The sequence below is a fragment of the Emcibacter nanhaiensis genome, from assembly GCF_006385175.1.
GTDB lineage: Bacteria > Pseudomonadota > Alphaproteobacteria > Sphingomonadales > Emcibacteraceae > Emcibacter > Emcibacter nanhaiensis.
This window is the reverse complement of the sequence record NZ_VFIY01000014.1, coordinates 57,672-115,342: the sequence shown is the minus strand read 5'-3', so window position 1 is coordinate 115,342 and position 57,671 is coordinate 57,672. Positions and strand designations below refer to the sequence as shown.

Here is a 57,671-nt window from a genome sequence, read left to right as displayed (position 1 = left end):
GGAGATGTCTGATTGATCCAGTTTTATATCGTATTCTACGGAGAGTTCGGCAGCTAACTCTACTTGGTCCATTTTGTTTTGAACGCGAAGTTCACGAATTTTGTTCCCGCAAATATTGGCTTTCATTAAGCGCTCCTTTTGCGGGAACTATGAGAGAATTGCAAAAATGATGTAGACGATTAACGTCTATTTAAAAAATAATTTGCTCGGTTGTTAGAAGGGCAATCTGTGGTAAAATTTCATTGCAGTTTTTACTGCAGGGCCTTCGCCTGTTCGACCCCCAACGAGCTATGGTGAAGGCCCAACCTTCCAATTTCCGGGGATGCCTCCCAAATATCTCTAAAATCACCGGTCTGCCCCGCGATAAGTCGCTAAAAAATAAGGCCCAAATCACATCGCGCTACTGCTACTTTTATCTTGCTTTCTTAACCCTTCAGGCAAGTATTTGATCTATCGGGGCAATTTCCGACGGATCGGAACGGGTCTGGATTTGGTCCGGTCAGTCATCCGGTCTTTTCTCCGTTCATCAAGGGGGTGCGGGGGCTTTTGTCCGGGGGTCATTCTATCCTGTCGCGCGATTTTTGGCAAAATAATCTGATCAAAATGGCAATCCATGCGTTCTTTCGAGATCGGCCTTTCCGGCCCCGGCCTGTTGGTTGCGGGGCCTGACGGACCCCCGCTGTCGTGGGGTGGTCCGGATTTATCTACGGGAGAAAGGCGCGTCTCAGGCTCCTGCTCTGATCTGGTGATGACGAGGGCATCCAAGCGGAGACTGCGTACTCATTGCTGAAGGGTCTTGGGATTGGCAACGGTACAGGCAAGATACCGGATTGCCCCTGTCGTCTGCCTCTCCCTTTACGATCAGGAGAGGTCTCTCGCGAGAAAGGGTGTCGTGAACCTGACGGCGGTCATTTGCCCGGGGCTGTTAAGTCTGTATGGTCATCATCTGTCTCTCTCTGGTCATTTTGTGTGTGTCGCGGTGCCTGGCCGACTGTTCAGGCGGGGGTCAAGCCGGTTGCGGCTTGTGTCCCCTGCGAGCCGTTTTTTCGGCCATCTCCCGGGCCATCTCCTGGGCCGCCTGTTTGACCATGCGCGGCGGGGTGAGATGCATGCGGCCGACCAGCTTGGCGCCCCGGCCGGTGCGGAAGGTGCTGCCGTCGAGCCACATGCGGTGCAGGATCACCGCCAGCTTGCGGGCGACGGCGACGATGGCGTTCATCATGCTGGTGCGTTTGGCCAGCCGGAGGCCCCAGGCCTTGACGGCGGTCCATTTCTGGCTGCGCAACAGCAGGCTGGCGGCGGCTTCGCACAGGGCAGTGCGCACTTCCCGGTCGCCCTGCTTGGTGATCCGTCCCTCGCGGTCGATGGTGCCCGACTGCCAGCGCCGGTTGGTCAGGCCGAGATAGGCGCCGACGGTGCGGGAACTCTTGAACCGGCAGGGATCGTCGATGGCGGCCCGGAACGACAGGGCGGCGATGGGGCCGACCCCGGGCACGGTCATGAAGCGGCGGCAGACCGGATCGCTCTTGACGATCTCGAGGACGCATTTGTGCAGCCGGCTGTAGCCTTCCAGCAGGTTGTTGCGCACCGCCAGCATGGTGTCGATATAGAACATCAGTTCCGGCTCGTGGCCGTCCATCAGCTCCCGGGCCCGGTCTTCGAAGGCACCGCGCGCGATCTTGCCCATTTTGAGGCCGAAGGCGCGCAAGGTGCCGCGGATATGGTTTTCCATATCGACCAGTTTGCGCTTGAGGGTGCGGCGGTTGTTGAGCAGGACCCGCAGCCGCTGGCTTTCGGGGCTTTTGACGTGGACCGGACAATACCAGCCCATGCGCATCATCTGGGCGATGCCGCGGGCGTCATTCTTGTCGGTCTTGTTGCGCTGGGCCTCGAGGGAAGCGCGCATATGGCGGGCGTCGACGACGATCACGGGCAGGTCGAAGCTGCTCAGTTCGTCATGCAGCCAGGAGCCGAGGGAGGAGGCTTCGAGGCCGACCCTCTTGATATAGCCCTGATAGCCTTCGACGGCGGTGAAGATGGCGCTGGGTTCGGTCTCCGAGACGGTTTCTTCGAGGATGGCGCCGTCTTGGTCAACGATGCAGATGTGGGTGTCAGCGAGGGATATATCCAGTCCGATATAAATGTCCATGGGGATCTCCTTCAGGATGTTGGGGGTTTTTACAGTCTACAGGATGCCGCCCTCGCACGTCAGTACCAACCGCCTCGCTTGCCTGAAGGGTTACCCGAGCCGTGGCACCCCCCATTTGTAAGCGTCCGGTCTGAGGCGCCTTGTAAGTTAATTTGACGGTGTTATTAGAATTTACTTTTTGTAATTCCAGGGCAGCAGTTCGTCGATGCGGTTGACCTTATGGTCGTTGATGCGGCCCAGAATGTCCGTGAGCCAGGCCTCTGGATCTATGCCATAAAGTTTTGCCGTGCCGATCAAGGTGTAAGCGATGGCGGCGGATTTTCCGCCTCTGTCGGAGCCCATGAAGAGATAGTTTTTTCGTCCAACGGCGATCGGGCGTATGGCGCGTTCCGCGCTGTTGTTATCCAGCTCCAGGAAGCCGTGCTCCAACCACGGCGTCAGCCGTTTCATGCGACTGAGGCCATAGCGGATCGCTCCGGCAAGCGGGCTTTTGCCGGATATTGTTGTCAATTGTCGTTCGAGCCAGAGTTCCAGGTCCTCAAACAGGGGCTTGGCTTTGGCCTGGCGGACTGCCTTTCGCTTATCCGGCGGCTGGCCCCGCACCTCGTCTTCGATCTGGTATAGTTCCGCAATCCGTTTCAGGGCTCCGGCGGCACTGGCGGAGCCTTGTGACTTGTGGACGTCGAAGAGCTTGCGCCGGATATGAGCCATGCAGGCCACTTCCCTGACCTTGCCCTTTTCGGTGAGTTTGTTGAAGCCGGCATAACCGTCGGCATGCATCCACCCCTTAAAGTCCTTGAGGTGCTCAGCCGGCCATGCACCCTTGCGGTCAGGAGAATAGCGGTAATACACGGCGGGTGCATTCTCTCCATCCCACGGCCTCTCATCGCGCACATAAGTCCAGAACCTGCCGGTTTTTGTTTTTCCTGTGCCGGGGGACTGTACGCCAACCGGCGTATCATCGGCAAAGATCGCCTGTCCCGCCTTTACATGATATCCGATGGCCTCGGCCAGAGGCTCCAGCAGCGCGGTCGATTTGCCGACCCAGTCGGCCAGAGTTGAACGGTCGAGATCGACCTTCTCTCGGGCGAAGATCTGGCTCTGCCGGTACAGCGGCAAATGGTCACAATATTTTGATGTCAGCACATGGGCCAGCAATCCCGGCCCCGGCCGGCCGCGCTCAATGGGACGCGACGGCAGCGGCGCCTGATGAATAGTCTCACAGCAGGCGCAAGACAGTTTGGGCCGCACAAATCGGTTGACCCGGAAGCGGCCGGGCACATATTCCAGCTCTTCGGTCACATCTTCTCCGAGATGTTTGAGCCTGCCACCACAGTGATCACAGGCTCCCTCCTCAGCGAGGTCGGGAGATATGATCTGTTCATCGCGCGGCAAATGGCCCGGCAAGGGGGTGCGTTTTGGTTTGGCTTTTGGCGTTGGCGTTGGCGTTTCGACCGGCTCGGCTTCTCTCTGCTCGTTTTGATCTTGGGCCGCGGCAATCTCTTCGCTTTCCAGCACCAGCTCAAGCTGGTCCAGCATCTCGGAGCGCGCCCCGAACTGCTGCCGGCGCAGGCCGGACAGTTGATGCTCCAGCTTCTCGATCAGGAGGTCACGGGACTTGAGATCGGCGGTCAAGGCCGCGATCATGGCTTTCAGGGCCCTGGCGTCATCGGGCAGGTTCTGAGGGGCAGTCAACATGGATATTATATAGCCGATCACCCCTCGAAAGAGAACCGAAAATGCTCAATATCTCATTGTTTTCACAGAATAATCATCCCGCCGATAAGGGCTGCCATGTGCGTTCCGGCATGCGCCAGTCTATGCCCTCCAGCAGCATCGACAGTTGCGCCGGTGTCAAGCCAACCTTGCCGCCCGTCGACGACGGCCAGACAAAGCGGCCTCGCTCCAGGCGCTTGGAGAACAGACACGCCCCCTGACCGTCCCACCAGATCAGCTTGAGCAGGTCGCCGCGCCGCCCCCGGAACACGAACAGGTGGCCGGAATAAGGATCCTGTTCCAATACCCTTTCCGCCAGAGAAGACAAGCCAGCAAAACCCTTGCGCATGTCCGTCACCCCCGCCGCAAGCCAGACCTTGGTGTGGCTCGGCACCGGGATCATGCCGACCGCCTCAGAACAGATAAAGCCTCCGTCAGCAATTCAGAGGGCAGATCAGAAGCGCAGCGCAGGCGCGTCCCGCAGGGCAGATCGATCTCCAGACAGCCATCCGATACAGGGACTGACCCAATGACCTTATCGCCCATAGCCTCAGCACTCATGCCATCCGCGAACGGCGCCACTGTATCTGCTACAAGTTCAACCGGCAGAAAGTGCTGCTCCGCTAAAAAGTCATTGAGCTGCGGATCGCGCCGCCATTTGAAAACAAGATTGGCATTCAGATCATGCCGCCGCGCAACACAGGATACTGACTGACCCGGCTCATAACTGGCCGCGACAACCATGCGCTTGAAAGCCTGGCTATGAAAACGCCGCCGGCGACCCCTATTATTTGACATCGTTAGTGTCCACTTAACTTAGTGGACACCATCGCCCACTAAGACCCAAAGAATGACAGCACAAAAAAATCATACAAGGCGGACGAGACCGGACGCTTACCCCCATTTCACGCACCCTACCTTTCAATAGTCCTAGGAAATCCGCTGCTTTCCCACGCCCCGCACCAAAACACCCTTAACCCCGCAACCAACGGGTATCAAGCTCACTTTATTGGTTGCAGGTGATTTGGTCGTTATGGGCCGATTTTACTCTCCAGGGGTTACATGTACCCCCGTCTGGTTCAGTAGGAGATGAACGGCGTGGTGCGGACAGTGAGGGGGTCGAACGGCCCGGTCCCTGGAGGGAAAATGGATTTCTGCATAAGTCTTAAGACAAGAGAATGTGAAAGGTATAAGGACATGAACCCAGTCTTTAAAATCCAATTTGTCTAAGCCGGATAGAATGATAAAAAGCAGACGTGTAACCCGGCGGTATGCTTTTTAGTCACAACGATCCTGGGGGGAGGTATTAGAAACGGAATTTATTTTAGGGTTCTATAGGTGTCTTAGTTTTGTAGGCGTAGTAATTTTTCCCTGCAAAACTAAAGTTTTCTCTAGACCATCCGTCTTCATATTTTACTAATCTATTGCGACAAGTGCTAGAAACATATACCTCGAACGGATAGTCTCTAACATCTGACAGTTTTGCCGAGAAACTTGCCGATTTTCCAACCCAAATCAAGTCGTTATTGTCCCTAATTCCCGCACGAACAGCATAAGCCTCGCCAAAATCGATACCAATGCAATGTTTAATGCGTAGATTATTCTCGTCAATGGAACGAAATTTTGACTTTGCGAGCGGATTAAGCTTGTTGTGTACCATCCAGTCAATTTCTCGTGCTGTTAGAACTGCGTCAGTGCATGGCGTTTTTCCTTTAAAGATACCCATTACTCTATCACCATCAAAGCTTCTTACTTCGCCTCCGTTCACTCGAATGGATCGGGTGCAGCAATCTAAATAGGCGATAATAATTTTCGCTGTGGTTGACCAAGGGCATATCTCAGCAAGTTTTGATGAGCCGGCCAAGTCAGCATATAGAAATGCTGCTTCAATTTTTACAGCACCGTCCTTGAGTTTAACATCACTCGCATCAGGTATGACGTTCCCAGTCCGTACATCCCAAGTCGTACTTAAAATTTCTTCCATCTTTTCGGTGAGTTTATTCGACCAGTTGGACATGTTTAGAAAGTATTACCTGAAATAATAATTAGAAGGATCCAAAAAGGAACACAGACAACAAGAGAAATAAACCCCACTTGCATTTGTCTAAATTTCTTGTCCAGGAGTTTTGAATTAACATGAATTTGTATGAGCAAATCATCGATATATTTTTCACACGTAAGGTTCTTAAATGTTTCCATATAGGAGGAGATATCGTGATGTGCGATTGATCCAAAATATATTAGAGAGTTATTTGCCGCTTTTGTACGTGGGTAAAAGCCGTTACAAGCACAGACTGTGCTAATAGTTAGTAAACCAAAAGTCACAATAGCAAGCAATAGTATCAAACAGTCAATCCTATCCACCAAATCACTTATTGCGTTTGCAGCGATCCCCATCATGGTAAAGCTTATGCCCGAGATAAAGAACAGTCGGGTGTCGTACTTACTAATCCAGTTCAATTGCCTCTCAAGGTTCTTCTCAGCTGCGGATATCTTTTCAGTTAAAGTCAATACTGTTTCGGTATTCATCGTTGACGTATTTTCAATGGGCTATGCGTTTCAAGATTGGGATTGGTTTCCAAATTATCAATTTTACTAGGGTGTTGTATATAAAAATACTTTTCAAAAATACGCCAACGGCAATATTTCTGAAAGTAATGATGTAGAAAAAGCGGAAGGCTAAGATTAGGTCTGTTAAGCAACCGAAGTTACAGATAGATTTGGGGGTAGTTGGGGCAGGTTAGATCTTTTCAACAAGTCTCTCGGCGCGCTGGAAATCTTAATTACGATAATAATAAAGCTTTCTTAAATGCGGACTATTCATTTTTTAGATCGAACAAGATCCATATCAAATTTTCCAGCATACCGAAAAAGTAGCAAGAGTGTAAAAGTTCCGACAATATATAGACCCAGTCTTTGTTCTGTATGTACGCTGAAATCAATTAACGGCCAATCAACTTCCTTTCCATCAATTGTCAAAGCAAAGCTCAAAGAGCCATAGATAATATACCCGATTAGTGCAGAACCAGTCATTATCGCCAAATTACGATACCTCAGTTCTGGGTTGAAAATTAGCATGAACACAAAAGAGATCAAGCCTACAGGGAGGCTTGTAAATATAATTTGTGTAGTGGTCAAAGCTTCAGATTGCCATGCAATGAAACCTGTTATTATAGATGCTGTCATTCCCACAATTGCAGAGATTGCCAACCATGGGAAGCCTTTTGCTTTAGTGTTTTCACCAAGCTGAAGAATCTTTTTACGAGAGAGGGTATCGATCGAGTCTTCTAGGTTATTGGCGAATACAGAATGCTCAATAATCAATTTTCGGAAGTCAGTTCCAGACAATACAATAGCTTCGAGTTTTTTGGATTCTACGATTACATCTGCAGTTCGTGTTTCTCCAGCTTTTTTTGCGGCCATTTCGCCGAAGCTATATGGCGTATTTCGCTTATCAATTACTCTTTTGTTGACCCGGATCGTCACTTCACCTGAGAGTATAAAATATACACAGTCGTCGTCCGCCCCTTGTTCGATAACTTTTTCATTTTTAGAAAAAGTTATCAGTTTTCCTCTCTGCAGCACTTTCTCGGCAATTTCTTGGTTGTTTGAAATCAGCTCATTTCTAAGTAGTATGGATTTTTGCCGCTCAAGTGTTTCTGTGTCCAGCAAGTTTGAGAGTTTTGCCTGTTCTTCGATATTGTCCATTTTCACCTGTCTAGACATGCCGTCACTTCTTCAAGGTTAGAAATCTGAAGGTGAAAACTACTTTTATTTCGGATATGTTCACCCTCTTTCTCTCTTGGATCAAAACCATAGAAACGTAAGTAATAGAATAACATTGCCTGACGCACATCTACAGCGAGTCTGCCGTCATCCATGTCATATTCAATCTGAATATGTCTCTTTTGTCGCTCTTCGAGACTAGGATCAGGTTGAAGAATTAATTCAATATTTGACGACCATCTTTTATCTTCTGGAATTTCTTCACCCTGGCAATCCAAGAGATGGATTTTTTCAATCCGCGATAGAACAAAATCGGAGTATCTGTCCTTGTCTCCGTCATAAGCTCTCATATGCCATCGGTGGCCATCACTAGCGATGGCATGAGGAAAAAGCTGTCTAGGCGTTTCTGATTGCGAACTCAAAGAAACATACATCACTTCGACACATTTACGGTCTCGAATCGCATGCAGTACTGCTTTCAACGTTGTTGGGGTAATTTTCCTTGAGGCGACCGCCACAGCATCAAAAGCAGGAATGGTCGTTGGCCAAATCTCATCTGGCTCACGATAACCATGACAAAGCATTTCCAAATGAAGCAAATATTCTGAAGCGTCTCCCTTGATAAACGCCGGTTGGAAATCAGGTGGAGCAACATATGTCCTTTGCCGAGGATCATATGTCATGTTCTTTGGGGCAATGTCCAAATAGGAGGTGAGATCAAGTGTAGCTTGCTGAGGTGAAATCTCAAATTTCTGCATAAGAAGCTTTCGGCCAACAATTCCTTCCCACATAAGCTGGAATTCTATGAATTCATACCGCTTTCTTTGACCTGGTTTAATACCATCAATTTTCATAGATGTTTCCTCCTTCGCAGATTCTAGCATGTTGACATTTTGTGTAATAGTCCTAAAATATAGGAGTACATTAAATTTTAGAATCAGCGCGGCGCAAAGGGTGCGGTGCTAAGAAGGATACTAACCATGCCCTGGAATCAGGATACCGCGCTGGCGCGCATAAAGAAATTGAAGAGTGAAGTGCCCGATTTTGACGTTCGACAGTTTCAAGAATACTGGCAACTTTACAAGGCGGAACAAGCCGCACGCTCCATGCAAAAGCAGCCTGCAACGCCACCACTCTTTAGTTTGCCCAAAAACAGAGCAATCGTTGTGGACACGGTCCAAGTATATATCGCAATTACAAACTATGACGACTACCGTCTTGAGGATGGTCGGGAGACCGAATCCTCTCACAAACGCGCATTGCAACTTCTGCATTTGTACTATAGCGCGGCAGACAGGGCGATTGAGGCCTCATCTGCACAGAGAGTAGATTTTCATAATGGGCGCGTACATGCCGTTGTTCTAGAGCGGGGTAACAAAGGTATAACAGCAGACACAATTTCCGAAGCCTTTGCATTCATTGAAGACTTTAAGAGACTTGCTGCTGCTGCCAATAGAGAGTTAGCCGGTAGTGAGTTTAATGTGACTTTCAGGATTGGCGTCGATGTCGGCACTTGTGTGGCAATCAACAATGGCACAGGTTGTGAACAAGAGCCGATGTTCCTTGGAAGTGCAGCCAACCACGCCGCCAAGCTTGCTTCTGGGCAAGAACCTGGAGTGTATGTTTCTGATAGAGTACGAAATATTGTCGGTTTTCAGAGTGTGGGGGTTCTGAGTGAAATTATGGGGCTTTCTGACCACGATATTTCTTTGAACTCTGCACGCCGCATGGAGAATGATCAACTGGTCTATGGAGTACAAGATCGCAGTGCGTACGTGCAACAAGTGATGGGAAATTGGCAGCAGGAAATAAAGCGTGGTGAATTTCCTGATTATACTAACCCGAATTTCAGTTTCTACTACAAGGAACCTCCCTTAAGTAAGATCAATTATTCAGAGCTTCAGCCAAGCAGATCTATTAGGATGCCCGTTGTTTCCATCTTTGCTGACCTCTCCGGTTACACCGCATATATTGACAATGCGGTCTCCACAGGTAGCATTCGAGAGGCTGTTACTGCACTTTATGTTATACGCCAGGAATTCCAGAATGTGGTTGAAAAGGATTTTGGTGGAAGAAAAGTGCGCTTCATTGGAGACTGCATTCATGCAGTGGTCGCTGAAGGAACAAGTACTGAGACGAAAGAGCGAGAAAGCGTAGCCACTGCGGCGCTATGTGCTGGCGGATTACAATCATCTTTCAGGTTATGCAAGGAAGTACTGGGGAATTTAAACAGTCTTGGATTGGCAATCGGAATTGAGCTTGGTCCAACGCCAATCTCCAGGATAGGAATTCGCGGTGAGCGCTCCGTTAGGGTGGCCTCAAGTATCGCAACAACGCTTTCGGAAAAAATGCAGAAAGAATGCGAAGAAAACGGAGTAAAATTTGGCATCAATGCTCTTCGTGCTGCACCCGCGGCACTTGAGGATCTGTTAAATAATGCGGGCTATAGCGCTGAAATGGATTATGGGGAGGTTGCAATCTGCTTATCGGCTACTCCTTCGGCTATAGCCTCTGGACCCGCTGTAGCACGCGCTCATGCACCAGTAAATGTTCCTCAACCACGCGCACATTTTAAATCTGAATGAATTCACTCGATTTGCTCATTAAAAACAACCCAACATGGGTAACGATGCAGGAGAGTTCGCAGGAGAGGGTGAAAATACTCGTTTCACCCCCTTCGATGGGAACTGCGACACAGCGCGATTTTTATTTAGAGTTGCGGTCGTCAAATCAACGGGGTGTTCGTGTTTTTGAACAGAAGAATCACAAGCAATTTCCTGACTGCTGTATTGAGCGGCACATAAATTATGATAGCAGTTTTTGCGTATACCGTGGCTCAGAGGAAAACCTGGAAGACCAAGATAGAGCTATTGCTTGGTGGTCAAATCTCGCTGTTTATCTCAACAATCAAATCTATGCAGAGAAATATGGTCTCTGGCCGTTAGCCTCTGGGCTGAGCCATGGTGATGCCGCAAATGAGCAACTCGCAATGGAAGAGCTCGTTGAAAATCTCGGTTGGAAAGATGAGCTTTTAAAGGCAATTTTCCGAAGTAGCGGTTGGCTGGCAGAACCTCTGCCGCGTATTTCAAAGACACATGATCAAATGTTGAATGCACGAGCACCGTGCCCTAGGGGATGTACTCGAAAACATAAAATTTTGCGGAATCAAAGCTGTGAACGAAAGCAATGTAGTTCAGGCTGCACAAAACAACATAAGCCGATCCTCCGTAAAGACTGCCCCAATAGGGAAGTAATAGAACAGTTGGTTTTCCATGAATATCGACGCAGGAAGGCTGAAGCTGAACTTGTGGATGGCCTATTGCAGAAAGGAATACAGTGTTGTGGGTCTATGAAGAACTGCCAATTACGGGATAGGTAGGTATTTATTTTCTCTCTAGAGAATATACCAAGGAAAGGCCCCGGGTAACGCGGGGCCGAGAATTTTGGCCGTTTTTAACTACTAGGAGCTCAGGTCTCCCTTTGCAGTTGATGTAAAAAGTCGATTGCCTTTTGGGCTTCCTTTGCCGCTCTGAAAACGGCCTTCTTGTCATTCCTGAGGGCTTTCAACCATGACTGAATGTAGGCGGCATGGTCCAGCCTCGGTTGGGGGGTAACAGATAGCCTGCTGCACAAGAAAGCAGCCCCCAGCTCGGCAATAAGTTCTTCAAAGGCATATTTCTGATCGGCGAACTTTTCTCCCTTGTCCCGGTTTAGGCGATGTTCAGCACCGCTCCAATGGGTGAGTTCATGCAGGATTGTGCTGTAATATCCTTCGGTGGCGCTGCTGTATTCCGTCTCTGTGAAAAGATCTCGGGACGGAATGAATATCCGATCCAGGGTAGGGGAGTAATAGGCCCGGTTTCCGCCATGAGAAATATGGGCTCCCGTGCCGGCAATGAACTGCTCGACTTCCTCCATCTCAGTCACCGGGCAGGGGGTATTTTCTCCTTCCGGGTCTTGGTTGCCTTCTGCTCCGGCCCAGTCCTCTACCTGGTCGGCATTAAAGACCCGACTTGCCCGGGCAAAATGCCGGGTGACAAGCTCGGTCTCTCCGGGAACGGCTTCCCCGTTGATCATTTTGTCTTCTTCCCGTTCAAAGGCTTTGTAGAAGATGATAAATGAAGATTTGCTGCCTTTCTTGATCCTGGCGCCCTGTTGTTTCCACTGCTTGAAAGTGCCCCAGCAGGGTGAACTGAAGCCCTTCAGATAGGCTTCTACCCAAAGATTGAGAATGTTGATCCCCTGATAGTAGTTTCCGGTATGGGCATTTACAGGCAGGGACAGACCGCTGTTCCAAGGCAGACTGCAGCTGATGCTGCCTTGCTCGAGGGCTTCCACAATTCTGTCGGTGACGGTCTGGTAGATATCGATATTGGTCATGGTCTTCACTCCTGTAAGGTGCTGGTTTGATCTTTGGCCCACAGTGGACCGCTGCTTTACCTTTCGAGGGGCGAAGGGGGGCCATCGAAGATGGTGGGGAAACAATCCCGGTGGTTGTTTCCCCAGACCCCCGCCGGGTTCAGGAGGAGATCAAGGGTGTGGTGCGGACAGTGAGCGAAGCGAACAACCCGGTCCCTTGAGGGACGATGGGTTCCGGCATAAGCTCGAAAGACAAGGAAAAGCAAAAGGTGAGGGCGTGTCGCCCACTTTATTCGGACATGTCCTGTCCGCGCGTTCAGTACCAGGCCAGTCCCCATTATCGGGAACTGGCCATTTGATGGGAGTTGTACTTCCTGCTTGGCGGAAATTATCTCGTCATGATCTCCGGGATATAGTCAGAGCATTTTTCCTCGGCATAGGCGACGAGTTCACCCTTCTTCTTTTTCATCAGGGCAAGTTCATTCTGCTTTGGCTGCCGGGATTTGATGATTTCGCAAAGCTTCTCTTTTGAGAGGAACCTGAAGCAGTTTTCCGCGGTCGGCGTCCAATATTTCAGGATGTCGATATCAAGATCGGTCAGGATCCTTTCAACGAATACTGTCTCATTGCTCTCTGTTTGCAGGACGCTGGAAAAACACAGGGCGATACAGAAGGCAAGGAACTCTTCCTTGTCTTTTTTCTCCATGCTTCGGACGCACGTGTAAACACTCGCGAAATCATGCTCTTCAAGCCGGGTAAAAGGTTCAAGCAAACCGGCCCTTTTTTCCTCAAGCAATTGCGCAGCCTGTGTGTGCTCTTCAATGCTGGTGTCATGCTCCGCCAGAGAAAACCGCACTTGAAGCGGATTGCCTTGTGAGCCGCCGCGACAATGCAGGCTTGATAACACGATGGAGACGATCAGCAGGTCATAGGCAAAATCCGGATTGCTGCTGATTTCATATTTCAGGATTTCATTTCGGCGGCTTGTCAGATGGGTCACCAGTTTGTCGGAGAAAACACGCTTGGTGTTTTTCTTGTTCGCCGCCCCGGTTTTTTCGGGCTCATAGATGCCTTTCACATAAGCCAGCGTGCCGTCATATCTGAGGGAGAGGCCAACCCCGGAGGAGGCTTTCTGCTTCCCGGTATATTCATAGGCCATTTTATTGATCTCGGACTGTTCCTGCTCCAGCATGTTGGCTTTCTCACAGCTTTTCTCGGTCTCGGGACCGGTAGAGAGCTTTTCCATTTCCTCCTCAATTTCTGTGAGGCGGTTTTGCTCTGGTTCAGTGAACTCCCGCTGCTGCGGCCGATGGGTGCAGAACTCATAGGAATAGAGATATTTGTCCTCGTCAAACTCAACCCAGGCCCAGCCGTCTGCTTTGAGGGTTTCGATTTCCCGGTCGACTTTGTCCTGCATCAGTTTTTCCAGCAACGCCCCGTCATCGAAATATTCCACTTCGCTGAATAGGTCGCTGGTGACGGCGCCTCCGGCGTCCCGGTAGGTGTCCACTCCCACAAACCTTCCGTATTTGTGCAGGGTGGAGTATTTTTCGTCCGTGAGACAGCGTTTTACAAAGTCCGGGTTCATGGCCCATCCTTTGTTGCAGCGTTCGTAGACTTCAAGCTGTTTGCCGTGATCATCCGACAGGGTGAACAGCATAAGCTGCTCCAGGGTCAGATTATCGTTTTTATATTCCTCAATCAGCTCGGGAGCGACGACCGCAAGCTTGAGACGCTGTTTGACCACCAGTTCGGACACGCCGAATTTTGCGGCGATATCCGTGACGGACAGTCCGGTCTTGGCGAGTGTGTGAAACGCCTCAAACTGGTCTGCGGCGTGCATATTCTCGCGGACCTGATTTTCCGCAAGTGAGACTTCATTACTGATTTTTCCGTCAAAGACGGTACAGCGCAGGCTGCTGTCCGGGGACCAGAACTTCTCTTTGACGAGTTGTTGGGCGGCGAGATAGCGTCTTTGCCCGGCAACGATCTGATGCTTTGAGCCGCGTGCCTTGATCACAGTTAAGGGATGGATGAGGCCGGTCGTGGCCGGGTCATGCTCGTAAAGGCTTTTCATGCTGGCCACCAGTTCAGGCAGTCGGCCATGAATGTTTGTTTTCCGGGCATTTTCCTTTGCCACACTCAGGTTGCTGATTTTGATGAGTTGTTCTTTCATGATCTTTCCTTTCGAAGTTTGATAACTCCCCCCTCCCGCGCGTTCATTTCCCCGTGAGCGGGGGGCTGAGAACAGGAGCAGAAGTCGGCATGAGAATGTGTCACCCGAAGGGATACACCCTTTGGGTAGTAGACTGCTTGCCAGTTGACATGAGAGATCAGGCAGACTTAAAAGCGACGATCAGCCTCCCCGCGTGGAAATCATCATTAAATTTTATAATCTGCCTGCTTTACAGCCTGGCCCGGGCGGTGCAGGGCATGAAGTTCCTGATGCAGGTTTGCGTGGACGCCCCGGGTTTCTGAATCCTTTGAGTGGAGAGAAGCCCATTTCAAACCACTATTCATGAATAAATAATGATGTATGATGAGGTATCTGGTTGCATATCTTTGGGATTATTTTACTTGGGAGAAAGAAAATGCGACATTTCCTGACCTTCATCTGTTCAGTGTTTATTATCAGCTTGTCCTCTGCTTCCGGCCAGGCCGGGGAGGTGCATATCGTGCATTGCCTCAAGGGCTGCCCGACAGGCGCGCCGGAGAGTAATGATCTTATTATTCGGGAGATCTTCGCGCTCTCCTCCAATGACGCCACCAAGTTTGCGGATTGGGTGGCTTACCGGGTCACTTCCGAGACCATCGGGACCTCAAAGTCCCTGAACCGGGACTGGGAAGAGGACCCCTTCCTTGAAGATAATGAGACCCTGGAACCTGACGATTATAAGAGCGCCTTTAATGAGCTTAAAACCGACCGCGGACATCAGGCGCCATTGGCGAGCTTCGCCGGCACGGTCTTCTGGCGCTCAACGAATATTCTCTCCAACATCACCCCGCAAAAGAGTGACCTGAACCAGGGAGCCTGGGTAGCGCTTGAGAGCGCGGTGCGGGACGTGGCTTACGCTCGCAAGGAGATCTATGTGGTGACAGGTCCGCTCTATGATCCCAATGAGAACCAGATGACGCTTCCGCGGGCAGATGAGAGCCATAATGTGCCGACCGGTTACTTCAAGGTGGTGGCGACCGCGGGGGGAGCCATGACGGCTTTCATCTTTGACCAGGACACGGATCGTGACGACAGCCATTGCAGTCATATCAAAACGCTTGCGGATGTCGAGAGCCAGAGCGGCCTTGATCTTTTTCCCGAAGCGCCCTCTGCCTGGCCCACCGGGGATCTGAACGCGGCCCTTGGCTGTCCTTAAAAGAGGAGGTGGCGCTATGAAGAAACAGGTGCTTATTGCTTTTGCACTATGTTTCCTGCCGGTGGCCGTCTTTGCTGCTGAGGCGGGCGACAAAGCTTCCCTCACGGACAAGGAGATCCGCCAGATCCTGATCCAGCAGTCCCAGGTAGGATATCCGGGCAATTGTCCCTGTCCTTACAATCGGGCCGCCAATGGTAGTCTCTGCGGCAAGCGGAGCGCCTATTCAAAGCCTGGCGGCTATGCGCCGCTTTGTTATCCGGCCGATGTTTCAGATGCGATGGTGCAGAATTATCGCGCGCAGCAGGGTAAGTGAGCCGGCCGCGGCGCCGTTAAAGATGAACCTGGGAATAAGTGCGCACAATTCGCGCAATTTTACCTCTTAACCGTATGAGTTTTATCGGCTGTTCGGTGCCTGCTGCCAGCACCTCGGATAAGACGCCATTTTCGATCCAAAATTTTTGGCCAAAATTCCGGGCCAAAATTAGGTTATTGTGTTGTGCCAAAATTAGGTTTTTGTGTCGATTTCTGGATTGAAGAGTGTGGAAATTCGCAGAATTCTAGGGCTTTTCCGGAAATAGTCCCGGCATCCAGCGAGCGGCAAGTTTGGCGGGGAATGCCAGATGGAGCGGCGCCCGGGTGCTTTCTGAAGTCAGGACCCCCTGATCCAATAATGCAGATGTTACGCGCCGGGCATTGCGCTCGCTGGTGTTAAGAAGTCCTGCTACATCACCACGAGGCAGGATGCCGCGGTAAAGAATGGTCTCGAGAACAATGTTCGACTTGGGGGGCAGCGTATCCATCCTCATTTCTTCCTCCGCCCATATCAGGATTCTGTTTCGGAGCCGGTCGGGTTGCATAAGGCTTTCCATGAAGTTGACCTGATCGATACATATCTGCAGGAAGAATTTTGAAAAATCGGCCAAGGATTCTTCACTCAGGTTCCCGCGGCCATCCAGATCGTTTCTGCGAGGCAAGTCGCAAGCTGCCAGGTGGGATTTATATAATCCCTCATTTCTGGCCAGTCCTCTCGCTATGGACCATATGCCACCGGTATCAAGGCTGTCATTAAGCATGGCATAAGACATTAACCTGGCGACACGGCCATTCCCGTCCAAGAATGGATGCATCCACAGAAATCTATGATGTGCAGTAGCCGCGGCGAGGACAGAGTCTACTCTGCCAAGTTTTTTATAGACTTTTTCAAAATGTTTTAGAAAGCGGGGCAGGGCACCTGGGCTTATGGGAATGTGCCTGCCAACTTTTACGTCTTTCTGGCGTAGCTCGCCAGGATTTACTTTTAGACGTTCGCCAGTTTCCTTATTCTCCACCCAAAGCAATTCCTCTGGTAAAAGATCATAGAAACGGCGGTGGAGTTCCAGGATGCCCTCTACCGATGTTGCTTGTCCTGAAAGCCCCTTTTCATCAATCCATCTTTGAACAGCGATATGGGCCCGTGCTTCAAGTTGTAAATCTCGTTTTTGCGGATCCTGACTGTAGTCTTCTGCAAGGGCGCGCTCAATGTCTATGGGGTGCGTGTCATGTCCTTCGATCAGGTTGCTATAATAGCAGTTCATGGACCGAACGAGGTTAGACAAGGCTATTACAATATCTTCCGGCAGGCTTCTGCGTAGGCTTGTTGACTGGGCGGTAAGCTCCATGACCAAATCGGCTAACTCTCCGCGATGGTGTGAGCTTTCAGATATAAGCAGAGGTTCCATAAGTGTCACTGCTTCATTGCGGTCATTGGCCTCATTCATGTCCGGTTTATTGTCCTGTTTGCTTATTATATAAATATATATATCACAAATAGTTAATCATATAAAGTCAATAAAAGTGATGTAAAAATGGCCGGTTTATGTGCCGCTTTTACACTTCCATTGCAATTGTTCAAATAACAAAACTCCTGATTTATGTTAGATAGAAATTTGTAAGTAATAAAATTGATGGTTCAATCCGAAGTTTCTCGATTACTTGCCGGTAAGGGGAGAATATCGGACTATCGGGGGGAGAAGCATCTATCAGTCGGAGGAAAATAGTCATGACAATGCCCCAGCTCCAGTTCTTCAGTGATGATGGTTATGAAGACGCTATCCAAATCCTTGAGCACTCCTCTGATCACCGTATCCTGCGCCGGGTAGATTTCCCGGCTCATGCTATTGCCCTGACCGATTTACCTCATCATGAGCGCTGCATTGTCAGGAATGGGATTTTTCTGGATACGGAAACGACCGGCATGGATCATGAAACAGATGAGGTCATTCAGCTTTGTATGATGCCGTTTCGCTTTGCAGTGGATGGAGAGACCAAAGAGTCTTATCTAATTGAAGTGCAAAAGCCCTATATCGGGCTGCGGGAACCGGGCAAGCCGGTCCCGGAAGAGATCGTTCAGCTTACCGGTATTACCAATGAAATGCTGAAGGGGCAAAGTCTCGACCTGGAGGCGATCGAAGAGCTTATTGCGGGTGCTGATATTATTGCTGCTCATAATGCGAAGTTCGATCGACCGTTCGCCCACAAAATTACCGAAAGTTTTGCTGGCAAATATTGGGGCTGTTCTATCTCAGATGTGAACTGGGCGGGGCAAGGGTTTGAGAGTATGAAGCTCTCCCTTCTGGCGGTCGAACTGGGCATGTTTTTTGATGCTCACCAGGCGGATAAGGACTGTCTGGCCGCCTTGGCCATTCTGGCCCAGAACACGCCGGAGGGCGACAGTTACTTCAGCCAGATGATTACTGGCGCCCGAACGACCACCGTGACCCTGCGGGCGCAATATACGCCCTTCGAGACCAAGGATCTACTGAAGACGAGGGGATATTATTGGCGAGACGGCAGTGATGGCACCATCAAGGGCTGGGAAATATCCGTGCCGGCAGACAAGGCCCTTGAGGAAAAGGAATGGCTTCAGAGCGAGGTATATGGAGGAGGAGAGGCCTCCATCGACGAGCGGGAGCTGACAGGTTTGACCCGGTTTTCGAAATAATTTCTAGTGATCCACTCTATGTAGTATTGCCACGCTGATAAACGTCACGCCGTCGCTTATACGTTAAACCGTATAAAACGGAATTATGCGGTAAAGCGTATAAAACTGCAGAATTTTGCGGTGAGGCAGCAAAGTATAATACGTCTTAAATTACTGCCTGATTGCGGGATACTAATTCAATTTGGAGGCTTTCGCAGGGATGAGATAGCTGCCGTCATCAGTCAGTTTTAATCCCTGAAATTCACAGAGTATTTGAATTGCCTCCGTTGCAGACGTGGGGAGGATACCACTGATACGTCGCTCCCCAATCTCAGGAGCGGCAAGTTCAAATCTCCTGGCTGAGTATCTGTTAATCTCCTCCAGCACTTCCTTGAGCTTTTGATTTTCAAAAATGATTTTTCCACTTCGCCATTCGGAGGCACCTCGTCTCGGGATGGGAACAGCCGCAGAGGGATGCTTGTCGGATAAAGTGATTTCCGTGGCCCTGTCGCTCTTGCGATCTGCTTCCAGATATACGGGTGTTACTTTTGCAAGGGACTTCGACAATGATACTTCCGGCTCTACTTTTACCTTTCCTTCCAACAGACGAACAATGGCCTGTTTGTTTTTCAGGCTGATGTCAAACTCAGTCCCAAGAGCCGTGACCCGGCCTGTTGGAAAAGTCACGACGAAGGGGCGCTTCTGATCCTTGGCGACCTTGAAGTAAACCTGCCCTTTTTGAAGAGAGATATATCTGGACTGGTCCTGATATTTGACCGAGACGCGACTGTCGGTATTGAGCGTAAGTTCCGATCCATCCTCAAGGAGAACGATCTTCTGTTCGCCGACAATTGATTGATAGGTCACCGGCATGCTGACCTCCTTTGGGGCGGCGAGCAGCAGCAAGGCGAGGAGGGCAATGAGAGACAATGCCAGGGGGCGGTGGAAGCAGGAGGATTGTAGTCGAGGCAATCTCAGTCTTCTCCGACGTATGGGTATCTCCTGACAAATGTCCGTGGAAGCGGAGAGCTGATCCTGAAAGTTCGGATCATGAAACAACTGATCCAGCCTGTTCTGCAGCTTCCCACACTTCTGATAGATTAGGAGGTTGGCTTTGTCTTCCATGAGCCACTTCTCGAATTCACCCTGGTCAGCTTCAGTCATCGTGCCTTCCAGGTTTCGTCTGTGCCAGACAGCGGCCTGTTGAAGGCGGAGTTCCTGTACCGACAGTTTGATTGTACTTCGCGGAAGATGGCTCACAGGTCATCCTCCATCTCGTCGATCAGGATGCAAAATGCCTGCTCCAGCAGAAGATTTATGCGTTTGAGGGGCAGGCCAAGTTGGCTGGCGATCTGTCGTTTGGGGAGCCCCCTGAACCGATACAGCAAAAGAACCTGTCGTGCGTCATCGGGCAGTCGGTCAATCTGTTCCATAAGCCGTCGCAAGTCCTGCCGGGAAGCGACCGCACGGTCCGGCGACAGCCGGTCGCGGGGAATTTTACCTTCAGGTAAATTCTCCAAAGGAAGATGATCTTTCGTATGTCGGTGTGCTTCCGTCCTGAAGTGATCTTTCAGGGCATATCTTGCGATGTGGAACAGGAAGGGCGGTTCTGGAGAATATTTGCCGGAGCGTGTGAGTTTAAAAAAGCGAAGGAAAATATTCTGGGCGAGATCGTCCACGTCCGGCCCTGCGGCGCCCCGTCTCTCAAGAAATGAGACCAGGGGAGAAAGCCAGGTCCGGTAGAGACTGTCGAAGTCCGGCGGCTGCACGCAATCCTCAGAAAATTTCTGTTCCGACAAGCCATACCCCCGTTTAGTGAAGTGATTCCGGGAAAATTCAGTTCCGTCACTCTGCGTTGATCATGGAGTAGGAGCTTCCCTGAGTTTATTATGAATTCTCCCCGAATTTCCTCAATTGCAGAAACCGCTGTACGCAGTCCGGATTTCTGGGTGCGACGACTAAAGGTTTTATGGGAAAGATCTGCAGAAACCTGCGAGTAAGAATAAAAAAGAACAGAAATTTCAGTTCGTTGGTGCTTTTTAAGCTGTTCCCAAAATCGTCATTCTTTTTCCCCTCGATAAACAGGATGTGGAGCTCGAGGGCTTCACATTTTCAACATAAAAAAGAAGGGAAGGAATAATGAGAACGGAGACCAAAGGAAATATACGTCGCAATAAAAATCAACTCGGGAAGCTGGGCTTTTGGCCCGGTAAATATAGAGAACCGGGTGTAAAAGAATTTGGAGCAGTGGCCGGTCGTAACGGTCGCTTGTCACTGAGGGCGGCGACGGCACTCGCCCTGTTAATGACAGTGGGCGTAACCGGTGTGAATGCTCCTGCACGGGCAGATGAAGGACAAACCATTTCCATGGAGCGGCAGCCTCTCGGGGAAGCCCTGCAGGCCCTGGCCAGAGACCATGGAGTAAACATAATTTACGATGCCGGCATCGTAGCAAACAAAACAGCGTCCACGGCGGATTTACCCGCTTCTCTGGAACAGGCTCTGCATCAAATTCTGGCGGGAAGCGGCCTCGGGTTCCGGAGGGATGAGAAGGGAAATGTCTATGTCTTCCCGGTCACGGGTCCGCACGATCCCGCTGGAGATGACGAGCGCTCTTCTCTGAAACAAATGGACTCCGATCCGGAAAAAAGCTTGGGCAAAAGACAAGGTTTAGCTGAAGAGGCTGAGGCTGTTCTGGAGTTTGAGGAAATTGTTGTTACCGGGTCAAACATCCGCGGCGGTCGGTCGGCTTCGCCTGTCTTTAAATATGACAGGGAGGACATTGACCGGCTCGGTGTGTCATCGGTGCCCCAGTTCATTCAACAGCTTCCCCAGAACTTCGGCGGTGGCATCGCGGAAAACACGTCGGGCCTGGTGACCGCTGAGGATGGGATCAATATCAACGAAGGTACGGGGATAAACCTCCGGGGCCTCGGCAATGACGCCACCCTCGTGCTGATCGACGGGCGTCGTCTGGCACCGGTGGGAATGGGGAATTTTGTCGACATCTCCATGATCCCGTTGACTGCAATTGACCGGGTTGAAGTTTTGACGGACGGCGCTTCAGCCATTTACGGTTCTGATGCCGTCGGAGGCGTGGTTAATTTCAAGCTCCGCAAGGATTTTGACGGCGCGGAAACAAGGCTGCGCTACGGAACCGCGACAGATGGGGATCTCGATGAATTCCAGGTGGGGCAGGTGTTCGGTTCGGCCTGGGAGACGGGCCACGCTCTGGCGTCCTATGAATATTATAAACGGGATCATCTTGATGCGAATGACCGGGACTATTCTGTTGAGGCCTCTGATCCAACCGATCTTCTGCCCCGTCAGAAACGGCAAAGTATCTTCCTGAACTTCGGCCAGGAGGTTGCGGACCGGGGTGAGATATTTGCGGACGGCTATTATACCATCCGGGAAAGTACGCGCCTCGGCACCAACACTGTGACCCTCAATACCGAAGTGATCGACCGTAACACGGAGCAGTATGGCGGCAGTCTTGGCGGCCGTTTTGGTTTCCTGAGGGACTGGCAGCTGGAACTTGTTGGAACCATCAGTGAGAGCCAGGCCTACGGCGGATATCTGAATGAGAATACCCGCATCTATCGGGACCTGACTGGCCGGAACTCCCGGACGATGACCGTTGATGCGAAAGCGGATGGTTCGCTTGGTACGATCCCGGGGGGCTCTGTCAGAATGGCTGTTGGAGGTCAGTTCCGACATGAGAACTTCTGGGACCCGGAAGACGAGGCTGTTGATGAAGCACGGGATGTCAAAGCGCTGTTCGGTGAAGTTTTTGTCCCCTTTGTCGGGGAGGAGAACAGTGGAGCTTTCGGGCGGCGGCTGGAATTGACCCTTGCGGCCCGGTATGAGGATTACAGTGATTTCGGAAACACTCTTGATCCCAAAGTCGGTCTGCTGTGGCAACCGGTTGAAGGGGTTGCCCTGAGGGGAACCTTTGGGACCTCTTTCCGGGCACCGTTGTTCAGTGAGCTGGATGAGAGCAGCAATGCTGGATATTTGCTCTATTTGCCAAATCCTGCAGTTCCCTCCGGCGCGACGCTGGCTGTATTGACGCGCGGCAACAACTCCCGGCTTCAGCCGGAGACGGCAACCAGCTGGACTGCCGGGTTTGATTACACGCCGGCTGAAGTCCCGGGACTTTCTCTGAAGGTGACCTATTTCAATATTTCGTTCAACAACAGGATCACCGCGGCCAAAGCCTATCTGGACAGTTTCACCAATCCTCGCTGGGCATCTGTGATCGACTATTCCCCCGATCCGGCCTATCTCGAGTATCTGGCAGGTCAACCTCGTTCCGGCAACTTTACGTCCTCGTCGGAGTTCACCGATGCGGAAGCCCTTGTCGATGGCAATCTGCGTAATATGGCGAGCATCAAAACCAGCGGCCTGGATTTCCAGATTGCCTATGCTTTCGATACCGGCATTGGGAATTTCAACTGGTCACTGAGTGGCAGCTGGTTGCTGGATTTCGAAGAGAAACTTCTTGAAACAGATGAACCGGTCGATCAACTGGACAATTACAACTATCCCGTTGACCTGCGCCTGAAATCCATTCTGTCCTGGGCGAAAGATGGCCTTTCAGCAAATCTGTCTGTCAACTACACCGATGGCTATACCGACAGGAGAAGCGAGACGGAGGTGCCGGTAAAGTCCTGGACCACGTTTGATCTCAATATCGGCTATGAAACCGGCGATAAACTGTCCGCCGTTGGACTGCAGAATACAGCCTTTTCCCTGATTGTCCTGAACCTGTTCAACCAGGACCCTCCCTATGTGACCGGCAACTTTGGCTACAACATCAATTATGACCCTGCCAACGCCAGTCCCATGGGACGTGTGATCAGCCTGCAATTGACGAAAAAGTGGTAACGCCGACCTGTGTGTCTGTGGCTCGCGTGAGGTGAGCCACAGGCAAACCCTGCCCCCCAACAGGGTAGCAGGCCCCGGTGGGGCCGGAAGGAAAACAAATAAAAACCGCTTCCGGCCCCTTTTTTCTCTGTCGACTTTGTCTCTAACCCGGAATTGAGGGTGTGCGGCAGAACACCTCAGGAGTTTTATGAATGCCTATCGGAATGAAGATTTTAAGAAAGAGCTCTTTCGCAAGGAAGATTTACGGGGTGCAGATACTTCTATTGCTGACCCTGATCTTTCCTGACTTGAGCCTGGCCCGTGCTGTGACAACAGAAGACCTGCTGACCATCAGAGACATCAAGACCTATGAGGTTTCGCCGGACGGGAAGTCTGTGGCTTATCAGATTGTGCAGGCCGATCCTGAAGCCAACACCTATAAACTGGCCTGGAAGATAATGGATATTTTTCCGGAGACAGATCAGGAGCGGCAAGGGGGACGGTTCCTTGCCGATGGCGGAGAGTTTTATCTGCCGGTATTCCCGGACGGTATGAAAGTAGGGGAATTTGTCGGTACACCTGCGGCCTGGTCTCCGGACAGTCGCTGGATAGCCTTTACCCGGAAGATGGATGACGCGGTGCAAATCTGGCGCGTGGACAGAGAAGGAGGGAAGGTGGTCCAACTCACGCATAGCACTGCCGATGTGGAAAATTTGAAATTTTCCAGGGATGGCAGGCTGCTTTATTTCACGGTGGGGAGAGACCGGGCGGATGTGGAACGAGAGGTAAATAAAGAAAACCGCGAGGGGGTTCTTGTCCAGGACGATATTAGTCCGGTCTATTCCAGTGATGTCCGGTCCATCTGGCCAACCTGCAAAGCGTCGCAGACCTCGTCAGGATATGAGGACTTAATGAAGTCTGACCGGCACTGTGAGTTGCGCGTGCGGATATTGGATGTGACGAGCGGCAAGGAACGCATAGTGACTGACAAAGAAACCGAGAATTATTTTGGCAACTCCACTGCCTTTATTGAGACTTCGAAGGATACTGGGCAGGTCGAAGAAGTTGGCAAGGCGTCCTCTGTTGACCCGAAAATTCAGTTCAGAAATGTGAACCCTGAAATTTTTAAGGGATTTGCGCCTCTTTCCAGGCTGGAAGTTGTCGTGGGGGGAAGGGGGATCACTTGCGCCCATGAGGCCTGTCTGGGCTATCGGGGCCGGATATTGAGAAAATTCTGGTGGTCACCGGAATTGAATAAAGTGATCTTTCAGCGACGCGACGGATCTCATCACAGTCTGATGGCCTTATACGCCTGGAGCCCTGAGACAGGAAAACTCAGAACCATTGTCCGGGGGGATGAGTTGCTTCAGGACTGCAGGCGTCGTGAACAGAAAATGATCTGTAAGGAAGAGGGCTGGACCTCTCCGGCAAAATTGGTCTCCATTGATCTGGCGACTGGACAAAAAGAGCTGCTAGTGGATGAAAATCCCGCATTCAGAGAAATGAAATTTACCAAAATCGAGAAACTGCTTTCCGATGATGGCATGGGCAATACCGCCTATGGGCATCTGGTCTATCCGGCGAACTATGAGAAGGGAAGGGCCTATCCTCTGGTGGTGGTTCAATATCGCTCGGCGGGATTCCTGAGAGGGGGGACGGGAGATGAAGTCCCCATTCATGCTCTGGTGCAACAGGGAATTATGGTGCTCAGTTTCGATATGACGGACGACCTGGAAAATTACGCCCGGACCGGCGATTTTCTCGAGATGAGTGCGAAACACTGGTCTTATCTTCTTTTTGACCAGGGAACGCTGATCGCCCTGAACAGGATACTGGACAAACTTGTTGAGCGTGGCCTTGTCGATCCCGCACATATCGGTATTACGGGGCTTAGCCATGGGGCCAGTACAGTAGAACAGGAAATATTATTTACTGATCGTTTTGCCGCGGCGTCAGCGGCTTACATCAGCTCTAATCCAATGGCCTATTATGTGCATAATCTTTCCATCAACCGGAAATATAAGAACTTCCTGTTCGGGGGGAAGCCTTATGTTGGGGAGAGCGCCGCTTTTTCCCTGGGATTAAATGCCGGGAAAATCAATACACCCCTTCTGGTTCAGGCGGCGGACCGGGAGTTTCAGCTGTCCATGCAGAATTATACTTTGCTCAGGGAAGCCGGTAAGCCGGTTGAGATGTATATTTTCCCGGACGCCTATCATGTGAAATGGCAGCCGGCCCAGCGACAAGCGGTCTATAAGCGACATATCGACTGGTTTAAATTCTGGCTGCAGGGAAAGGAAGATCCTGATCCGGTAAAGCAGAAACAATACAGGCGCTGGAGAGAGATGAGGAAAAACCTCAACGAGGACCAATAGCAGGTTTGGAATTGTCAGGTCCTTGGATCGTAAATACGGGGAGACAATTGTCTCCCCGTATCAGGTCTGGCGCAGGCGTTCAGATTTCTTCGGCGGGAAGCAGATCAACTTCCAGCGGGAAAGTTGATTTGACCTTTGTGGCGCTTGACGCACGTCCAAGAATAGTCATGACAGTCTCCTAAGTTCGGGTTGAAAGTGAGTGTCGGTCGGAACCGACTTCATCAGATTATGGGCTGCGGGAGAGGGACACCATTCATATAAAGAGTTTATATTGATTGACAGAATATCCGGGGTTTCTCCTGGGAAACTTCACAAATTCTTTCAACGGAAGCGGCCCATATTTTCCCATTTTCTGGCCCAGATTTCGGTGTTCAGAAAATTTATAAGCCAGGCCTGATCCCGGGTGTCCGTATCTTGCTCTTTCGACAGAAGCTGCTCTAGGGACTGTCGATGGATGATCCTGTTCTGCACCAGCAGGCCATCCATCAGCGTGTCCCGAATAAAGTCAAAATTCAATTCGACCAGGGTGCGAAGATAGTAGGCGGAAGAGAATTTGGATCGTCGTTTCAGAATATTGTCCGGAACAAAGTTTTTGAAGGCCAGGCGGGCCAATCCCCTGTCCATGCCGTCAGAGGTCAGGCGCCAGCTTGGCAGGCTTAGGCAATATTCAACAAAGGGCTGGGAAAGATAGGGCATGATGACGGGAGGCGGATCTTCCGCATGCCCCATAAACTCCAGTGCGTAAAGCCCCTTGGTCAGGGGGAAGAGATGGTAATACTTCCCCGGTGGAATGGATGCCTCCCGGGTGAGCCAGGGGTGTGTGTCTTTCCCGGGCCTGATCTGGTCCTGGAGGTCCGGATCAAGAAGCCTGCTTTTCCCATGACCATGCTGTGCGTAGAAACTCCAGGGCTGCTTGTTAAAGCGACTGCGGAGAATTTCAGGAAACAGGCTCCAGACGGATCTGTTTTGCATCCGGGCGGCCTCCATCATGAAGCTGAACAGCTTTATCGGGAACAGGCGGTTATAGAGATAGTCCATTGCGCCATAACTTGTGGCGGCGGCATAGAGAATTTCATCGCCGGCATGTCCGGTGAAAATCGCATCAAAATTTTCTTCTTCGATGATCTCGGTCAGGCGCTTTTCAAACTGGCCGTGTTGCGCATAGTAAAGGGGAAGGGCTGTCAGGGGTGCCGCGGAAAGTTGGTCCTCATCGAGCCTGGACGCGGTTTCGGGATATTCCAGGAGAGGGATCGAGACCTTCCCTGTTGCTTCCCGAACGAAGCGGCGTTCATCCCCCATAGGGCAATCCTGGTATATGGTGATGGCGGAGAGATCATCTGCGGACCGTGTGTGCGAAAGACAGGACAACAGCAAGCTGGAATCCAGTCCCCCGATTTTCAGGAGTATTTTTTTGTGGGGCGCCGCCAGTGCTTGAGTTGTTGAACAGAGAAGCTGTCGGAGCGTCACGCTTGCCCTGGACGGATCAATGTCCTCTCCCCGGTTGCAATAGTCGAGCGGGGTCCAGGGGTAACTGATGGTGACGCCAAAGGGAGAAAATTTCAGGAACTGCCCGGGGAGAACTTTCCCGATCTCACTTAATCCTGTTTGGGAACGCTCAAGGCCGTATCTCAGGTATCTCCCTATCACCAGGCAGTTTATGGAATAAGGTCTTTCGGTCGCCGTAAGGAGGTCCGGGATTGTGGAGGAAATGGTTGTGACGTTGGAGCTTCGGGTCATAAAGCAGGGGAAAGTACCCATCGGGTCAAGCTGAACATAATTATTTGATCCCCGGGAAATGAAAGCAATGTAATTGCCCCAATAATTGTCCGTTAGCGACTTTCCTTCTGTCTCCAGGAGCCGGGAGAGTGAGATGAGAGGGGCTTCCTCCTTTGAAGCATTCTCTTCAGAATTTTGACACTTCGAGAAGAGCCGTCCCAGAATTACGCCTTTCGCGGGACCGGAGGGGTCGGACAAGTGATAATGTCTGTAATAGTCATGTTTTGATTTCCTCGTCATCACGCAGAGGCCATTCTCCTGAAGAAGGGCTGTCCAGGGAGTTTGGAGAGTTCGGTCAATCTGTGTCTGTGCTGCGCTGCTGGCGGCGGGGTCATGTGCATTCCACAGGATGGCGATGAAGCGCAGCACAGGTTTTCTCCTTCACAACAGGAGTATTGGGGCGAAATTGCCGCAGTGGGCCAGGGTGTCGTTATAGAGATCCTGTTTATTCTGGACCCAGCAGTGAGCCTCGAAAGGTCCCATTCTGACGGCAAAGACCCAGTCCGGAAAAATATTGAACAGGGCCAGGAAATTGATCAGGCACAGGCTGTCAAAAAGGCAATGATCTTTTGGAGTGTAGAAGAGAACCCGATAACGTCGGAAGAAATCCAGCAGATCTTCGATCTCCTGCGAAGAGCTGTTTTCTTCTGTGTCGTGACGGCTTTTTTGTTTTCGTTTTCCAACCACCGCCAGCATTTTATCGAACGGCAGAAATCTGCGCATCACCAGAGTTTGCGCAGAAGCCCATAACAGCTTGAGTATGTTCACCGGCTTTTCCGTGCGTTGCTGGTCCAGGCTGTATCTCATTCGTTCATTCTGGGCGGGGAGATACTCAACGGAGAGAGGGGATCTCAGCCCGTCTGTTCTTAACGCACAGTCCAGGTCGGTGGTGAGAATATTTTGCTCGAGCAGACCGGTCAGGGTCTTGCCCGGCTGTGGGGCCGTATTCTTTATGATATTTTCAAGGACTTTTTTCTCGTCCGGACCGGCGAGGATATAGCTGTCGGCATGAATGTCCAGCAGGACCAGATGCTGATCCGTCAGGGCGGGAAAGATATGTCCGGCGATGTGGAATTCTTCGGTCATGGTGGACCTGTCAGCTGTTCGTGGGGTTGTCCGGGTGATTATATTTTTGGCTCCCGGATGGAGAGGCGTCACCAATATATTCAGAATATATGATCCCGGGGCGCATCAGTCCGAGACCTGTAATTTCTTGTAGAGATCGGGAAGGCGGGAGAGACGGCTCAATTGGAAGTCATGATAGGCTGAAGGCAATTTGTCCATCTCTCTCTGGAGATAATATTTCTCAAGATCGATAAACTTGCTGTGGAGTTCCGGGAAATATTCCAGTTGCCGTCGGCTGACGAGCCAGCAGCGTTCATTTATTGAATTGAGCCAGCGCAGACATTCCCCGTTGCCGGACAGGGAGGCAATGGTGAGATAAAGGTAATGCATGTCTTCGTTTATGGTTTTGCCATCGCGGTTTTCCGGCTTTTCGGCTGTTCTGTGGGGCGGGGGATAGCTCAAAGGGGCTTCCTCGCTGGCGCTTTGTTGACCTGCAAGAATGGCTTCTATCAGGAGAGATTGCGCCTCTAACAGGTCTGTATTTTCAGGGAGGCATAATTCCCGGGCGAAAAAACCGCTGTTGGGGAGGAAGTTAACCAGTCCCTCACTGGTTAATTGCAACAGGGCTTCCCTGACGGGGGTGATGCTGACAAAGAACTGATCGGCCAGCGCAGCTGGCGTGATGTGACTTCCCGGGCGAATTTCTCCTTCCAGGAGGAGCCGTTTCAGGACACAGAAAATATGATGTTGTTCCGTTGGCTTTATCATTGGCCGCCGTCTTTCCCCATAGCGGTGACAATATCTGCAAGCGTTTACTGATGTCCCTTTGAACAGAACTGATCTCGGGGAAACGGACTGTGACACCCCGATATTCACTGGGCAAATAACGGTAGGGGGAACTCTTTCGTCTGGCGAGCATATATTGTGAATATATCATTTTCCGGTGCTGATATCCGGGCATCGCGAGGGTCTCGAGAGTTCCCGCAGGACAGAGGGCAAAAGCCGCTTTTCCGTGACATGATATCGCAATAGTCTCTTTCTCAGTTTTCTGAAGTCTTTGGCGGCATTACACTTCAACATTTCAGTTAGCTCACCCGCCAGGTCAGGAGAATGGAGGCATGCCCGGAGACGGATCACACGCAGATGATCATTCTGCTGCTTTATGAGGGGCGGGAGAAGCGCGTTGTCCGCGAACAGGGCAATCTGGCCAAATAAGACCTCGGTTGTATCCACAAGGATTTCCGCTTCCTGGGTGTTTTGGGTTTTTCTCAGCAGGGGGGTGACAGGCATTTGTCGGGCGAAGAGTTTTCTGGCCTTTTCGGCTCGTACCGCCCTGTCCAGGGAGAGCAGGAGAATCCAGAGTGTCAATTGCTGTCGATTTTGAAAGTCTTCCAGTGTCTTTTGTTTGTAGAAATAGCCGCGCCCGGGAATATGGTGGAGCAACCCCTCTGCGTTCAACCGCCTGCAGACCTCGCGAACGGGGATCGTGCTGACGTCATAATTGTCAGCTATCTGCTCCAGATTCAGACGGATGTGGGGGGCAAATTTGAAATTCAAAAGCTCATATTTGAGCCGCCTGTATAGTCTGTCAAAAACAGGATGTTTGGAGGGTTTATGCATTACTGCTCCGAACAGGTTGAACTGGCTGCATATGATAGTCCAGGGGCAGGGAGAGTATCGCCACATGGGTGCTGGAATATCTCCGGCGCATCTGTCGAAGCGAGCTTGGACTGACTTCAATGGCCGCGGCGATAATTTCTTCACCGTCCAGATCTTTTTGAGGGAGACCAAGGGGCTGAATGGTCCAGCCCGCATCCAGGATTATCGGATAAACAGACGTTGAAGAAACAAAGGTAATTTTTTCAATACCCATCAGAAGTGCGGTTTCCATCATGGCCAGAAAAAGTTTTTTTGTCACCCCACATCGTCTGTGTTCCTGGGGAACACAGGTCCTGGAACTTTCCCAGATACTGGCTGCTCGCGGGACTTCCTGTTCAACCAAGTGAGGGAAGATGTCAGACAGGAGATGAGGTCTCACTGTGGGGATCAGGCGTTTTGACGCTATCAAATTCCCCCACTTGTCGCGAAGCAGAATATAGAGGGTATCTTCCCTGTCGAACTGGTCCTTTTCTCTCCCCTGGTGCGCCAGGGGAAGGGACCAGCCAAGTTCCTGAACAAAGACTCTGTGTCTTTGCCTGAACATTTCATCCAGTTCCGGTTTGTGAAGATGTCTGTTGTCTTTATTGATGATGGTAATCATTGCAGCTCCCGTTTCCTGGCGGGAGACAGTGTTAGATAAGGCCGTCTCGATTAAACCTGTATAGCGGGACAGGTTGACGACAATCAGCAGGGGAGAGGGTAACCGGCTGGAGGTTCAGTCTGGCGAAAAGAGGAATGGAGTTTTATGTGAAAAATCGGGGTTGCTTGTCGTCGCGAGACGTCCGGGCCGACAGTGTGGGCACTACCTGAAAAAGATGTTTTTCCATTACCTGAAAGGGCTGACTGTTATGGCAGAAGCAGGCCGCAGGAGATTGCCAGTGCGATGCTTTGGCTGCGGGTCCGCACGTCAAATTTCTCGCGGACTTTTTCAATGTGGTAATTTACGGTGCGGGCGCGAATGGCAAGGATTTCTGCTATATCACTGTCGCTTTTGCCCTGGGCCGCCCAGTACAGACATTCCTTTTGTCTTGGGGTAAGGGCCGGGGGCGCAAAATCTGATTGGCCCAGAAGCAGGAGCTGATTGAAATAGTGGACGGCGAGAAGGTGAAGGGATGAATAGGCGCGGGGATCCACATCTACAAACTCGCCCGCGATATTGATTGTACAGGGGTAATGCCCGGGCATCATCAGGGGGATCGTCATGCCATTACGGATGCCGAATTGTTGGGCTTCATAAAATATCTTTTGATTGATGTCGTCCATCTCCTCCAGATCGAGCCACTTGAGGGGCTTCGCCTCCCGATAAATACTTTTAAGGACAAGGTCGTGCTTAAAATATTCCTTCTCCTTGTAGCGATTTACCCAGATCTCCGGAAATTCGTAAATGAGAATGGAATTGGCAGGAGGATGATTGAGGTCGACGGAAGAAAGGCAGGTATGTTTGTCGAAGCCAAACTGCCGAATGATAGAGCCAAACAAGTCTGTCAAGCTTTTCAGGTTTTGAGTTTGTTCTATGAGATATACGAATTCTTCAATAAGAGAAAAATCAATCATGATCGTACCCCCACGACCTGTGATGTCTATATTGCTCCCTTTGCCCTGAAGAATTATCTGCCTTCTAGATACCGGCAGTTTTTGAAGATGCCTCTTAAAGCCTTCCCAATATATTCGAAATATATATTTTGCAGAATTGTTACGTTTATATTAAACCATAGGTTGAGTCAAATATTATTGAAACTGCATGTTCCACAATGTTGCGGGAATTGATTTGACAGTTTGTCGGAGGAAGCATAGCTTTTGGATGTTTGAGGACGATCCTCGACACAAGTTATGAAGCCAGGCCACCCCGTGAGGGGTGGCTTGTTCCCTCCCAAGTCAACCTGTTTAACCGGACAGGTTATTTCCTGATTTCCCCTCTTATTCTACAGAGTTTTGATCCTTGCAGAGGAGGAACTCATGGAAAGGAATAGGCGTATAAAGGCGCTGGAAGACAGCCGTCCGGTTTATCTGACCAGTGAAGAAAGCGCGGCCTATCTGCGAATTAGTCCGATAACTCTCAGTAAGATGCGTATGAGCGGAGAAGGTCCCCGCTATCGGAAGCACGGGCGTCGTGTTGTCTATACTGTCGATGACTTAAAGACCTGGTCGGACGAGCATGGCCAAGCCTCGACCAATGACAATGCGGTCGACCACTCTCTAGTCTCTGAACGCTGATGTTGTCGTCGAGGAGCAGAGATTTTCAGGAACGATCAGCCTGGAGATACGGCCTTCTCGTTGCTATGGCTGTTTCTCTTTTGGGGAGCGCAAGCTGGATCAGGCCGCGGCTGCTCTACAATCCGTCGGAAAGCATGCCGAAGGGCTTCTATATTATTTTTCCCGCGGATGAGTTCGCGAAGAAAGACAATGTTGTGTTGCCGGTGCCTGAGGCCTTTAGAAAGATGCTTGCGGACAGGCGCTATCTCCCTCCAGATATCCCCCTGCTGAAACAGATTATCGGTGTCGAGGGTGACCAGGTCTGTGTGAAAAACAGAAGGGTTTTTCTGGACGGCACTCTGATTGCAACCCAGTTGAGAATGGATGGGGCGGGTCGTCCATTACCTGTCTGGACAGGCTGTCAAAGACTTTTTCCGGAGGAATATTTTCTATTGGGACCGTCGTCAGACCTTTCTTTTGACAGTCGATATTTCGGCCCGGTGAAGAAGAGGGATATTTCCGGAAGGGCTGTGCTGGTCTGGCCTGCACAACAATCGGAAGTCCCCCATGACGGATGATCGGGAATTTTTGCCGCGACCGGGCCCGCCGCGGGACAGGGGGCGGAGTTTCCGTGAAAAAATCAGGGGGAAAGTAAGGTCTCTTTCTCATGGTCTTGATTGGCCGCAAGGGCAAAAGAAAAAATCAGGTTTCCAGGGGGACCGGATCGGTCGGGGCCATTGGGCCTCGAAGATGATGACATATCGAAACCGGGCAAGCGGAACGCAACCATATGCGCGCCGGGTCATCATCAAAAGCCGTATTGTACGTCTCTCCGGCAAGGGGTTTTCCCGGGCGTCCACACACTTAAGCTATATCCAACGCGAAGGTGTCGGGCGCGACGGTCTGGAAGCTGGCGCCTATGACAAAAAAAGAGAAAATATTGAGCTGGGCGAATTTCGGGACAGATGCCGCGGTGACCGCCATCAGTTTCGTTTTATTGTTTCCCCGGAAGATGCGACCAGGCTCGAGGATTTGAAACCGTTTATCAGGCAATTAATGGGGGTGATGGAAAAGGACCTCCATACCTCGCTGGACTGGGTGGCGGTTGATCACTTTGACACGGCGCATCCCCATACACATGTGATCCTGCGTGGCGTGGATCAGGCGGGAGAGGATCTTGTGATTGCCCGAAACTATATGTCTTACGGCATGCGTCGGCGGGCCTCCGAACTGATGAGCCTGGAGCTTGGGCCGAGGACCGAACTCGAGATCCTGCAGCAGCGCCGTCGTCAGATCGGCTTGGAACGCCTCACCGATCTGGATCGCATGATTTCCCGGCTTGGGAAAAAGCGTGAGGATGGTCTGGTCCTGTCGGAGGCTGGCGGTCGCCAGAAATCATTTCTCACAGAGCGCTTGAAGAAACTGGAGAAGCTTGGTCTCGCTCATTCACTGCCGGGTAATATCTGGCGCGTGGAGGATAATTTTACGGACATTCTCAAACGTCTTGGAGAGCGGGGTGATATAATCAAAACACTGCACCGGGACATGACAAGGTCCGGTTTGTCACCTTTGGAACAGAATGTATCCATATTTGATCCGGCACGCCACCGGGACGGCATTACCGGAGAGGTGTCGAGCCTTGGACTGTCCGAGGAACTGGAGGACAGAAGATATCTGATCCTGGACGGCGTTGACGGTTGCCGCTGGTATGTGGACAGAGGAAAGTCTGTCTACCCGACGACCTTACGCCAGGGGATGATCGTGACCGTAAAACCGGCCCTGAACAATAAACCGGATGCCTTGTCTGAAAAAAGAAGCAGGGACCTTCCCGTGCATCTGACAATCGCTTCACCTGTTCCGCTGGAGAAGCTTGTGGAGGCGGAGGGATATGGCTGGCTGGATCGTTTGCTGCTGGCGAAAGAGAGATTTCCCGCATCTGGCAGGGGATTTGGCAAGCGCGTGGGACAGATGCTGGGGGCGCGCCGACAATGGCTTATCCAAATGAACTTTGTCTCCGAAAGTGACCTGGAGGAGCACCCTCCCGGAGATGCGAAGAAACGGATTTCCAGACTTCTGACCCGGCGGGAGCTGGAAAGGGTCGCGGAGAAGATCTCCGGGGAAAATGGAAAGGTCTGGGTTTCTCAAAGCAGAGCCTCACCCGCAAAAGGCATATATGTGAAAAGACTTCATCTCGTCAGTGGCGTCTATGCTTTTATTGAAGGAAAAGACCACTTCAGCTTTGTCCCCTGGACGCCTGGCCTTGAAAAATATCGGGGCAAGGAGATCGGCAGGGCGTTCGGTCGCGCCTTGAGCGGACGACAGATCAAATAGCCGGAGAAAAGACCGGTCCTTAAGGCGGTCTGTTCTTCCCAAAATTTCTCAAAATATACGCCCTTAAATCAACGGGTCAGAGACGAGTCGATTCAAAAATCGTCCGGGCCCGCGAGTTTTTTCTCCGTATTTCAGGGAAATCGGAGCTCGATACTTCATCTTTTTTATGACGTCTTTGCATTTCTTTGGAGTCCGGAAAACATCTCCTCGGGTCGGTGTGTTTCTCTGTGATCATAACCCTTTGTCATGTAAGGAAAAAGGCCTTGATTTGATCTTCTCTGGACGGTCTCATTTCTTCAGAACCTTTAAGACAGGGAACTGAAAATGACACCTACAAAAATCCTGCTCGGACAGATACTCCTGACCTTTCTCATCGTGCTCCTCACGATATGGTCTGCCACCCAGTGGGCGGCACATATGCTGGGATATCAGATGAGACTGGGGGAGCCATGGGTCCAGTTGTTTTCCATTCCTGTGTATCTCCCCTGGAGGCTTTTTGAATGGTGGTACGCCTATGGCAGCTATGCGCCAATAGTGTTTCTTAAAGCCGGGACCCTTGCGGCCTCTGGTGGCTTGATCGGGGTTTTTGCCGCCATTCTGGGGTCTCTTTGGCGCGCCCGGGAAAAGAAGAATGCGACGACATTTGGGTCTTCACGCTGGGCAACCAAAAAGCAGTTGAAGAGATCAGGTTTTTTCAGAAAGAAAGGTGTCGTCCTTGGCGGGTTCGCCGGGGCTTATCTGCGTCACGATGGTCCGGAGCATGTCATGGCTTTTGCGCCAACCCGGGCGGGCAAAGGCGTGGGTCTGGTCGTGCCGACGCTTTTGACCTGGCTGGGAAGTGTGGTTGTCCATGATCTCAAGGGGGAGAACTGGCGGCTGACCTCCGGCTGGAGATCACGCTTTTCAAGATGTCTTTATTTTAATCCGACAGATCCGGAGAGTGCCTGTTTCAACCCGCTCATGGAAGTCCGCAAGGGGCAGAATGAGGTGCGTGATGTGCAGAATATTGCGGACATCCTTGTTGATCCGGAGGGTGTGCTGGATCGTCGCAATCATTGGGAAAAGACAAGCTACTCTCTTCTGGTGGGCGTTATTCTGCATGTCCTTTATGCGGAGAAGGAGAAGACTCTTGCCCGGGTGGCGGAAATTCTCAGCGATCCTTCCTGCCCGTTTGAAGCCACTCTGGAGAAAATGCTGCATACGGATCATCTGGGGCAAGGTGGTGAGGAACCCGGCGTTCACCCGGTTGTGGCCGCTGTGGCCCGAGAACTCCTGAACAAGACCGAAAATGAGCGAAGCGGTGTGCTCAGCACGGCGCTTAGTTTTCTTACGCTCTATCGGGACCCGGTGGTCAGTAAGGTCACGGCTCGGTCATCTTTTGTGCTCAGAGACCTGGTCCGTACGGGAAAACCGGTCTCCCTGTATCTGGTCGTCCCGCCAGGGGATTTGAGCCGGACAAGGCCGCTGATCAGGTTGATCCTTAATCAGATTGGTCGCCGCCTGACCGAGGAAGTGGATCTGGCGACGAAGACTGCGACAGCATCGCCCGCCAGCCGTGGGATCTTCGGAATTTTCAAATTCCCGGGCAAAAGAAAGAGCCGCTGGTCAACAACCAGTCGACTGCTTCTGATGCTGGATGAATTTCCCGCATTGGGGCGGCTCGAATTTTTCGAGACGGCGCTGGCCTATCTTGCCGGATACGGAATTAGAGCCTTCATGATCTCCCAGAGTTTAAACCAGATCGTCAAAGCTTATGGCGAAAACAGCGCAATTCTGGACAACTGCCATATCCGGATCGCCTTTGCCACCAACGACGAGAGAACCGCGAAGAGGGTTTCGGACAGCCTCGGCAGCATGACGGAACGGCGGCATCAGCGTAATTACGCCGGCCACCGTTTGGCGCCCTGGCTCGGTCATGTCATGGTTTCCAGTCAGGAGACGGCGCGACAGTTGCTGACCCCCGGGGAAATCATGCAACTGCCTGAGGGTCAGGAGATTATCCAGATTTCCGGACGGAAACCGGTACTGGCAAACAAGATCAAATATTTTACCGACAGAAATTTCATAGAGAGATCTCTACCGCCCTGTTGTCAGAACCCGGACGATGACAGCGAGCCACAAAATGACAGCGAGCCGCAAAATGACTGGAAAGGCCTGGAAGCATCGGTGTCCGACAAACTTTCTGTAGAGGGACGGGAGAACCGAAAGGAGTCTTGCACAGGCCCGGCGGGGGAGGATGACCCTGGAAACTCAAAGGGAAAAGACGATGCCGGGGATGTCGGGTTTGAATTTCCGGATCTCTGCCTGGACCGACATTTCCCGCGGAAATCGACCTCCAACGGCGGACAGTTCAACCTGCCATTCAGCGGAGGGACGTCTTTTGTGAAGAGGTCAGGCGATAAAAACTCCGGTCCGGCCGACAAGGGAGGACGCTCATGAAACCCCGCATCAATGTTTACGTGCAACCGGAAGAACTTCGTAAGGTTGACAGGCTCGCTGCCAAAAGCGGTGTTTCGAGGTCCGGCCTGGTTGAACTCGCGCTTGGGCAATATCTTGAGGAAGGCGGTCTTCCCGGGAGCGAGGAACTGATCCTGCGCCGTTTGGATCGGCTAGGGCGACAGTTTGGCAGACTGGAGCGGGATCTGACCATTCTTCTGGAAACCAAGGCGCTTTTTATTCGCTATTTCCTCACCATGACACCGCCTTTGCCGGTGGAGGACAGGGAAGCAGCCAGTGCCAAGGGACAGCAGAGGTTTGAGGAGTTCGTGACCTTTCTCGGGCGTCGCCTCGCCGAAGGAAATGGCCTCACGGCGCGCGTCATGGAGCAGTTGCAGGGGGAGGAGACAGATCTATTTTCCCTGAATCCCGGGGAGGCGGATCATGCAGGAGGCGCATAAGGTTAAATATTTAAATGATCCGGAGCCCGGGAATGGCGCAGGCCCCAGCCGCAAGACCGCTATGCTGAAGACGGCTCTCGGGACGGAGATTCTGGCGGCGCTTCAGGACGACGGAGTGACGGATATTCTGGTCAATCCGGATGGTTCACTCTGGATCGACAGTGCAGACAAAGGATGTTGTGCGACCGATCATACTCTCTCTGCGGCCATGCGGGAGCGGATAATTCGACTTGTTGCCAGCCTTGATGAACGGGTGGCTCATCGCAACTCGCCTTTTGTCAGTACCGAAATTCCGCTGCTGGAGGGCGCGGGGGTACGCTTTGAGGGGCTTCTTCCCCCTGTGGTCTCGATGCCCGCCTTCGTCATTCGCAAGCCAACATTGTTTCAACCGGATCTCCAGAAATACCTTCAGGACAGGATCATTGAACCCTGGCAACTGAAAGCCATTCGTCATGCGCTGGAGGCGAGGCTGAATATGGTGGTTGCCGGGGGCACAGGATCGGGAAAAACGACCTTTGCAAATGCGCTGCTCGCGGAGCTCACGCACAGGGAGGAGCGTTTGATCATTTTGGAAGATACGCGCGAGTTACGGTCGTCCGCCACCAACAGCATGTTTTTGAAGACCCGACCGGGCGTCGCGGGACTGCGCGATCTGGTTCAGAGTTCTCTGCGTCTTCGACCTGACCGGATCGTTGTGGGCGAAGTACGGGGAGGGGAAGCGCTTGAACTTTTGAAAGCCTGGAATACGGGTCATCCCGGGGGCATCACGACAGTCCATGCCAACTCAGCCAGTGGAGCCCTGTACCGTTTTGAGCAGCTTATCCAGGAAGTCTCCGAGCAGGTGCCCTGCAGGCTGATTGCCCAGGCTGTCGATCTGGTGTTGTTCCTGGAAGGACGCGGCGGAGCACGACGGCTTCGGGAAATCATTCAGGTCAAGGGATTCACCCGTGACGATTACCGCATTGAGAAACTTCACCCGGCAAATCCAATGCCCGACAAAAGGAGATAGTCAGATGTTTGACAGAACACAATCCGTTTTCAGAGCTGAAATATTCAAAAAATTCAGGACCCGAATACAGCTTGCCGCCGGATCTCTGATCCTCTTGCTCAACGCTTCAGTGGCCGAGGCCGCGGGGACCAACATGCCCTGGGAAGCGCCGCTCCAGGCGATCCTGGACAGCATCGAAGGGCCTGTGGCCCGGATCGTAGCGGTGATTATCATCACCATCACCGGGCTGACTTTGGCGTTTGGAGATACGGGCGGCGGCTTCAGGCGTCTGGTGCAGATTGTGTTCGGCCTGAGTATCGCTTTCGCCGCCACCAGTTTCTTTCTGGCCTTTTTCTCCTTCGGGGGAGGAGCGGTGATCCTGTGACGGACAATCGTCCCATTGGATTGGAAGTGCCCCTTCATCGGTCGCTGACCGAGCCTCTGTTGCTGGCAGGCGCGCGAAGATCGGTAACCATCGTAATCGGGACGCTGGCGGCGGCGATGGGCCTGGGCCTGCAATTGTGGCTCGCTGGACTGCTTCTCTGGTTTACCGGTCAGTCGCTCGCGGTCTGGTTGACAAGACGGGACCCTGATTTTCTGGAAACCGGCCTCAGGCATTTGCGCCACAAGGACTATTACAGCTGAGAGAAAATATGCTCAATCTTCGGGAATATCAAAACAAGACCGCCTGCCTGGCCGATCATTTGCCCTGGGCGGGTCTGGTTCACCCTTCGGTGGTGCTGAACAAGGACGGCAGTTTTATGAGGTGCGCCGAACTCAGAGGGCCCGATCTGCAGGATATGGAGACGGGGGAGGTCATTGCCTTTCATGCCCGGGTGAACGACGCCTTGAAGCGTCTGGGGAGTGGTTGGGCGCTCTTTCTGGATAACAGGCGGATTGCTGCCAGATCATATCCGACGTCTGAGTTCCCCGATCCGGTGAGCGCACTTGTGGAGGAAGAACGGCGGGCGGAATTTGCAGGCGGAGAGCATTTCGAGAACCGTCTCTGCCTGGCTCTGCTCTGGATGCCGCCGGAAGATCGTACAGACAAGGTTACCGGGCTTTTCCTGTCTCGCAAGGACGGCGAAGGCAACGGAGCATCGCTCAGCAAGCCCGAGCGTCATCTGGAGAAGTTCCTGCGACATAGTGACAGAATATTCGGTCTGCTGGAGGATGTGGTGCCGGAGTTTGATGTGCTGGAGAAGGGCAATTTGCTGACTTATCTCCATGGAACAGTTTCCACGAAATCACATAAGATCAGTCTTCCGGAGGTGCCTTTTTATCTCGATGCGATTTTGACAGATGACACCTTGAGTGGTGGTATCTCCCCCAGGCTTGGGGAGCAATATCTGAAGCTGGTCACGCTGACCGGATACCCTGGCTCATCCCTTCCGGGTTTGCTTGGCGGTCTGGATGGCCTGGGGTTTGAATATCGACATGTGAGCCGCTTTCTGGCCCTGGATAAAGAGGAGGCCCTCAAGGAACTGAACAAATATCGGCGGCAATGGTTTTCCAAAAGAAAGAGCCTCGCCAATATTTTGAAAGAAGTCATGACCAATGAAGCCTCCCAGTTGCTGGACCGGGACGCGGAAAACAAGGCCCGGGATGTGGAAGAGGCCCTCCAGGAACTTGGTGGGGATTATGTCTCTTATGGTCACCTGACAGTCACCATAATGGTGAGCGACCCTTCAGAGGATGTTGCCGAAGAGAAAATCATGGCTGTGGAGCGTGTCCTGGGTAGCTCAGGATTTGTTGCTATCAGGGAGCGCGTCAATGCGGTTGAAGCCTGGCTCGGGAGCCTGCCGGGGCATGTTTATGCCAATCTCCGCAAAGCCATGATCTCCAGTCTTAATCTGGCGCACTTGCTCCCTCTCTCTTCTCCCTGGGCCGGACCTGTCCGAAATGCTCATCTGCAGGGTCCGCCTCTGCTGATCGCGGAGACGGACAGTCTTACGCCATTTCGCCTGGTGCAGCACATTGGAGATGTGGGGCACATGATGGTGGTCGGTCCCACCGGGGCCGGAAAGTCGGTTCTCTTGTCCCTCATGTGTCTTCAGTTCCGGCGCTATCCCAAGGCCAATATCTGCTTCTTCGACAAGGGCGCTTCCTGCAAAGCCGCCATCCTGGCCATGGGAGGTGAGTTTCACGAGCCGGGAGCTGGCAGACAGGCGGGCTTTCAGCCCCTGGCGCGTATTGATGAGGAATGCTGGTGCCTATGGGCCGGAGACTGGATAGCACTGGTGCTGGAAGCCCAGGGCGTGAAGCTTGAGCCTTGTCATAAGGAGCAAATTTGGTCCGCTCTTAACAGTCTGGCGTCGGCGCCGAGGAAGGAACGTACCCTGACAGGGCTGGTTCTGCTGCTGCAGGATGAAGATCTCCGACAGGGGCTCAAGCCCTACACACTCGAGGGCGCCTATGGTCATCTGCTTGACAGCGATGCCGAAACACTGGAGCCGGGACCTTTGCAGGCTTTTGAAATGGAAGAGCTTATGGAACAACCCGCGGCGGTGCTGCCGGTGCTGAGCTATCTATTCCGAAGGCTGGAGGAAGTTTTCTCGACCGATGGCCCCACGCTGTTGGTTCTCGATGAAGCCTGGCTGTTTCTGGATCATCCGGCGTTCGCCGGAAAGATCAGGGAATGGCTGAAGGTGTTGCGCAAAAAGAACGTCTCAGTGGTTTTTGCCACGCAGTCCTTATCCGACATTGCGGAAAGCAGCATCTCGCCTGTTCTCACCGAGAGCTGTCCCGGTCGGATATTTCTCGCCAATCCGCGTGCCGCTGAACCTCGTCTTCTGGACATATACAAAGCATTTGGCCTGAGTGAGCGGCAAATCGAAGTCATCTCCCGTTCTTCGCCCAAGCGGGACTATTACTTGCAAACGCCAGTGGGGTGCCGGCTGTTTCAACTGGGGCTGGGTCCGCTGGCTTTGTCTCTGGTGGCGGCCTCGTCACCGGAGGACCGGTCGATGATCACGGCTGTGTCTAACGAATGCGGATCGGAAACATTCGGGGCAGGCTGGCTGAGGGCTCGCGGATTTCCCTGGGCGGCTGATCTTATCGAACAATATGGGCCTGACACTTCAAGGAGAAACGATGATGGAAAAACGTAAAACCCGCCATGTCCGAAATGGTGCCTTTATGATCTGCCTGATGACGCTCTTGATGGCTGATCCTGCCAGGGCTTTGTTTGGCTTGGGAGACGTGGTTTATGATCCCGCCAATCATGCCCAGAACCTGCTGATCGCCAGCCGAAGCCTGATAACCATAAACAACCAGCTGACCGGTCTGCAAAATCAGGTACGTATGCTGGAGAATATGGCTAAAAACCTGTCTCCCTTGGAACAGGCGTCTTTGCCGGATCTTGTGCAAAGCCTGCAGAGGATCAACCTGCTCATCAGTTCCGCGGAGGGGCTGAGCCGGAACGTTGACGCCCTTGAACGGACATTCGACAGGTTATATGCGGATCAATATTCCGAAAAAGACGGAGATTTACAGCGGGCGCGGGAGCGTTGGGGTTTGTCCCGGTCAGCTCTTGAAGACAGCCTCAAAGCCCAGGCGGTTCTGATGTCCTCCCTTGAGGAGAACAGGGAATACCGGCAGCAACTGTCCCAGTCCTCTGAAAGTGCGGAGGGGCTCTTGCAGACCTCTCAGGCGGCAAACCGGATCAGTCTTTTTCAGCTTCAGCAACTGGAGAAAGGACAACAGGCAAGCGTGCTCTACTTTCGGGCGCGATCTCTGGAGGAAGCCCGCAAGCTTGTGGAAAAAGAGGAAGCACGGGCATTGAGGAAGAGTTTCATGGGCAGTGCGTCTCTGTCTTCCTCGGATCGCCCGTGGTGAGGAGGGTGAAATGGAAGACCTGGGCATCATAGATAATTTTAGTCGGATATTCGGAAGCTACATTGACAGCGGTTTCGGGATTCTTAGCAGCGAGACGGCCTGGCTCGCCGGTATTCTGATTGCCATTGATGTGACTTTGGCTGGCCTGTTCTGGGCCATGGATGAAAATGCCCAGGTTATTCCATCACTCTTGAAAAAGGTCCTCTATGTGGGGGCCTTCGCGCTTCTGATTAATAATTATGCCTATCTGGCGGGAGTGCTGTTGGACAGTTTTGCGGGCCTCGGGCTAATGGCGACCGGAACTTCCTTGACTGCGGAAGATCTGTTCCGTCCCGGACATATTGCCCGAACGGGATTTGAAGCGGCCTGGCCATTGCTGGACACTATTGGGGATCTTGCGGGCCTGACCAGCTTTTTCGAGAACTTCCTGATCATCGCGGTACTCCTGTTTTCCTGGATTGTGGTCATTGTCTCTTTCTTCATCCTCGCCATTCAGCTGTTTGTAACCCTTATTGAGTTCAAGCTGGTGACCCTCGCCGGATTTATTCTGGTGCCCTTCGCCCTCTGGAACAAAACCTCTTTCCTGGCGGAGAGGGTTCTTGGCGGCGTTATCTCTTCCGGCATCAAGGTCATGGTTCTGGCCGTCATTGTCGGAATTGGATCTCTGGTCTTTGTGGACTTTGCCGATGCCCTGTCGGAAAATGAAGCTACTTTGTCGGGTGCCTTGTCTCTTGTGCTTGGCGCTCTTTCGCTCCTGGGACTCAGCATCTTTTCTCCCGCTGTGGCGGCGGGGCTTGTCAGTGGTGCACCGCAATTGGGCGCGGGAGCGGCTGTGGGGGCCGCGGCGACAGCAGTCGGCGGTCTGATGGCGGGGTCAGGTGCTGCAGCGCTGGCCTTTAAAGGAGCGGCAGCGGGAAGTCTCTCAGCCGTAAAGGCGGGGGCGTCAGTGGCCGGTCAGGCCAGTACCGCCTATCGCATCGGACGCGCAACTTCTTCCGGTGGCGTGGGAAGTGGATTGAAATCCGTGGGATCGTCTTTGGCAGGTTCAATGAAAGAGGGGGCTCTGAAACCCGTCCGAAACATTCAGGAGAGTTTCGATCATGGTCGCCTTAAGGCCTGGGCGGGGGCTGGAACTCCTGCGGAACAAATCTCCCCACATCAGACAGCTGGGCCGCCCGGTGCAGGCGACGAAAATTTAGCGGAACCCCGGTGGGCGAAAAACTTCCGGAAAGGACAGAATTTCAGGTCCTTCGGCAGAATGGGGCTCCAGGCCATGAGGGAAGGGGACAGATCCGCAAGCGCACTTTCGCTACCGATTAATCAAAGTGACAAGGAGGGATAAAGATCATGACTGGAATATTCAGCCGACAATCAATCAGCTACGGAAAATCCGATCCTGTAGAAACGCCTTTTATGAAGGCGTCTGAGGTCTGGGACAGACGCCTGGGGTCTGCGCGAGTTCAGGCCGCAAACTGGCGGTTGATGGCGTTTTTGTTGTTCTTCCTCTCTTTGGGACTTGCGATTGGATTTTATCGTCTGGCGGGTCAAAATCACATAGTTCCTTATGTGGTGGAGGTTGGTGAACAGGGGGAGGTTCGCAACATAAGCCCGGCGCTGGAAAGCTACCATCCAGATGACGCCGTTATTGCCTGGCATTTATCGCATTTTATCGAAAAACTTCGCTCCCTGCCTTCCGATCCCGTCGTGCTTCGGGAAAACTGGCTCTCTGCCTATGACATGGTAAGTGACAGTGGCGCTCTTTATCTCAGCAATTACGCGAGAGAACATGATCCCTTCAAAGCGTTGGGCATCAAAACCGTCAGCGTTGAAGTGACCAGTATAGTGCGGGCTTCCCGGAACAGTTTCCAGATTAAATGGCAGGAAAAACTTTTTCGAAACGGCGATTTTGAACGGACCGATCGTTATACCGCGATCCTGGGCGTCATTCTTGCCGCGCCTGACAACGAAGAGATGCTCCGAAAGAACCCACTGGGCATCTACGTCCATGAAATCAACTGGAACCGTGATTATGTCCCGGCCAGTGATCAAGGGGACGGTAACGCCTTCTCAGATGTGAAAAACAACCCCGTTTCGGGTTCTGGTGACAAAGGAGATAAATGATGTCCAGTCGCGCGATAATACTGCTGGCCCCACTGGTTCTTTTACTGGCGGCCTGCTCCGGCCATAAGAAGAACTTCGCCCCTGATCTTTCCGATGATTTTGTGCGAGCGGAGAGACTGGAAGAGCCTCCTGCGGAAGTCAGGATTGTGGAAGTGCCAAAACCCCTGCCTTTACCAGGCCAACTGAAGAAACTGCCCGAGGAAAATACCGACACGACCGAGGGACGAATGCCGTCGACCTCAGAGGTCCGTGAGAAAGCGGTGTGGAGCCCCGAACAGGGAAACTATCTCAATGCCATTCAGGTCTATCCTTTTGTGGAGGGGGCTTTGTATCAGCTCTATGCGTCCCCCGGACATGTCACTGACATTGCTCTGGAACCGGGAGAACAACTGGTGTCGGTTTCTGCCGGTGACACCGTGCGCTGGGTGATTGGGGATACGGTAAGCGGTGCCGGAGAAGGGGCGCAGGTTCATCTTCTCATTAAGCCGGTTCAGAAAGAGTTGGAGACGAACCTGGTCATCACTACCGACAGGCGAAGCTATTATCTCGACCTGAAAAGTTTCGAGGAGACCTATATGACGGCGATGAGATGGACTTATCCTCAGACCGAAATCAGGGCTCTGACGCGCCTCAATGAGCGAAGTCGGAATTCGGCAGTTATTGATAAAGGACTTCAACTGGAAGACTTGGATTTCTCCTACAGCATTCAGGGGGATGAACCCGACTGGCGCCCTTTGCGAGCATTTGATGATGGCCGGAAAATCTATATCGAATTCCCCGCGACAATCGACAGACGTGAAGCTCCACCTCTCTTTGTGCTGGGCAGGAAAGATGAAGTGGAACTGGTCAATTATCGAATGCGCGGCAACTATTATATTGTCGACAGGCTGTTTGCCAGGGCAGAGCTGCGTCTGGGCACTGACCCCCAGACCAGGGTGCAGATTGTCCATCATAGGAGGCGGCGGCAATGACGAGTTTTGAAAAAGACGAGGGGGAGAGAGAAGCAGAAAAGATTGAGAAAAAATTTCAGCTTCGCGCGAAACCCAAGCCGGTTCGCCGGTTAAACAAAAAACTGATTGTTACTGTCGTGTGTCTCGCATGTTCGGGAATGCTGGCGATCAGCTTTTACGCTCTTGATCCTGGAGGGGCGTCGGAAAAATCTCCCCGGAAGGAGTTATATTCTGTTGGTCGCCACGCTCCGATGGAAACTGTCTCCGGACTTCCTGCCAGTTACCAGGATGTCCCCAAAAATTTGGAAAGGAACCTGGGAAGCAATTTGGAACAACAGAGTGATAACGTTGTTGCCCTTGGCCCGGCTTATATGGGTGATACGGGCCCGGCCCTTCTTAGGGCGGAGAGCGATCTGGGGACGAACAGGCCAGAGCAAAACGACCGCTCGCAACCTTTCAGACCTTCTGTTTTTGAAGAGCAGCAGAGAGCGGAAAAGCTTCAGGCCGCACAGCTGGAACGGCAGGCGAGAAATTCGGTCGTGTTCTTTTCGATAGATAATTCCTCATCGAAACGGCGTGGATTTGCAGACGCGAAGGGCAGCAACAATAGTCCCCCCTATTCACCGTTGGGAGTTGATAAAGCAGAGGCGACTGGTCGGCCAGCGGAAACATTCAATCTTCTGGCCGGAACCATCATTTCCGGTAGCCTTTTGACGGGTATCAATAGTGATTTAAAGGGGCAGGTCGTCGCTCAAATTACGGAGCCTGTCTACGACACTGTGACGGGCCAAGAGGTTCTGATCCCGCAGGGGGCGCGTATTCTGGGAAAATATGTGAACGAGATTGAATATGGTCAAGACCGCGTCTTGATTGTCTGGGATCGCATCATTTGTCCAGATGGGGCTTCCGTTCAGCTTGACGGAATGCCTGGAACAGATAAAGGTGGATATTCCGGACTTTCGGATCAGGTGGACTGGCATACAGACCGGTTGGTGGCTGGTGTCGGACTTGCCACGCTCCTGGGCGTCGGTACGGAGCTTGCTTATGGTGATGCCGAGGGCGAACTCGCCAGGGCAATAAGAGAAAGTTCTCAGTCAAGCCTGAACAATGCAGGTCAGAGAATAGTCGACCGAAATCTGAATATCCCGCCGACGATCACTGTTCGTGCCGGCTGGCCGATCAGGATAATAGTAACAAGGGATCTGAAGGTTGACTTATTGGCAGTCAGCGAGTGACTATACGTAATGAGATACCCCTTTTGCAAAATTGAAATGAACGGCAAGTTTTGTATTTCAGATCTTTGAGAGGGGAATTACTCTGAGATGATCATTGATGACAGTTTCCAGTTCAGCCGAGATCGGTAGGTCACCACGTTGTTGCCAGGCAGCGTGAAAGCGCTCTACAGTGTTTTCAACCGTGTTTCGGACCACTGCTGAGGAGAGGCGGGCTTTGGCGGCAAATTTTTCGAAACGATCCATATCCAATTCTTCAAACAATTTCGTGCCGGCAAAATTGAGAGCCAGTTTGTCATTCTTTATATAAAGGATGGTTGAGACAAAATCATATGCCGGTGCTATGGATGCTGTCCTCCTGTCCGGGTATATCAATGACCAGTTCTTGAGATGCATGTCACCATTGCCTATGAGCGCATTGAAGGTAAAGCGGCGGATAAATTCAACAACACCGGCTTCTCCTGTTTCGGCCGAAAGCACCTGAGCAATCATATCGTAATTTGCACGTTCATATTTTCTTTGAGGATATACGCCAAAGACCTGCGCGAAGTCTTCAATATGCAAGCGAATGTCGCTATTGATACGGTCAAACCTCTTGATTACAAAAGCATGAGTTCCAATATCAGAAACATCGTCTGGAAGGCCACCGATTTCATTGAGCGGCAATAGTTGTGTCTCCGGGACGTCAATGCCCACCATTCTGGCAAGCTCCATCATGGCAAATTCATTTTCCGGTACATCTTTGTGGATCGTGGAGGGAAGTTTAGCAATCCATGACCCACCTGTGCCGTTAGCTGGTATGGTAAGGCCACCTGTGGTGTCCTTGACGGCGGAGAATTTCAGTTGCACTCCGGCGAGTGAGAAGTGCAATGCAGAACCTGTATGATCGTCCTTCGATAGTTTTTGCTCTTCATCATCTTCTGGCCAGCTCTCTTCATCTTCCGGGATAACTCTGACGGCCCCTGGTAAGTCGCGCCCCAAAGCCCAAAGAAGGAAAAAATCGCGATCTATGTGCACTCCTGCTTTTTTGGCGAGATATTCTCTAAGATGGCCCTCCGGAAGTAGATTAGCGAAAAAGGTTGGAACTTGAGTTCGCGTTGGCCGTACCTCCGTATCAAGTCCACCATAGATATCTTTGAATGAGAGGCTCAGAGTGTCACGATTTTGATCTTCTATATAACTGTTATTGAAGGAAAACAGAGTTCGGTCGTCTGGCAAAAGTGCAAGAGTACCTATGACTTTTCCGTGGAGTTCGACATTTAGTATGGAAATATCAGGCATCATCAACCTCCTCACTCAGTCTATAAGCGGGGGTCGACCGTCTCGTCGGTGTACTGGCGCCGTGGGCAAGCGCATTGCGGATATTTCGCAGGGCGTCGTTGGCCCGCGTTGCTTCAATAAGTGACTTATTGAAGTCAATGTTTTTCAGGATCTCTGGTAGGCTTTGTTGCGCTGCCAAAGCTTTATTGATTGCTTGAGTTGGTAGTTTGACTGTTTCTAATGCGTTCTTTATTTGCTCCGCTTGTGCCAGATTAAATCTTATGTTGTCGAGTTCCTGGACAGTTTGAGAAAGTCGCATCAACTCAGGTACGTCCCCCAGCTTGCGAGAAAGTCGCCCAGCCTCTTTTCCAATCCGTTCCAGAGAGCGGTGTGTTTCAGTAACTGTATCATTTTGAGATGACAACTTGTGTTCTGGTAGATTATCTGAACCTCCCGATGCATCAGCACGGCTCAGGGCCTCGACAACTGGTACAAGCTGACGTGGCATCAGCATGAACTCCAGGTCGAGCGCACGGGCAATTTCAATCAGGCTGGAGAGTTTGATATCTACCTTGCCGTTTTCGATCTTCGAAATATGACCTTGTGGCACACCTATTTTTTTACTAAGGGCGCGTTGACTAAGTCCTTTCTTGGATCTGGCTCTTTTTAAACTTTCTGCCAGCTCTTGAAGTTGGATATTTTTATGATCTTCTTCCATATATCACCTCTTAATATTGATACACTAAAATATATCAACAATAATTGCAATGAATTATATGCTGTAGTATATCAAATTATGGTAATGATATGTTTTGGTATATCAGAAATGTCTAGGCATCTACTGATTAAAAGGTACCATTCGCCTATTTTTAGGAAGTCCCGATTGCTTTTGAATAGCGAGGCAGCTCTATACAAAAATGGGTGAAATTAGGTGTGCGGTAACTAGGTTATTGTGTTGTGCGTGTATTAGGCTATTGTGCCGAAGTATATAGAAAGTTATTTTTTGTCAATTAGATAGCTTATTTTTGTTCATTCTCTGGTTTATAGTTACTGCGCGCCTTGAAACTCTCTTTTCCGTGTTGATTGAGTTATTGAAATTTAATTTATAGCTCAAATATAGTGATATTATGAGTTATAAACGAGAAAGATATAACTCATAAGACCGAAGTGGCAGCAAGATGATTGGACGATCAGAATATTCGAAACCAGGGGATATGCGGCTGATCATTTGACAGGGTAAAAAGTGAGTGAGCTGATTAACTTTAAGATTGTTCGAAAGAGCCTTGCAATGCCCATCTCTTAAATGTGCGCAAAAAATGCGCACTTTTTTATTTTAACATACTGAAAAATATGAACCTGTCGGTGCATTTAGACCGCACAAGAAATACTAAATTTTTTGATGGCTACTTACAAATCCTGCCCCCGCAACCAAACATATTGAAAATATCTTTATATTTCAGTGGGTTACGATATGTTTTCCGAGGGGTAAAATATAATATCCAACAAAATCAAAGAGTTATGCTTGCAGGTTCAAATCACGCGCAACCAACCATAACTATTTTGTCAGACCGGTAAAGGGGGTGTAACAATGGGTGCAATTTACTGAATATCCTGCCAATTGAGATAAATCTCTGCGGGGCTTTCGATAAGATTTCTATATCGCTTTACTGCCGCACTATTTTATGGCTTGGATATGGCGAATAATTTGCGTGCTGCTGAGCTCAGGCATTTTTCGGTGCCATCTAGTAGATGGCACCAAGAGTGTCTTGGGTTGGCTTAATCACTTTAGGGGCGGACTGATATCCAAACTCTATACTGCTTGTTGCGGCGCCACTCAGGAGACCTTCAGGCTCCGGTACAAGTCTATGCCTTCCTGCGTATAACGGTTGGAAACATCCATATTATCGGACAATTCCTTCAGGTTGCGGTTGATATCCGCCACCGCTGTTGCGGCTGTCTGGATATTGCATGAAATATCCCTTGTCGCGATCCCCTGCTCTTCAATGGCGTCGGCGATGCCGCCCACATTTCCCTGGAGTTCACCAACAGACTTGCTGATGGACTCCAATCGACCGACCACATCGTTCGACACATCCTGCATTCGGGTGATTTCCGAGGAAATCTGGCCGATAGCGTCCGTCACCTGGGTCGCCAGGCTTTTCACTTCTCCTGCCACTACGGCAAATCCCTTTCCGGCTTCCCCCGCGCGGGCGGATTCGATGGTGGCGTTAAGCGCCAGAAGATTGATCTGGGAGGCGATGTCCTCAATCAACGTCACAATCCTGTTCATGGCTTCCGCCGCCTTACTCAGTTCGCGGGTAGACACGCCGATGGTTTCCGTTTCACTAAAGGTCAGGTCGGCTGCTTTACGGACATGTCCAACGCTTTCTGTGATTTCATGGATCGAGGCGTTAAGCTCTTCGGCTGCCGCCGCCACCACCTGGATCATGCTGTCTGTCTGTGTCGAGGCAGTTGCCGCAGAACCGGCCTTGACATTCGCTTCCCCTACCGTGACGCGAATTTTGTCGAGATTTTCATCCACAACGGTACCGACACGCTCTTGTTCCTGACGGCGATGAACCATGTCGGTAACATCGGTAGCGAATTTTACAACTTTAAAGGGCTTTCCTTCCGGGTCCAGGATCGGGTTGTAAGTGGCTTGCAACCAGGTTTCCTTTCCCCCCTTGCCAATACGTTTATATTCACCGGACTGAAAAACGCCCTCGCCCAGGGTCTTCCAGAACTGTTTGTAACCGGCGCCTTTTGTTTCGTTTTCATCCACAAACAGGCTGTGATGTTTTCCCTTGATTTCGTCAAGCGTATATCCGATGGCGTTCAGGAAATTCTCATTGGCTATTAAAATGGTGCCGTCCAGGTCAAATTCAATGACGGCCTGCGCCCTGTTCAACGCGGCGATTTTGCCTTCAAACTCAGCAATGCGCAGCTTTTCTTCCGTGATGTCGGTAGCGAATTTGACCACCTTGATAACCTCACCTTTGTTATCCAGGATCGGGCTGTAAATAGCCTGAAGCCACAAACCACGGCCACTCTTGGCCACCCTTTTGAATTCTCCGCCACGGAACCGCCCGGCACCCAGATCCGCCCAGAATTCCCGGTACTCCTGTGTATCGTGGTATTTTTCTTCCACAAACATTGCGTGTTTTCTACCTCGAATTTCCTCGAGGGAATATCCGACGGTGTTCAGGAAATTCTCATTGGCTGTTAAAATGGTGCCGTCCAGGTCAAATTCAATGACGGCCTGCGCCCGCTCCAGGGCGTTCAGCTTTCCGGCGTGATCGATGTTGCTGTTCTGGAAATCAGTGACATCCGTGGCCAGCTTGACCACCCGCACCACTTTTCCGGATCCGTTCTTAACCGGAAAATAAATAGCCCGCAGCCAAAGTTCGTGGCCATTCTTGCCAACCCGTTTGAAAATTTCCCCATGATTTTCACCTTTGCGCAGACTTTCCCAGAAAGTCCGATAGGCGGAACTGTCACGATCATTCTCAGGGACAAATATGCTGTGATGTCGGCCTTTGATTTCGGAAATATCATAGCCAACGGCCTTCAGAAAAAGATCGTTTGCCTCCAGAATCTCGCCTTCGGGCGTAAACTGGATCATGGCCTGAGCGCCTGAAAGAGCCTTTATCGTTTCACTTGAAAGTCCTCCGGCCTCCCGCATATTCACTCTGTCTATTAATTCACTGAACATTGTGCAGTTCCTCACTAAATTTTAAAGACCCCGCCAAAACCCTAAATTTTTTCTTGTTCAGTGAATGTTACGGATAAAAGATCAACACAATATTAATGAAATCTAATGAAATGCATGCTTGGTGTGAGTTAGAGGATTGGGATTAGTTGAAGTAGGCTATGAGTCCACAAATCTGAGTTTCATTTTCTGGATCTTCGCTTCTGCCGCTGATTGGTGTGCCGAGAAATGTGAAGACCGCAAGCGTAGCTGCGCAGAAGTTTCTTCAACCGACGTTAAGGTTGTTTTAGCCCCTTGATATTGATCTGATCGGAATATTCGTTACGCTGCAAGGCTCAGAAAATCGGAGTATGGGTTCAGTTGAAAGCCAGCCCCCGCAACCAATAAAACAAAGGGTCCCTTAACGGGGCCCTTTTGTTTTATCTGGTAGGTGGGGTCGGTGAATGAGCGTGCTGGTTCGGCCGGAAACATATTGTAAATCAATATGTTGGAGGCAACGCGTAGGGCGTAAGCCCATAGCGGTAAATCCTGCCCCAGAAACCACTGAGACAGTAAAGCCGTCCCTCCATACCAGAAGGACGGCTTTCTGTTATCTGTAACTCCCCAGAAACATTAGACTTCTTGTCTTCTTCCATACCCTGGTTGCGGGGTGGTTCACTGGGCCTGACGGCCCGGGATGTGGGCTGCGGAACGTTCAACGAGCTCTCTTTACTCGTCATGAAATGCAGCAAAGCGTCCAGTTCCCCGTAAAGCGCCACTTCCAAAGTAGAGGTGCCATCCTTGTCCTCGATGGGCGTGAGGATGATCTTGTCGATCAGAGAGCGGATCGCTTCTCCGGCTTCCTGGAGGGAGGCCGGATCATTGAGGGCTTCTGTCAGTCGTTCCACCTTCTCCCGATACAGCGTGGCAATACCGGGATGCAGGTCCGGCAGTTTAATCGGTTCCTGACTGAGCTCCTGTTCCAGGCGCTTGCGTTCCACTTCCAGCTCCTTCAGCTGGGTGTGCATGATCGGCAGGTCGGTGCCTTCGCCGATGGCTTCCACATACCGCATCATTTTAGAATTTACGGCGGCAAGATCCTTCTTCTTCTGGTCATGGCCTTGCAGGCGTTCCCGCTGCAGCCGGTTGGCTTCCTGTTGCATCTCGCGGATGATGGTCTCCACCACCTCGGGGGTGATCAGCTTGTCCTTGAGGCCATGCAACACCCGTTCCTCAATCCTCTGGCGCTTGATGGTGTGCTTGTTGGTGCAGGTGTTGCGGTTCCGGGCGTTAAAGCAGCCATAGAGATCCTGGCTCACAATACTGTAGCGGCCCCCGCAGTGGCCGCAGGTGAGCAAGCCGGAGAGCAGGTGCTTGGGCCGTCTTGTGTTGGCGAGCGCATTCCTGACCCCGTCGATCTGGTTCTGGTATTGCTCCTGAAAGAACACAATCCCCAATGGACTGCGCTTTACCTTTCGAGGGACGATGGGTTCCGGCATAAGCTCGAAAGACAAGGAAAAGAATTAGGAAGGAATAGGGGGGCGTCCAGGTCACTTTTTTAAGATAAGTCACACTGACTTGTAAGGCTCGGCATGGATAGCGCCGACTAAAGGAGAGGCGGTAAATCCTTAAAAGATAAACAAGTCCAGCGATATAAATCATGGCCAAAGCACAAATTTTATTGAAAATATAATGTATGTATGTATACAAATAATAAAATTGAAGAATGATGTCGGCAAGTTTTGCGGCTTTTTAACGCTGGCCAGGGACGAAAGCACGGAGGTAATGCTTCCGGATCAGGATCATGCTGGTTGGGCTGTTTGGTAAAAGGCGCAGAAAACAGAGAAGGAAGGTGAAATGGGAAAACTTGGAGGAAAGATCGCTCTTGTCACGGGATCAGGCCGCGGGATCGGTCGCGCGGTTGCATTGAAATTTGCCAGTGAAGGTGCAAAGGTTGTAGTCAATGACCTGGATGCGGATATCAGTGCAGCTGTGGAGGATGAGATAAAAAAAACAGGTGGTGAGGCGGTCTCCTGCGCCGGCTCCGTCACCGAAAAGGGGTTTGCGGACCGCTTTATCGCTACGGCGACGGAAGCCTTTGGAGTGCCTGACATTATCGTTAACAATGCGGGGTATACGTGGGACAATATGATCCACAAGATGACGGACGAGCAGTTTGATGCCATGATAGATGTCCACCTGCGGGCGCCGTTCAGAATTTTGCGTGCCATCCAGCCTCACTGGAAGATGGCTTTCAAGTCAGAAGAGCAGGACGCTCGCCGGGTTTGCCGCAAGGTGGTCAATATTTCTTCCGTGGCGGGTACCGGCGGGAACCCGGGCCAGGCAAATTATTCATCGGCAAAAGCCGGGGTCGTCGGAATGACCAAGACATTGGCCAAGGAGTGGGGGCGGCTGAACGTCAATGTGAACTGTGTCGCCTTTGGGTATATTGAAACTCGCCTGACGGAGGCGTCCGACGTGAAGCAGGAGGTCGAGATCGAAGGCAACAAAATCGGCCTTGGAATACCCAGATCGGTAGCTGATGGTTTCCGGGCCATGATTCCGATGGGCCGCGCGGGGTCTGTCGAAGAAGCTGCCGGTGCGGTCTATCTTCTCACAATTCCGGAATCCGATTATATTTCCGGCCAGGTGGTGCTGTGTAGCGGCGGTATTTCTTTCTAGGCCGTGCCTTAATTCACATAGCTGGTGCACAACAGGAAATGATGTGATGATATTCAGATATGCTTCCTGGATGACAGATGAATTGTCGATCCTTGCCGATATTACCCGGAAATTCTTTCAAACGGAGTTCCTGCCATATGTGGAAAGGTTTCACGCCAAGAAAAAAGTGGACCGGGAGTTTTGGGAAAAAGCCGGCGAGTACGGCATTTTAGCGGCATCCATTCCGGAAGAATTCGGCGGGGCCGGGGGAAACCTGAGCCATGATTCAGTCATTTTCGGGGAGCTCGGTTATACCGGCGACATGAGTTTTGGGCTTTTTGTGCACAATATTGCCGTGCACTATGTTCTGGCCTACGCCACGGAAGAACAAAAGCAGCGGTGGTTGCCCAAACTCGCCAGCGGCGAATTGATCGGAGCCATTGCGATGACCGAACCAGGCACGGGGTCGGATCTCCAGGGAGTGCGAACCAGTGCCGTACGCAGTGGCGGGGAATATGTGATTAACGGCTCCAAGACTTTTATCTCCAATGGGCAAATCAGCAATTTTATCATTCTTGTTGTGAAGACTGACATGAATCACGGGGCGAAGGGAATTTCTCTTGTTGGCATAGAAACGGACGGGCTGGATGGTTTCAGGCGGGGCCGGAACCTGGATAAACTGGGCATGCCCGGGCAGGATACGTCAGAGCTGTTTTTTGATGACGCGCAGGTTTCGGCGCACAACCTTTTGGGCGGAATTGCCGGCCAGGGATTTGGTCAGTTGATGAAGCAGCTGGCCTGGGAACGCCTCATGCTCGGCATAATTGCTGTCGGCGCATCGCAGAAAGCTATAGAAGAGACGGTAAGCTATACTGCCGAACGCCATGCTTTCGGCAAGCCGGTGCTCGAATTCCAGAATTCCCGTTTCAAGCTGGCGGAATGCAAAGCAAAGCTGGAACTCCTGAGGGCTTATGTCGAAAAATGTATCGGAAAGATTCTCTGTGGAGAACTCGGAGCTGAAGAAGCGTCGATTGCCAAGCTGACGGGATCTGAAATTCAAGGTGAAATTCTAGACGAATGTGTTCAATTGCATGGCGGTTACGGTTATATGCGCGAATATCTTGTGGCGCGTATGTACGCAGATGCCCGGGTGCAGCGGATTTACGGAGGCACCAGCGAGATCATGAAGGAGTTAATCTCCCGCAGCCTGATGTCCTGAGCCGGGATCGCTGTCATATGGTTTTTGGGCGGCGGCAAGATTTTGGCACTTTCCTGTTAATGAGCGATGGGAGGCGCTATTGGACCGGGGCGGACATGGTGTCGCCTGCGTCTGAAAGGCTGCCGAGGAAGGCGGCCAGCGCCTTGATGTCGTCCCGGGTCAGTACCCGGGGGCGGTAAGGGCTGAGTTTCCTGGCATCAGGTTCCCAAGTGATCACAGGCATTTCGCTAGTGTTCCCGGCAACAACTTTTTTTCCAAGCTGGGTAATGGCCATGATCGTTATAGCTTTCTCAAGTTTGTCCACCGAGCCGTTGTGAAAATAGGGCGCTGTATTTGCGACGTTCCGCAAAGAGGGGACGCGCCAGAGTCCGGGACCTGAAGCAAGTTGGGAATCCGCCCGCCCGCGGTCGTCCATAAGGTTGTATTCCTGGACATAGCTGTTGTTTGAAAAGGCCGGAAACGGTTTCCAGACACCGGCGGCTTTGATCTTTCCGGCCGCACTGAATGTGGGATCGCGATGGCAATTGCGGCATCCGATACCTGCAAAGAGGGCCATGCCTCTCATTTGTTGTGGGGTCAGGGCGCCGGCTTCACCACGAACAAAACGATCGTAGGCAGTATCAGGCACAATCAACGTTCGCTCGTAACTGGCAATAGCAGAAGTGATATTTTCAATTGTAATAGCGTGTGGGCTGCCAAAAGCCTGTTCAAAGTCTGCCGCGTAGCCTGGCAGACTTCGCACAGCTTCTTCGACGGCGGTAACTGTTGGCATGCCCATCTCGACGGGGTTGATGAAGGGGCCTTTGGCCTGGTCTTCCAGGGAGGTGGCGCGCCCGTCCCAGAAAAGCCGTGACAGAAATGCTGCATTCCAGACGGTGGGGGCGTTTCTTGTCCCCCGCAGGTCAAAAATACCTGTCGAAACCATGGAATCGTCATCACCGCCATTTCCAAGTATGTGACAGGAGCTGCAAGCCACGTCGCCGTTGAGCGAAAGGCCCTTCTCGTTAAAGAGGCGTTTACCCAGTTTTACCAGATCAGGCTGCAAGGGAGTGTCTGGCGGCAAAGATGGTGTGACGGGCAGGGCAAGCCAGGGGCTGGTTATGGCGGACTTGGCGTAGGCACCATGATTTTCACGGCCAATGCTTCTTTCCGCCGGGCGAAGCTGGGGATGGTGATCCCTGGTTTTTTCCATCAGGTAACCGACGAGCAGAACTTTAATAGAAACTGCAATCACCCCCAAGCCGATCGCAGCTGTAAGAAGTATCTTGCCTGGGGCGTTGAGACCGCTTTGTCGCACCAGGTTGCCGGAAATCAGGTATAAAGCTATGCCTCCAAGACAGGCGCCGATAGTCATGATAAATAAAATGTTCGACATGTGCTTTACTCAAATAAAATTCAACTAATGTCAGTTCTTGCAAGCTTGCCTGAAAGGGTTGATTGGGTATGTAACTTTTGTTCCGGCCAGTATCTTTGGCCAGTATCTTTGGCCAGTATCTTTGGCCGGTATTTTTAAGGACGCGCGAGGGTCATGTTGACCGGGTTGGGAGCGCTCGGTAGAATTGGCGCAGTGGAGGTTTCCGCGAAATTGTCAGTTGGCGGGGAAGCGTTCCCCGGGGCAAAGCAGAAAACTGAAGATTTGAGTAATAAGAGATATGCAGGCAATCGATAGTTTCATTGACACTCTTACTTTTGGCCAGAAAATAACGACTGAGACGCGCGACCGGCTTTGTGCAGGTTTGACCTGCCTGAGCGTTGAGCCAGGCGCGGACATTCTTCATCCGGGAGATGAGGTGGATGGCGTTTATTTTGTCCGCTCTGGCGCGATCCGGGTCTATTATATCGATGCGGCCGGTCACGAAGGCACGCTCTACTGGATCGAACCGGGTGAAAGCTGCATTCTGGCGCTGAATAGCCTTTTTACCGAAATTCCTTATCCGGCGTGGGCGGCAGCGGAAGAGAGCGGCGTTGAGATTGTAACCGTTCCCGGCGCCGTCTTCCGTGATTTGTTTTCGCGGGAGCCGGCGTTACAGAAATTCCTGTTTGAACAGCTTTCTGAACGTGTTTTCTCCTTGCTGCGGCGCTTGGAGGAGAGCATGCGCCTGCCGCAGGAAGAGCGGCTCATTTTATTGCTTCTGGCGCAGGCTGACGAAGACGGAATCATTCACCTGTCCCAGGACAAACTCGCCCGGCACCTGGGGACAATCCGGGAAGTTGTGTCCCGCCTGTTGCGAAACCTTGTCAGTCAGGGATTGATTTCCCTGGCACCGCGC

At 51.6% G+C, this 57,671-nt stretch carries 49 protein-coding genes (2 of these 49 cut by a window edge); 24 read left to right on the top strand and 25 right to left on the bottom strand.

Annotated features, from left to right (window positions below; all coding sequences use genetic code 11):
* The 9 genes from FIV46_RS11135 to FIV46_RS11095 form a co-directional block, all read right to left on the bottom strand.
* On the bottom strand, positions 1–126 hold the 5' portion of the coding sequence (locus FIV46_RS11135) for a helix-turn-helix domain-containing protein (RefSeq protein ID WP_139941006.1). 102 nt of this gene lie to the left of the window's left edge; only the first 126 of its 228 coding nucleotides appear in the window; its start codon is at positions 124–126; its stop codon lies beyond the left edge, outside the window.
* 880 nt (positions 127–1,006) lie between these two features.
* Entirely contained in the window at positions 1,007–2,149 is a 1,143-nt protein-coding gene (locus FIV46_RS11130) for an IS110 family RNA-guided transposase (RefSeq protein ID WP_139941005.1), read from the bottom strand.
* Positions 2,150–2,320: 171 nt separating this feature from the next.
* Positions 2,321–3,847: an IS66 family transposase gene (gene tnpC, locus FIV46_RS11125; RefSeq protein ID WP_139941004.1), complete on the bottom strand. Its 1,527-nt coding sequence runs from the start codon at positions 3,845–3,847 to the stop codon at positions 2,321–2,323.
* A gap of 73 nt (positions 3,848–3,920) precedes the next feature.
* Complete coding sequence (tnpB, locus tag FIV46_RS11120) at positions 3,921–4,268, bottom strand: IS66 family insertion sequence element accessory protein TnpB (RefSeq protein WP_139941003.1); 348 nt, start codon at positions 4,266–4,268, stop codon at positions 3,921–3,923.
* Entirely contained in the window at positions 4,265–4,663 is a 399-nt protein-coding gene (tnpA, locus tag FIV46_RS18480; protein ID WP_139941002.1) for an IS66-like element accessory protein TnpA, read from the bottom strand. Before tnpA ends, tnpB begins: the two co-directional genes overlap by 4 nt.
* A gap of 526 nt (positions 4,664–5,189) precedes the next feature.
* On the bottom strand, positions 5,190–5,882 hold the full coding sequence (locus FIV46_RS11110; protein WP_139941001.1) for an adenylate/guanylate cyclase domain-containing protein: 693 nt from the start codon (positions 5,880–5,882) through the stop codon (positions 5,190–5,192).
* 2 nt (positions 5,883–5,884) lie between these two features.
* A complete protein-coding gene (locus FIV46_RS11105; protein ID WP_139941000.1) occupies positions 5,885–6,394 on the bottom strand; it encodes a Pycsar system effector family protein in 510 nt (169 codons plus the stop codon).
* Between the two features lie 291 nt (positions 6,395–6,685).
* A complete protein-coding gene (locus FIV46_RS11100) occupies positions 6,686–7,573 on the bottom strand; it encodes a cyclic nucleotide-binding domain-containing protein (RefSeq protein ID WP_219846090.1) in 888 nt (295 codons plus the stop codon).
* A gap of 2 nt (positions 7,574–7,575) precedes the next feature.
* A complete protein-coding gene (locus FIV46_RS11095) occupies positions 7,576–8,445 on the bottom strand; it encodes a WYL domain-containing protein (RefSeq protein ID WP_181163204.1) in 870 nt (289 codons plus the stop codon).
* Positions 8,446–8,571: 126 nt separating this feature from the next.
* On the opposite strand from FIV46_RS11095, the gene FIV46_RS11090 reads away from it, so the two are divergent.
* Positions 8,572–10,176, top strand: a complete 1,605-nt coding sequence (locus FIV46_RS11090; protein ID WP_139940997.1) for a nucleotidyl cyclase domain-containing protein — start codon at positions 8,572–8,574, stop codon at positions 10,174–10,176.
* Entirely contained in the window at positions 10,173–10,970 is a 798-nt protein-coding gene (locus FIV46_RS11085; protein ID WP_139940996.1) for an E2 domain-containing protein, read from the top strand. Before FIV46_RS11090 ends, FIV46_RS11085 begins: the two co-directional genes overlap by 4 nt.
* 89 nt (positions 10,971–11,059) lie before the next feature.
* Here FIV46_RS11085 and FIV46_RS11080 read toward each other — a convergent pair whose 3' ends face one another.
* Entirely contained in the window at positions 11,060–11,971 is a 912-nt protein-coding gene (locus tag FIV46_RS11080; RefSeq protein WP_139940995.1) for an ArdC family protein, read from the bottom strand.
* Positions 11,972–12,338: 367 nt separating this feature from the next.
* Positions 12,339–14,126 carry a ParB/RepB/Spo0J family partition protein gene (locus tag FIV46_RS11075; protein ID WP_139940994.1) on the bottom strand — a complete coding sequence of 596 codons (1,788 nt, stop codon included), beginning with the start codon at positions 14,124–14,126 and terminating at the stop codon, positions 12,339–12,341.
* Positions 14,127–14,541: 415 nt separating this feature from the next.
* Between FIV46_RS11075 and FIV46_RS11070 the strand changes: the two genes are divergently transcribed.
* Both FIV46_RS11070 and FIV46_RS11065 read left to right on the top strand, forming a co-directional pair.
* Complete coding sequence (locus tag FIV46_RS11070) at positions 14,542–15,321, top strand: DNA/RNA non-specific endonuclease (RefSeq protein WP_139940993.1); 780 nt, start codon at positions 14,542–14,544, stop codon at positions 15,319–15,321.
* 16 nt (positions 15,322–15,337) lie between these two features.
* Complete coding sequence (locus FIV46_RS11065) at positions 15,338–15,634, top strand: hypothetical protein (protein ID WP_139940992.1); 297 nt, start codon at positions 15,338–15,340, stop codon at positions 15,632–15,634.
* A 244-nt stretch (positions 15,635–15,878) separates the two neighbouring features.
* Here the strand turns inward: FIV46_RS11065 and FIV46_RS11060 are convergent, their stop codons facing one another.
* The gene (locus FIV46_RS11060; RefSeq protein ID WP_219846089.1) at positions 15,879–17,078 is read right to left on the bottom strand and encodes a Fic family protein; all 1,200 of its coding nucleotides are present in this window, start codon (positions 17,076–17,078) and stop codon (positions 15,879–15,881) included.
* 281 nt (positions 17,079–17,359) lie between these two features.
* Here FIV46_RS11060 and FIV46_RS11055 point away from each other — a divergent pair, with 281 nt between their 5' ends.
* On the top strand, positions 17,360–18,301 hold the full coding sequence (locus FIV46_RS11055; RefSeq protein WP_139940991.1) for a 3'-5' exonuclease: 942 nt from the start codon (positions 17,360–17,362) through the stop codon (positions 18,299–18,301).
* A 171-nt stretch (positions 18,302–18,472) separates the two neighbouring features.
* Here the strand turns inward: FIV46_RS11055 and FIV46_RS11050 are convergent, their stop codons facing one another.
* Both FIV46_RS11050 and FIV46_RS11045 read right to left on the bottom strand, forming a co-directional pair.
* Positions 18,473–19,540 (bottom strand): FecR family protein, encoded by a 1,068-nt coding sequence (locus FIV46_RS11050; protein ID WP_181163203.1) that lies wholly within the window; start codon positions 19,538–19,540, stop codon positions 18,473–18,475.
* A complete protein-coding gene (locus FIV46_RS11045) occupies positions 19,537–20,079 on the bottom strand; it encodes an RNA polymerase sigma factor (protein ID WP_139940989.1) in 543 nt (180 codons plus the stop codon). Before FIV46_RS11045 ends, FIV46_RS11050 begins: the two co-directional genes overlap by 4 nt.
* Before the next feature lie 448 nt (positions 20,080–20,527).
* Here FIV46_RS11045 and FIV46_RS11040 point away from each other — a divergent pair, with 448 nt between their 5' ends.
* Positions 20,528–23,170 carry a TonB-dependent receptor gene (locus FIV46_RS11040; protein ID WP_181163202.1) on the top strand — a complete coding sequence of 881 codons (2,643 nt, stop codon included), beginning with the start codon at positions 20,528–20,530 and terminating at the stop codon, positions 23,168–23,170.
* A gap of 248 nt (positions 23,171–23,418) precedes the next feature.
* Positions 23,419–25,524, top strand: coding sequence for an Atxe2 family lasso peptide isopeptidase (locus FIV46_RS11035; RefSeq protein ID WP_181163201.1), 2,106 nt, complete (start codon positions 23,419–23,421; stop codon positions 25,522–25,524).
* Positions 25,525–25,845: 321 nt separating this feature from the next.
* Here FIV46_RS11035 and FIV46_RS11030 read toward each other — a convergent pair whose 3' ends face one another.
* The 6 genes from FIV46_RS11030 to FIV46_RS11005 form a co-directional block, all read right to left on the bottom strand.
* Positions 25,846–27,261, bottom strand: a complete 1,416-nt coding sequence (locus FIV46_RS11030) for an asparagine synthase-related protein (RefSeq protein ID WP_181163200.1) — start codon at positions 27,259–27,261, stop codon at positions 25,846–25,848.
* A 420-nt stretch (positions 27,262–27,681) separates the two neighbouring features.
* Entirely contained in the window at positions 27,682–28,386 is a 705-nt protein-coding gene (locus tag FIV46_RS11025) for a lasso peptide biosynthesis B2 protein (RefSeq protein WP_139940985.1), read from the bottom strand.
* 105 nt (positions 28,387–28,491) lie between these two features.
* Positions 28,492–29,229 carry a GntR family transcriptional regulator gene (locus FIV46_RS11020; protein ID WP_139940984.1) on the bottom strand — a complete coding sequence of 246 codons (738 nt, stop codon included), beginning with the start codon at positions 29,227–29,229 and terminating at the stop codon, positions 28,492–28,494.
* A gap of 69 nt (positions 29,230–29,298) precedes the next feature.
* Positions 29,299–29,985 (bottom strand): GntR family transcriptional regulator, encoded by a 687-nt coding sequence (locus FIV46_RS11015; protein WP_181163199.1) that lies wholly within the window; start codon positions 29,983–29,985, stop codon positions 29,299–29,301.
* Positions 29,978–30,625, bottom strand: coding sequence for an acyl-homoserine-lactone synthase (locus FIV46_RS11010; protein ID WP_139940982.1), 648 nt, complete (start codon positions 30,623–30,625; stop codon positions 29,978–29,980). The genes FIV46_RS11015 and FIV46_RS11010 overlap by 8 nt, the downstream gene beginning before the upstream one ends.
* Before the next feature lie 245 nt (positions 30,626–30,870).
* Positions 30,871–31,578, bottom strand: a complete 708-nt coding sequence (locus tag FIV46_RS11005) for a helix-turn-helix transcriptional regulator (protein ID WP_139940981.1) — start codon at positions 31,576–31,578, stop codon at positions 30,871–30,873.
* Positions 31,579–31,980: 402 nt separating this feature from the next.
* On the opposite strand from FIV46_RS11005, the gene FIV46_RS18350 reads away from it, so the two are divergent.
* The 14 genes from FIV46_RS18350 (at position 31,981) to FIV46_RS10935 (ending at position 46,576) form a co-directional block, all read left to right on the top strand.
* Entirely contained in the window at positions 31,981–32,238 is a 258-nt protein-coding gene (locus FIV46_RS18350; RefSeq protein WP_139940980.1) for a helix-turn-helix domain-containing protein, read from the top strand.
* Positions 32,238–32,795: a signal peptidase I gene (lepB, locus tag FIV46_RS10995; RefSeq protein ID WP_139940979.1), complete on the top strand. Its 558-nt coding sequence runs from the start codon at positions 32,238–32,240 to the stop codon at positions 32,793–32,795. Before FIV46_RS18350 ends, lepB begins: the two co-directional genes overlap by 1 nt.
* A gap of 172 nt (positions 32,796–32,967) precedes the next feature.
* A complete protein-coding gene (locus FIV46_RS10990; RefSeq protein WP_181163197.1) occupies positions 32,968–34,548 on the top strand; it encodes a DUF3363 domain-containing protein in 1,581 nt (526 codons plus the stop codon).
* A gap of 324 nt (positions 34,549–34,872) precedes the next feature.
* Positions 34,873–36,987: an IncP-type conjugal transfer protein TraG gene (gene traG, locus FIV46_RS10985; protein ID WP_139940977.1), complete on the top strand. Its 2,115-nt coding sequence runs from the start codon at positions 34,873–34,875 to the stop codon at positions 36,985–36,987.
* Positions 36,984–37,445, top strand: coding sequence for a ribbon-helix-helix domain-containing protein (locus FIV46_RS10980; RefSeq protein ID WP_139940976.1), 462 nt, complete (start codon positions 36,984–36,986; stop codon positions 37,443–37,445). The genes traG and FIV46_RS10980 overlap by 4 nt, the downstream gene beginning before the upstream one ends.
* On the top strand, positions 37,429–38,454 hold the full coding sequence (trbB, locus tag FIV46_RS10975) for a P-type conjugative transfer ATPase TrbB (protein WP_139940975.1): 1,026 nt from the start codon (positions 37,429–37,431) through the stop codon (positions 38,452–38,454). The genes FIV46_RS10980 and trbB overlap by 17 nt, the downstream gene beginning before the upstream one ends.
* Positions 38,455–38,458: 4 nt before the next feature.
* Positions 38,459–38,818: a TrbC/VirB2 family type IV secretion system protein gene (locus FIV46_RS10970; protein WP_139940974.1), complete on the top strand. Its 360-nt coding sequence runs from the start codon at positions 38,459–38,461 to the stop codon at positions 38,816–38,818.
* Complete coding sequence (locus FIV46_RS10965) at positions 38,815–39,078, top strand: VirB3 family type IV secretion system protein (RefSeq protein WP_139940973.1); 264 nt, start codon at positions 38,815–38,817, stop codon at positions 39,076–39,078. Before FIV46_RS10970 ends, FIV46_RS10965 begins: the two co-directional genes overlap by 4 nt.
* Positions 39,079–39,086: 8 nt before the next feature.
* Positions 39,087–41,543: a conjugal transfer protein TrbE gene (gene trbE, locus FIV46_RS10960; RefSeq protein ID WP_139940972.1), complete on the top strand. Its 2,457-nt coding sequence runs from the start codon at positions 39,087–39,089 to the stop codon at positions 41,541–41,543.
* Complete coding sequence (gene trbJ / locus FIV46_RS10955) at positions 41,530–42,270, top strand: P-type conjugative transfer protein TrbJ (protein WP_181163196.1); 741 nt, start codon at positions 41,530–41,532, stop codon at positions 42,268–42,270. Before trbE ends, trbJ begins: the two co-directional genes overlap by 14 nt.
* A gap of 10 nt (positions 42,271–42,280) precedes the next feature.
* Complete coding sequence (trbL, locus tag FIV46_RS10950) at positions 42,281–43,612, top strand: P-type conjugative transfer protein TrbL (RefSeq protein ID WP_139940970.1); 1,332 nt, start codon at positions 42,281–42,283, stop codon at positions 43,610–43,612.
* A gap of 5 nt (positions 43,613–43,617) precedes the next feature.
* On the top strand, positions 43,618–44,391 hold the full coding sequence (gene trbF / locus FIV46_RS10945) for a conjugal transfer protein TrbF (RefSeq protein ID WP_139940969.1): 774 nt from the start codon (positions 43,618–43,620) through the stop codon (positions 44,389–44,391).
* Positions 44,391–45,362 carry a P-type conjugative transfer protein TrbG gene (trbG, locus tag FIV46_RS10940; protein WP_139940968.1) on the top strand — a complete coding sequence of 324 codons (972 nt, stop codon included), beginning with the start codon at positions 44,391–44,393 and terminating at the stop codon, positions 45,360–45,362. Before trbF ends, trbG begins: the two co-directional genes overlap by 1 nt.
* Positions 45,359–46,576, top strand: coding sequence for a TraB/TrbI/VirB10 family type IV secretion system protein (locus FIV46_RS10935; protein ID WP_139940967.1), 1,218 nt, complete (start codon positions 45,359–45,361; stop codon positions 46,574–46,576). The genes trbG and FIV46_RS10935 overlap by 4 nt, the downstream gene beginning before the upstream one ends.
* Positions 46,577–46,633: 57 nt before the next feature.
* Here the strand turns inward: FIV46_RS10935 and FIV46_RS10930 are convergent, their stop codons facing one another.
* From FIV46_RS10930 to FIV46_RS10915, 4 genes are all read right to left on the bottom strand, one after another.
* On the bottom strand, positions 46,634–47,854 hold the full coding sequence (locus FIV46_RS10930; protein WP_139940966.1) for a type II toxin-antitoxin system HipA family toxin: 1,221 nt from the start codon (positions 47,852–47,854) through the stop codon (positions 46,634–46,636).
* A complete protein-coding gene (locus tag FIV46_RS10925) occupies positions 47,847–48,551 on the bottom strand; it encodes a helix-turn-helix domain-containing protein (RefSeq protein WP_139940965.1) in 705 nt (234 codons plus the stop codon). The genes FIV46_RS10930 and FIV46_RS10925 overlap by 8 nt, the downstream gene beginning before the upstream one ends.
* Before the next feature lie 1,116 nt (positions 48,552–49,667).
* The gene (locus tag FIV46_RS10920; RefSeq protein WP_139940964.1) at positions 49,668–51,455 is read right to left on the bottom strand and encodes a methyl-accepting chemotaxis protein; all 1,788 of its coding nucleotides are present in this window, start codon (positions 51,453–51,455) and stop codon (positions 49,668–49,670) included.
* A 566-nt stretch (positions 51,456–52,021) separates the two neighbouring features.
* Positions 52,022–52,969, bottom strand: a complete 948-nt coding sequence (locus FIV46_RS10915) for a recombinase zinc ribbon domain-containing protein (RefSeq protein ID WP_246056937.1) — start codon at positions 52,967–52,969, stop codon at positions 52,022–52,024.
* A 409-nt stretch (positions 52,970–53,378) separates the two neighbouring features.
* Here FIV46_RS10915 and FIV46_RS10910 point away from each other — a divergent pair, with 409 nt between their 5' ends.
* Positions 53,379–54,203 (top strand): SDR family NAD(P)-dependent oxidoreductase, encoded by an 825-nt coding sequence (locus FIV46_RS10910; protein WP_139940962.1) that lies wholly within the window; start codon positions 53,379–53,381, stop codon positions 54,201–54,203.
* Between the two features lie 46 nt (positions 54,204–54,249).
* Positions 54,250–55,401, top strand: a complete 1,152-nt coding sequence (locus tag FIV46_RS10905; RefSeq protein ID WP_139940961.1) for an acyl-CoA dehydrogenase family protein — start codon at positions 54,250–54,252, stop codon at positions 55,399–55,401.
* A gap of 76 nt (positions 55,402–55,477) precedes the next feature.
* On the opposite strand, the gene FIV46_RS10900 is transcribed toward FIV46_RS10905, so the two are convergent.
* Positions 55,478–56,776 (bottom strand): cytochrome-c peroxidase, encoded by a 1,299-nt coding sequence (locus tag FIV46_RS10900; RefSeq protein ID WP_139940960.1) that lies wholly within the window; start codon positions 56,774–56,776, stop codon positions 55,478–55,480.
* Between the two features lie 277 nt (positions 56,777–57,053).
* Here FIV46_RS10900 and FIV46_RS10895 point away from each other — a divergent pair, with 277 nt between their 5' ends.
* Positions 57,054–57,671: the 5' portion of a Crp/Fnr family transcriptional regulator gene (locus FIV46_RS10895; protein ID WP_139940959.1), read on the top strand. Its footprint extends 69 nt past the window's final position; only the first 618 of its 687 coding nucleotides appear in the window; the start codon lies at positions 57,054–57,056; its stop codon lies beyond the right edge, outside the window.

Excerpts from the sequence above, each read along its gene's own strand:
- FIV46_RS10925 (WP_139940965.1), bottom strand. The coding sequence starts at position 48,551 with ATGGAAGAAGATCATAAAAATATCCAACTTCAAGAGCTGGCAGAAAGT.
- trbL (WP_139940970.1), top strand. The coding sequence starts at position 42,281 with ATGGAAGACCTGGGCATCATAGATAATTTTAGTCGGATATTCGGAAGC.
- FIV46_RS11100 (WP_219846090.1), bottom strand. The coding sequence starts at position 7,573 with ATGGACAATATCGAAGAACAGGCAAAACTCTCAAACTTGCTGGACACA.
- FIV46_RS10905 (WP_139940961.1), top strand. The coding sequence starts at position 54,250 with ATGATATTCAGATATGCTTCCTGGATGACAGATGAATTGTCGATCCTT.
- trbE (WP_139940972.1), top strand. The coding sequence starts at position 39,087 with ATGCTCAATCTTCGGGAATATCAAAACAAGACCGCCTGCCTGGCCGAT.
- FIV46_RS11025 (WP_139940985.1), bottom strand. The coding sequence starts at position 28,386 with ATGACCGAAGAATTCCACATCGCCGGACATATCTTTCCCGCCCTGACG.
- tnpB (WP_139941003.1), bottom strand. The coding sequence starts at position 4,268 with ATGATCCCGGTGCCGAGCCACACCAAGGTCTGGCTTGCGGCGGGGGTG.
- FIV46_RS11105 (WP_139941000.1), bottom strand. The coding sequence starts at position 6,394 with ATGAATACCGAAACAGTATTGACTTTAACTGAAAAGATATCCGCAGCT.
- FIV46_RS11095 (WP_181163204.1), bottom strand. The coding sequence starts at position 8,445 with ATGAAAATTGATGGTATTAAACCAGGTCAAAGAAAGCGGTATGAATTC.
- trbJ (WP_181163196.1), top strand. The coding sequence starts at position 41,530 with ATGGAAAAACGTAAAACCCGCCATGTCCGAAATGGTGCCTTTATGATC.
- FIV46_RS10920 (WP_139940964.1), bottom strand. The coding sequence starts at position 51,455 with ATGATCCAGTTTACGCCCGAAGGCGAGATTCTGGAGGCAAACGATCTT.
- FIV46_RS11110 (WP_139941001.1), bottom strand. The coding sequence starts at position 5,882 with ATGTCCAACTGGTCGAATAAACTCACCGAAAAGATGGAAGAAATTTTA.
- FIV46_RS10935 (WP_139940967.1), top strand. The coding sequence starts at position 45,359 with ATGACGAGTTTTGAAAAAGACGAGGGGGAGAGAGAAGCAGAAAAGATT.
- FIV46_RS11080 (WP_139940995.1), bottom strand. The coding sequence starts at position 11,971 with ATGACCAATATCGATATCTACCAGACCGTCACCGACAGAATTGTGGAA.
- FIV46_RS11060 (WP_219846089.1), bottom strand. The coding sequence starts at position 17,078 with ATGAATGAGGCCAATGACCGCAATGAAGCAGTGACACTTATGGAACCT.
- FIV46_RS11015 (WP_181163199.1), bottom strand. The coding sequence starts at position 29,985 with ATGCATAAACCCTCCAAACATCCTGTTTTTGACAGACTATACAGGCGG.
- lepB (WP_139940979.1), top strand. The coding sequence starts at position 32,238 with ATGTTGTCGTCGAGGAGCAGAGATTTTCAGGAACGATCAGCCTGGAGA.
- FIV46_RS11030 (WP_181163200.1), bottom strand. The coding sequence starts at position 27,261 with ATGACCCGAAGCTCCAACGTCACAACCATTTCCTCCACAATCCCGGAC.
- trbF (WP_139940969.1), top strand. The coding sequence starts at position 43,618 with ATGACTGGAATATTCAGCCGACAATCAATCAGCTACGGAAAATCCGAT.
- FIV46_RS11070 (WP_139940993.1), top strand. The coding sequence starts at position 14,542 with ATGCGACATTTCCTGACCTTCATCTGTTCAGTGTTTATTATCAGCTTG.
- FIV46_RS10930 (WP_139940966.1), bottom strand. The coding sequence starts at position 47,854 with ATGCCTGATATTTCCATACTAAATGTCGAACTCCACGGAAAAGTCATA.
- FIV46_RS11055 (WP_139940991.1), top strand. The coding sequence starts at position 17,360 with ATGACAATGCCCCAGCTCCAGTTCTTCAGTGATGATGGTTATGAAGAC.
- FIV46_RS11085 (WP_139940996.1), top strand. The coding sequence starts at position 10,173 with ATGAATTCACTCGATTTGCTCATTAAAAACAACCCAACATGGGTAACG.
- FIV46_RS10900 (WP_139940960.1), bottom strand. The coding sequence starts at position 56,776 with ATGTCGAACATTTTATTTATCATGACTATCGGCGCCTGTCTTGGAGGC.
- tnpA (WP_139941002.1), bottom strand. The coding sequence starts at position 4,663 with ATGTCAAATAATAGGGGTCGCCGGCGGCGTTTTCATAGCCAGGCTTTC.
- trbG (WP_139940968.1), top strand. The coding sequence starts at position 44,391 with ATGTCCAGTCGCGCGATAATACTGCTGGCCCCACTGGTTCTTTTACTG.
- FIV46_RS11075 (WP_139940994.1), bottom strand. The coding sequence starts at position 14,126 with ATGAAAGAACAACTCATCAAAATCAGCAACCTGAGTGTGGCAAAGGAA.
- FIV46_RS11130 (WP_139941005.1), bottom strand. The coding sequence starts at position 2,149 with ATGGACATTTATATCGGACTGGATATATCCCTCGCTGACACCCACATC.
- tnpC (WP_139941004.1), bottom strand. The coding sequence starts at position 3,847 with ATGTTGACTGCCCCTCAGAACCTGCCCGATGACGCCAGGGCCCTGAAA.
- FIV46_RS11010 (WP_139940982.1), bottom strand. The coding sequence starts at position 30,625 with ATGATTACCATCATCAATAAAGACAACAGACATCTTCACAAACCGGAA.
- FIV46_RS10980 (WP_139940976.1), top strand. The coding sequence starts at position 36,984 with ATGAAACCCCGCATCAATGTTTACGTGCAACCGGAAGAACTTCGTAAG.
- FIV46_RS10970 (WP_139940974.1), top strand. The coding sequence starts at position 38,459 with ATGTTTGACAGAACACAATCCGTTTTCAGAGCTGAAATATTCAAAAAA.
- traG (WP_139940977.1), top strand. The coding sequence starts at position 34,873 with ATGACACCTACAAAAATCCTGCTCGGACAGATACTCCTGACCTTTCTC.
- FIV46_RS18350 (WP_139940980.1), top strand. The coding sequence starts at position 31,981 with ATGGAAAGGAATAGGCGTATAAAGGCGCTGGAAGACAGCCGTCCGGTT.
- trbB (WP_139940975.1), top strand. The coding sequence starts at position 37,429 with ATGCAGGAGGCGCATAAGGTTAAATATTTAAATGATCCGGAGCCCGGG.
- FIV46_RS10990 (WP_181163197.1), top strand. The coding sequence starts at position 32,968 with ATGATGACATATCGAAACCGGGCAAGCGGAACGCAACCATATGCGCGC.
- FIV46_RS10910 (WP_139940962.1), top strand. The coding sequence starts at position 53,379 with ATGGGAAAACTTGGAGGAAAGATCGCTCTTGTCACGGGATCAGGCCGC.
- FIV46_RS11090 (WP_139940997.1), top strand. The coding sequence starts at position 8,572 with ATGCCCTGGAATCAGGATACCGCGCTGGCGCGCATAAAGAAATTGAAG.
- FIV46_RS11065 (WP_139940992.1), top strand. The coding sequence starts at position 15,338 with ATGAAGAAACAGGTGCTTATTGCTTTTGCACTATGTTTCCTGCCGGTG.
- FIV46_RS11005 (WP_139940981.1), bottom strand. The coding sequence starts at position 31,578 with ATGATTGATTTTTCTCTTATTGAAGAATTCGTATATCTCATAGAACAA.